The sequence below is a fragment of the Butyrivibrio sp. INlla21 genome, assembly GCF_900116875.1.
In the GTDB taxonomy this organism is placed as follows: Bacteria; Bacillota; Clostridia; order Lachnospirales; family Lachnospiraceae; genus Butyrivibrio.
In genome coordinates this window covers 1-57,671 of the sequence record NZ_FPCC01000013.1, presented here as the reverse complement: position 1 = coordinate 57,671, position 57,671 = coordinate 1, and the positions used below count along the sequence as shown (strand labels likewise).

The window sequence follows — 57,671 nt, the reverse complement described above, 5'->3', positions numbered from 1 at the left end:
ACCATATATGCCAAGAATATCAATCTAAGAGTCATGCCTGCCAGTTTAACAAAGGTTATGACTGCTTATGTTGCGCTTAAATATGGTTCGCTCGATGATGTTCTTACCGCAAATTCCGATGTCTATGTCAATGAGAGCGGTGCGCAGAAAGTCAATGTCAAAGAAGGAGATAAGATGACCCTGGATCAGGCTCTGCATCTTCTTTTGATCTATTCAGCCAATGACATAGCCAATCTTATAGCTTCAAATATCACAGGTCCTTCGGGAGAGGACTTTGTCACTCTGATGAATCAAGAGGCTAAAAATATCGGAGCTACCAATTCACATTTTGAAAATCCACATGGCCTTACCTCAGATGAACATTATGTCACTGCATATGATATGTATCTGATTTTTAATGCTGCAATGCAGTACGATACGTTCAGTGAGATAATAAATATGACGGAGTATACAACCACTTACCAGGATGGCAAGGGCGGCACCAAGGATATTTCCGTTAAGAACACCAACGGTTTCTTATCGGGAGCCAAATCCGCTCCGAAAGGTGTTACCGTTATAGGGGGTAAAACAGGTACGACCAATGCGGCCGGTCATTGCCTTATCTTACTTGCAAGGGACGTTAATGGGGACCCTTACATCTCAGTAATCATGCGCGATGAGGACGCCGGAGTTCTTTATACTGACATGGCTCGTTTGCTCGAGGAAATAGTAGGTTAAGGTTGTCTTTTAACGGGTAATATTTTATAATTAATTCATCTATAAAATTCTTACTTGCAGGAGGGTATGCCGATGGTTCAGTTAATTGTTGGGAAAAAGGGTAAAGGAAAGACCAAATGCTTATTGGACAAGGTTAATACCGAGGTTAAGAATGTTCTCGGCTCAGTAGCCTTTCTTGATAAGAACACCAAGCACATGTATGAGCTTAATAACAAGATTCGCCTCATTGTAGTACCGGAATTTATGATTTCTAATTCTGATGAATTTATTGGCTTCGTAAGTGGTATCATATCTCAAGACCACGATCTCCAGCAAATGTATTTTGACAGCTTCCTCAAAATTTCCTGTTTAGAAGGTCAAGACATCAGCGCTACTGTTGATAAGCTTGAAAAACTCAGCGAGAAGTTTAATATTGATTTTGTTCTCAGCCTCTCAATGGACGAGTCTGAGCTTCCTGAAGGTGTCAAATCCAAAGTAGTTATTTCACTTTAATTAAAGTATTAGAATATAAGCCGCGGAATACCCCGCGGCTTATACATTTGTTTATTGCTAAAAATTATTCGTAAAGGTTGTGCACGATGGCTGATAATGGTAGCCGTAAGATTACAAGGTATCCCAAAAATCTGAATAACATCAACATTGGTATGATATTTTTTGCCGTAATGGCTCTTTATATCATTATCAGTGTTATTACCTACATGCGAAAAGACCATATTATCGGATATCAGGTTAATGAAGGGGCTTTGTCTACCAACAACATTTATGAAGCTATAGCTATAAGAGAAGAAAAAATAATCGCTTCCGATGCAGCCGGTTATGTCAATTATTTCCAGACTGAAGGAAGCAGAGTTGCGGTCGGAAATCTTGTGTATACACTTGATGAATCGGGGCAGCTTCTTGAGTATCTTAAGTCTCAGGGTTCCGAAGAGGTTTCGTTAAGTGATGAAGATCTGGCCGAGCTTAGATCACAGATAGTTAACTTTGATTCTTCTTTCGATGTTCACGATTTTTATACCGTATATGATTTTAAGATAAGCCTTGACGGTACGGTTCAGAAGCTTGCAAACGGAAGTATTCTTGAGAACATCCAGTCTCTCAATGAAGGCAGCGGTTCAATTAAATCGATCAATTATAAGAATTCTCAAGATACAGGTATTGTTGTTTATTCCGTTGACGGTTACGAGGATCTTAGACTTGATGCGATGACAGCCGATAAGTTTGATCAGACTCAGTATGAAAAGAAGCAGCTGATCAATAACAATCTTGTTAAAGCGGGAGATCCCGTATATAAGATCTGCACTTCGGAAGATTGGTCGGTTATAATTCAGGTTAAGGATCAGGATAAGTTTGAAGAGATCAAAAAGAAGGAAGAAGAGAGCGGATATATAAAGGTCAGATTTATTAAGAATCAGGACGAATCCTACGGTAAGGTCTCCACATTTACCAATTCTGACGGTGATAATTTCGTTATGTTGACCTTCACCAATTCGATGATCACCTTTTGCCGTGACAGATTCCTGAATATCGAGCTTATAACAGAGGATGAGAAGGGCCTTAAGATTCCCAATTCATCTATAGTAAATAAGAGCTTTTTCATTGTTCCGAAAGACTATGTGATCAAGCATAATGACGGTAACTTTGATGTGCTTAAAGATAAGTATGATGAACAAGGAAATGAAACATCTGAACTTGTGAATATATCAATCTATAATGAGACTACATCGGAGTATTATATTGATAATGAGGTTCTGAGAGCCGGTGATATTTTGATAAAACCCGATTCCAATGATAGATATACAATTAGCAAGACAGATAGTCTGATCGGAGTTTATAATATAAATAAAGGTTATCCCGATTTCAGACAGATCAAGATCTTATATCAAAATGATGAATATTCGATAGTTAAGTCCAATACTATGTATGGACTTAATGCTTATGACTATATTGTTCTTGATTCTGCTACCGTTGATAAGAACGGTAAGACCGGAAAGGGCGATGAATCGGATAAATCCGATTCTAAAGAAGCTTCAAGCGAAGAAGATTCGACTGCGGTAAGCTCCGAAGCGGATTCAGGCGATTCTTCCGATGAGGCTGCGGAAGAAAAATCCGAAGAAGCTTCCTTGGATAGTTCCGAAGCTTCTTCCAAGGATGAAGCTTCAACAAGTAAATCCGGAGAATCTGAAGATGATTCTTCATCGTCGGCTTCTTCAACAGAAAACAAGGCTTCGGCTGAAAAAACCAACGAAAAAACACAATAAGAATTTGACATTTTATGTAAAACTACGTTAATATTAGATGGGATTTTGTTGGGAATAATAAGAGTTAGGAGTTTGATATTATGAACGTAATGGACAAGTTTTTAAAAGCAATTCAGCTTACTGGGGATGATGAAAGCGGATATTACGATTCGGACGACGGCTACTATGATGGCGGTTCGAAAATTGAATCTTTAAGTAATTCAGCTCCGATAGGGAAGGACGATCCGAGCATAGAGATCTCGGAAGAGAAGGTAAAAAAGGTCGCTCCTAAGGTTGTACCTTCCAAGAGAAAGAATTTAAGCGGCGCAGGAATGGAAGTTTGCGTTATCAAGCCTACAAGCGTAGAGGATGCAAGAGAGATTACAGAGACTCTTTTGGCAAATCGTACGGTTGTACTTAATCTTGAAGGTCTTGATGTCGATATTGCGCAGAGAATCATCGATTTCACTTCCGGTTCCACATTTGCCATTTCCGGAAATCTGCAGAAGATTTCAAGATACATTTTTATCATCACACCGGCATCCGTTGATATTTCAGGTGATTTCCAGAATTTGCTTAGCGGATTCGGTGGCGGCATTTCAGAAGGACCACAGCAGATTGATTAAGTCAAGACAAGGCTGTTGACGGATGATTTCAGTCAACAGCTCTTTTTTGTATTTTTTACACGAAGGAGTAAGACATCATGGAGAAGTCTCTTACAGTTAATTATCAGGAAAAGCCGTGCTATGATATCATTTTTGATCGTAGCTTTGACGGCCTTTCGGAAGCGATAAAGAATCTTGGCTTTGAAAACAGAAAATTTGCCATTGTTACAGATTCAAATGTCGATAAGCTTTACTCAAAAGAGGTTGAGAATATCATTTCCGGAATCTCCGGTAAAGTTATAAAATGTGTGATCCCTGCCGGAGAGAACAACAAAAATCTCTCAGAGATCGAGAAAATATATGAACAGCTTATCCTTGAGCATTTTGACAGGCATGACCTTATCATTGCTTTGGGAGGCGGTGTTGTAGGTGATATGGCAGGCTATGCGGCTGCGACTTACCTTAGAGGAATCTCTTTTATCCAGATTCCCACTACATTACTTGCTCAGACCGACAGCAGTATTGGCGGTAAGACAGGTGTAGACTTTAAAGGCTATAAGAATATGATCGGCGCTTTCCATATGCCGAAGCTTGTTTATATGAATCTTTCTACTTTGAAAAGTCTTGATGAGCGTCAGTATATATCAGGCTTTGCTGAGGTTATGAAGCACGGACTTATTAAGGATGCTGAGTTTTACACATGGCTTATCGATAATCTCTATGAGATCTGCGAAAGAGATATTGATGTTCTTTCAGATATGGTTCCCAGAAGCTGTGATATAAAGAGAAGAGTAGTGGAGAAGGATCCAACGGAAAAGGGTGACAGAGCACTCCTTAACTTCGGACATACTCTGGGACATGCCATCGAGAAAGCCAAGAACTTTGAGCTTATGCACGGTGAATGTGTTGCTCTGGGTTCTGTAGCTGCAGCTTATATTTCCTGGAAGAAGGACATGATCTCGATGGAGGAGTATTACGAGATCAGGGATATGTTTGTTCCGTTCGGTCTTCCAATCTCTGTTGAGGATATTGACGTAGATGAGGTTATAAAGCTCACTAAATCCGATAAGAAGGCTGATTCTGATAAGATCAGGTTCATCCTTCTTAAAAAGGTGGGTAAAGCAGTTACAGATACCACTGTGACGGATGATGAGATGAAGGCAGCTCTTAACGAGATCCTTTATGTTGAAAATAATGATTAAAGAGGTTGATGTATGAATACTAAAATGTCTAAAAAGAAAAAGATATTTCTTTTGGCTGATTATCTTATGATCGCGTTCTTTGTATTTTTGGACCAGTTTACCAAGCACCTTGCTGTTAAACATCTTCAGGATAAGCCGTCGTTTAAGATTATTGACGGTGTTTTTGAGCTTAATTTTTTAAAGAACAGCGGAGCGGCTTTCGGTGTATTGCAAAATCAGAAGGTTTTCTTTATTCTGATCGCACTTATGATACTTATAATCATTTCATACGTTCTTTTCAGAATGCCTGATGATAAGAAGTATAATATCATGCACATTTTGCTGGTGCTTATTGCCAGCGGAGCGGCCGGAAATATGATAGACAGAATAAGATACGACTATGTTGTGGACTTTTTCTATTTTGTTCTTATCAATTTCCCGATTTTCAATGTAGCCGATATATATGTGACGGTTGCTACATTTCTTTTTGCAATTCTGCTTCTTTTTTATTATAAGGAAAATGACTTTAGCTTTTTGAGCTTCAGACAGCAAAAGAAGTTTAAGGAATTCAAATAATGAACATGGAAGAAAATAATAGTTTTGAGTATGTTGTAACCGATGAGTATGAAGGTATGAGAGTCGATAAGCTTATAAGTGAGCTTATTGACTCCTTTTCGCGTTCATACATAAAGAAACTGATAGATGATAAAAAGGTTGTTTGCAATGACAAGACGGTAAAAGCGAGTTTCGTTGTAAGTGAGGGTGACCATATTGTTATGGAAATACCTCCGATAGAGGTTCCGGACATATTACCGCAGGATATTCCGCTTGATATTTTGTATGAAGACGATGACGTACTGGTTGTAAATAAGCCTAAGGGGATGGTTGTTCATCCTGCTGCGGGTCATTATAAGGATACGCTTGTAAATGCCGTTATGTATCACTGTAAGGATAAATTATCGGGTATAAACGGCGTTATGAGACCCGGAATTGTTCACAGAATAGATAAAGATACCACGGGCTCCGTTATAATCTGTAAAAATGACAATGCACATCAGAAAATTGCGGATCAGCTTAAGGATCACACCGTAAATCGTGTATATCACGCAATTTGCTATGGGATCATAAAAGAAGATGAGGGCGATATTGAGACTCTTATAGGGAGAAGTCCTTCTGACAGAAAAAAGATGGCTGTAGTCACATCGGGTGGTAAGTTTGCATCTACTCATTATCGTGTTTTAAAGCGCTTTGATGGCGATAATTATACCTATATCGAGTGTAAGCTCAAAACAGGTCGAACACATCAAATTAGGGTCCATATGGCTCATATCGGGCATCCTCTTTTGGGAGACGATATTTATGCGCCTTCCAGGAAAAGCAAGTTCAATACGCAGGGACAGTGCTTGCATGCCAAGATACTGGGCTTTAAACATCCCACAACAGGAGAGTATATCGAGACCGATGCACCTCTACCTGAGTATTTTAGCCATTTGCTTGATGTTCTTAAATAATGTAAAATAAAAATACAGAGAAGTGCTTATATTATGCGGAAAAAAGGGGTGAGCAATATGAATACAGTGATCACTATCGGAAGACAGTTTGGTTCGGGCGGAAGAGAAATAGGAGAGATGGTTGCTGACCATTTTGGGATTAAGTGTTATGACAAGGAGCTTCTTTCAAGAGCAGCAAAAGAGAGCGGCTTTTGTGAGGAGATGATCCAGAATCACGACGAACGTCCCACAAATTCTTTTTTATATAATCTTGTAATGGACACTTATTCATTCGGCTATAATTCTTCAAGCTTTGTTGATATGCCGATCAGCCACAAGGTTTTTCTTGCACAATTTGATACTATCAAAAAGATTGCTTCCGAAGGACCTTGCGTAATAGTAGGAAGATGTGCGGATTACGCGTTAAGTGAGTTTGATAATGTGATAAATCTCTTTATCTACGGTGATGAGGATGCTAAGATAAGACGTATCAGAGAGCGTTTTGACGATATCAAATCCGACGATAAAGCCAGAGATATGATGAATAAGAAAGATAAGCAGCGTCAGAGCTATTACAATTACTATTCTTCCAAGAAATGGGGAAGAGCCGACAGCTATGACCTCTGCATCAACTCAAGTAAGCTCGGTATCGAAGGTACTGTTAAATTCATCATCCAATATGTTGAAGATTTTGAGCAGGTTATGAGTGATAAAAAAGCTTGATAATAATATAGATTCAAAAGGCATTTTGCTTATATGTAATAAAGATCATATGAGAGAATTACTGTATATTACTCTTATGAGAGAATGCCTTTTTTGAGTAGATATACTTTTTCGCAAAATTCTAGTTTTACGAAAAGAGAACATATGATATAATGCAATTGTAGTAAGTATATGCTTTTTCATTGGTTTTTTACTATAAATACTTTAGTTTGGGGGTTAAATCATATGCCTGCTTCTAAGATGAATTATTCCGACAAGATAAACGAGCTACTTGCTCAGTTGCCTGATTTTGTATCCGACTTTATCTATAACTTTGGCCGTGTTGAAAACTATGCGACTAAGCTCGAATATTGTCGTGACATAAAAACCTATCTGGAATTTATCACGAATTTTCTTCCAAAATACTGCGATAAATCCATCAAAGAAATCACTCTTAAGGATCTTGGCGAAATTGAGGTCCTTGATATCAACAGATTCCTTACAACACTTGCCGGTAATCACAAAGAAACCACTGTTAAAAGAAAACGTGCTTCGCTTTCAAGTATGTACGGATTCTTTGTTGCTACAGGCAAATTATCAAGAAATCCTATAGCCGCTACCAAGACAATTAAAATCCCCGAAAAAGATGTTATTTATTTAACAAACGATGAGCAAAGGATTTTGCTTGATACTGTTCGCCACGGGACTCATTTGCATGATTCTGTTGCAAAAGTCCATTATATCTATGCTGACAGGGATTCCGCGATGTTCATATTATTGCTTGATACGGGACTTCGTGTATCAGAGATGCTTGATACGGATATTATTGATTATAATCTTGAGGATTGCAGCGTTGTTGTGACGCGTAAAGGTGGTGATACTCAGGTTATTTATTATTCAGATGAATGCAGAGATTATCTTGATATCTACTTCTCTTCTCAAAAAGCTAAATACGGTCTATCCAACTCTTCTCTTAAGTTTCCCGCGTTTACGACAACAACGGGTAACAGGCTTGGAGTAAGGGCTGTTGAGATGCTTGTAAAGAAGTATGTATCAGTATGTTTACCGGAAAAAACAAGGATAATATCGCCGCATAAGCTGCGTTCAAGCTTTGCAATGAGCTTTTATGCAGCTAGCGACAATAACATATTATTACTTAAGAAAAAGATGAATCATAAGAGTATTCAGACTACCAATATCTATGCGAAAGCGTCTGATACGGCAATGAAGGATTCGAGATCTCTTTTGCAGGGACTAAGGTAATTAAGTAATCACCGGACTAGGTCTTTAACTTGTATAATTGGAATATATATCCACATGATCGTAAATACATCTCCAAGGGCTATAACTGTCGGCTGTGACACAAATATAGTGATTGCCGCTATTAGAAACCTGATAGCTTGCACCACAACAGCCGGACTGATTAACAAAGCCTGTCTTGGCACCTGCTACTTGTCCGTGGGTGTCCTTATCTTCTATTCTTCTTAAAAACCAATTTGATATGGTAATTCCTTCCGGATGTTCTGAAGTCGGAGAAGTAACATAGGTCCTGGTATTAAGAATCTCATGACATAGTTCGTTCTCTTCCGCTGCCTTTAAGATCATTGCCATGTCCATAAGAGTACAATAATGATCTTCGTCATAGATACCGATACAATTGGTAAAATGCGCGGTATCTGAAAGGCCGAGCTCATCAAGCTTCTCATTCATAAGCTTAACGAATTCTTCCTGTGAACCTGCGACGTACTCGGCAAGACACATGGACGCGTCGGCGCCCGAAGGAAGTATCGTTCCGTATAATAAATCCCTGATAGTAAGCGTATCTCCAACTTTAAGGCCAACACAGCTGCAATCGTTGCTATATACATAATTTCCGATTTCCTGAGTCATCACAAAAGTGTCATCAAGATTATCGATATGCTCAACGGCAACAAGAAGTGTAAGAATCTTGGTCATTGAAGCTGGATTGATCTTCACATTTCCGTCCTTGGAAGCAATAACCTTACCGTTATCAAGATCAAGCAAAAGAGCGTATGTGCTGATCGTGTTTTCACTTGAAATATAAGCGGTATCATCATTTATTGAGACTTCATAGCCTTCAAAAAAAGATGATGCATCTTCAGATTTCTTAAGTAAAGGATTCTCTTCTTCTTTTTTCTCATCTTCTTTTACGATAGTATCAACAACAGTCAGTTCTTCCGTAGAATTATCGGGAGGAACAACTTCTTCTTTTTTGTGTGTGACTTTTTTTATAAGTAAAACCAATCCGATTATACAAAACAAGAGAATTGCGATAAGTAATACAAAATGTAAGATGATCTCTTTTTTGCGACGCGCTTTATATTCAGAAGCGGATAATCTTTCTCCGTTTCGTTTTCTGTAATGTGCTTTTCTGTAATTTCCCAATATAAAATCCACCCTAATATAAAAAATACAACGGTACAATAGTATCATCTATCGACCGTTGTATTCAATATTGAAAAGCAACAAAATTATATAACTAAAATTCTATAACAAAATTACGTCCACAGACTTGAAAAAATTACAAGTTCGTGAATTTCTTGGTACTGTCGCTAAGCTGTTCGGTAACCTTGTTGTTTTCACCCATTGCTTCACTGATACCCTGAATCTGTCCGACGATCTCTGAAGAATTGGCAGCTGAAAGGTTGATAGCCTGAGTACTTTCCTTAACGGAATCAGTGATGGATACAACAGATTCAGCCATCTTATCCATGATATTGTTGAGGTTATCGGCCTTCATGTTGAACTTCTCAAGGATATCATCCATAACAACCGCTGTATTCTCATACTTATCACTTGTCTCAACGAATGTATCGTAATCGTTGAGTACGTCGTTATTGATAAACTCGATAACATCCATAGCATTGGTTGAAAGTGAGTTAACAGCCTCTGTAACCTCATTACTGATTACCTGGATATTGCCGGCTGTCTGTCTACTGTTTTCAGCAAGTGCACTGATCTCCTCAGCAACAACCGCGAATCCCTTACCTGCTTCACCTGCTCTTGCAGCCTCGATTGAAGCATTAAGAGCAAGGAGGTTGGTCTGTGATGCGATATCAAGGATAACCTTGGTAAGTTCGTTGATCTGTGCAACCTTCTCACTATCTTTAACGGATTTCTCAAGAACAGCGCTGAGTTCTTCGACTTTGACACCTGTATTTTCTTTCTTTTTGAGTGCTTCGCTCTTAATTTCGTCTGCTTCACGTTTGATGTTCTCAGCAGTATCTGCGCCGTTTGCAGCTTCCTGTCTGATCTCATCGGTAGCTGTCTTAACTTCATCAAGCTTGCCGGAAATCTGATCTGCTGTAGTTGAAACGGTATCCATACTTGCTGACAACTCTTCAAGAGCAGCCGATGTATTGGTGATATTATCACTTGCTTTCTCAATCTTAAGAGTCATGGAATCAGATGAAGATGTAAGGACATTGGATCCGTCCTTAACTTCCTTGATAACTCCTTGAAGAGTTTCAATGAAGTTATTGATACCGCTAACAATGAAGCCAAGTTCTGTACTTGTCTTGGTCTTAACTCTGGAGGTAAGATCACCTTCATTATCATTGATTCCTTTAATGATCTTCTGAAGTTCACCGACAATGCTTGTGATCTTCTTACTGATTCTTGTTTCGCTAAGGATAACGCTGATAATAATGATAATAACGAATATAACAACAAGAACAATTGTCTTGCTGAATGCCTGCTGATATAGTACATTTAGATATATTTCAAGCTGAGCAGCCAATTGTGAAATTGTTTCTTCAGCAACATCATATGCTGCATATGTAGCTTCCTGAGCAGCTAGATATTTATTTATATATATATCCATTGATTTAGCGGCATCAGCAGCTCTAAGTGCAACGATCATTTCATCAACGACGGCACGATATTCTTCCGTTGACCTTCGAACTTCAGCCATCTGCTCGGGACCGTTTGCTGCTTCACTTACGAATATACTTTCCTCCATGAATTGTAATTGGCCATCAATCTTACCTTCTACAGCATCAATATTCTGAAAATATACTTCGTAATTAGCCGGATCGTTGGTACCCATTGATACCGCACCCAATAGTGCGGATATATTACCATCTATTGTTATAATACCCTCACGGAGTTGTGCTTCATTACTTAAAAGCTCTATTTCTCCGATACTTGCGTTATTTGCAATATGAATAATGTTTTTCATATTGCTGTCCATAATGAATATAGCAATTATGAACATAACAAGCATAACGATATTAACCGCTAAATTTTGGAATCCGATTCTTTGGAAAAACTTAAGTCCTTCTGTTTTTGCTTTTGCGCTATTCTTCTTCACGTTAATGCACTCCTTTCCTCATAAAAGAAAATACACTTCATGAAATAATTATAGCGCAAATAGAATATACAAAAACACGTTTTAGCGATAATTAAGAGAATTAAGAAATTATTTATAATCGCAGGAATAATAAGGGATTACGAGTGATTCTCCGGCGTATAAAATTGTATCGCTATCAATTGAATTGATCTTACAGATTTCTGAAATATATGATTCGATATTCTTGTAATGATCTTCATTATATTCGCTTGAAGCAAGCTTCCATAGTGAATCACCGGAATGAATCGTTATCGTCTTATAATACTTATACTCCGGAACATATGAATCCGACTGAGCTGATGCCTTGAATGAAAAGATATTAAAAACCGCAACGAACATAACGACAAAAACAATTGCTGATATAAGCATATACTGTCTTCTCACAATCTTCTGTCTTCTGAGCTTATTGTTCCTGATACGGATCTCGCTCTCACTGTTGAATCTTGGATTGTTGTATAAACTTGCTGCTATTGCCATCGCTTCACTCATAACGCACCTCACATAAATCCAAACATATGTTACGAACAACTGTTCTAAAAATAATATACCGAACATATTTTCGTTTGTCAACAAAAATCGAACAAATATTCCGAACAAATATTTGCTTTTTTATATGTGGATATGTTATACTGTTAAAAAAGATAAGGAGGATTATATGGAAAAAGGCAATATTTCTCGTAAACAACAGGAGATTCTTGACTACATCAAAGAACAGACATTATCCAGAGGATTTCCTCCTTCTGTAAGAGATATTTGTGCAGCGGTTAATCTTAAATCTACTTCTTCTGTCCATGCACATCTTGAGACTTTGGAAAAGAACGGATATATCAGACGAGATCCCACCAAACCGCGTGCTATTGAGATATGCGATGACGGCTTCAATATGGTCAGAACCGAGATCGTAAGTATTCCGGTTATAGGTCAGGTTGCTGCCGGCACTCCCATTCTTGCGGAAGAAAATATAGATTCTTATATCCCCATTCCGGCCAGTATGTGCCCCAAGGGAGCCGATGCTTTTATTCTTAACGTTAAGGGCGATTCTATGATAAATGCAGGTATTTTCAATGGTGACAAGCTTTTTGTTCAGGTTTGCAATACTGCAAAAAACGGCGATCAGGTAGTTGCGCTTATTGATGATTCCGCTACGGTCAAGACCTTTTACAAGGAGAAGGATCATATAAGACTTCAGCCTGAGAATGACAATATGGATCCCATTATTGTCAGTGACTGCACTATTTTGGGTAAAGTTTTCGGTATAATGCGTTTTTATTGATTATAACTATCCCAAATACTTGCTTATGGAATATAAAAGCGTACAGATAAATGTATCTGTACGCTTGTTTTATTTACTATGTATTTTATTTGCTTAATTCATCTTTTTCGATCAGCTTTCCGTCTCTCCAGATTCTCTCAAGATCGTAGAATAAACGGTTCTCGCTATCAAATACATGAACAATGATATCGCCGAAATCAAGAAGGATCCACTTTCCTGTGTCATAGCCTTCGACATTTTTAGTCATATGTCTGGCTCTTCCGAGTACATCCTGAACATTGTCTGCAAGTGCCTGTACCTGGTTGATGTTGGTTCCGCTTGCTATTACAAAGTAATCTGCAATTGTTGAAATGTTGCTGATATCAATTGTATGAACGTCCTCTCCTTTTCTGTCTTCGAGAGCTTCTATGGCAAGTGCCGCCATCTTCTTAGAAATATCTATATCTGACATAGTCACCTCTTTACTTGTAGTACTTTTTATAAAAAAGATAGGCATCCATGGTGGAGTTATCTATCTCTTTTCCGATAGTCTGTAAATATATCACCGAATCATGAAGTATATGAGCAAGACACTTATCAATATCTGTAAAAGCTTCTTTCCTGATCTCATCCATTCCTTCGAGCGGTTTACGTGAAGGTTCTATAAAATCAGCAATATATATGATCTTTTCCAGTAAAGACATATCTTCTTTTCCGGTAGTATGCCATCTTATGGCATTAAGTATCTCTGTATCATATACATCGTATTTGGTTCTGGCCAAATATACTCCTGCTTTTGCGTGTAGCAGCGAATGATTCTTTTTTTCGGTTTCCGAAAGTTCGATATTATTCTTTTTGCAGAGCTTGATCTGATCTTCATGTGACATGCATTTGGCACAATCATGAAGAAGTCCGGCAATAAGAGCTTTATCAATATCAGCACCGAAGACCATTGCCATACTTGTTGCGGTATATGCAACACCGAGTGTATGGGTGAATCTTTCGGGTTTAAGTTCTCCCTCCAGTGTTTTTCTTATCTTTTGCACTGTATCATTATCTAAAGTCTTCATTTATAAAGTCCTTTTATGCAGATATATTCAATACACTCATCCGGAAGCATGTATCTTACAGATCTTCCCATTCTTATCTTTTGTCTGATATCGGTAGCGGAGATATCAACTCTGTTAAATGCAAGGAGTCTTATATCCGCACCATATATCTTGGCAAGTTCTCTTCTCTTTTTATCAAGGGCGGGAAGATCGTCTTCTTCTCTGACCGCTGCAAGTATAATGCATGATTGTAATAGGTCTTTGAACTTATACCAGGATTCTATTCCTATTACTGAATCACCACCGAGGATAAGATATAGCTCATCTCCGGGGTACATGAGCTTTAGTTCTTCGATCGTATTGTATGTATAGGTTCCGTTTTCCTTATCTATTTCTATTCTGGAACAAGTAAAATACGGGTTGTCATTGATAGCCATTTTGACCATCTGATACCTGGTATCACCGTCTGACACCTCTGTTCTGTTTGGCATATGCGCCAGATTACCCGGGATATATATTACTCTATCCAAAGAAAACTGCTCTCTGGCAGCTTCTCCCAGTAAAAGGTGTCCGTTATGAATAGGATCGAATGTTCCGCCAAGTATACCAATTTTTCTGCATTCCATAAATATGCCTCCATATGGTATTGATTTGATAGAACTAAATAAAGATAAGAATACCCTGATTAAGCATTAGCCTTTTTGGCCTTTGGAAGAATGATCTTAGGCTCATCCTTAAAGGGTTTGTATAAAACGATCTTTCTTCCGATTACCTGGATAAGCTCGGAACGTGTTCTTTCCGAGATCATGATCGCTACATTGGTTACATCTTCTATGCAATTCTTAAGAACAGTTATCTTAACGAGCTCGTGTGTATTAAAAGTCTCGGCAATGGCATCTGTAATTTCGGGAGTAACAGTAGCTTTACCGATCTGGAATACAGGTTCAAGCTCTGAAGCAAGACTCTTAAGATAAGCGCGTTGTTTACTTGTAAGGTTCATTTAAATATCATCCTCTTCGTTATCAATATCATCATCTACCGGCTGTGTGTCGGCATTTCTGTAATATTCAAAGCTATATCCGTACATTCTTACGGTATCGCCTTCGTTTATATGAAGCTTTTCAAGCTCGTCCAAAATACCGTTATCGGCAAGGAATTTCTGGAAGAATGCGAAACCTTTCTCGGAATCCAGGTTGGTATAACCAAGCATCTTCTCAATCTTAGGTCCTTCAATAACGTATTCGCCGGCATCCGAATCATATTCGACTGTAAATGCTTCATCCTGCTCACGAGCCATAGTCTCGGGGAAGAATTCCTGCTCGAATACAATTTTCTCCTTAGGCATCTCAGATATCGTCTTACTTACATAGTATAACAATTCTTTAATACCTTTTCCAGTTAGGGTTGAGGTCGCAAACACTTTAACACCCATGGGTTCGTACTTTTCACGGATTTTACGAATGATCTCCGCATCCTCACCGTCAGGCAACATATCGATCTTGTTGGCTGCAATAACCTGAGTTCTCTTTGAGATATCTGCGTTATATTTAGCCAGCTCAGCGTTGATCGCTTCGATATCTTCTATAGGATCACGTCCTTCAGTTGATGCTGCATCTACGACATGAATCATCATGCGTGTTCGCTCAATATGACGCAAAAACTCATGACCGAGGCCTGCTCCGTCAGCCGCACCCTCAATAAGACCGGGAATATCGGCAACTACAAATCCGGGAGCGTCGTTAAGATCGACAACTCCAAGCATTGGAGAAAGTGTTGTGAAATGATAATTGGCGATCTTGGGCTTGGCATTTGATACTTTTGAAAGGAATGTAGATTTTCCGACATTAGGGAATCCAACAAGACCTACGTCTGCAATTACTTTAAGTTCCAAAAGAACTTCAAGAGTTATTGCGGGCTGGCCGGGCTGTGCATACTTAGGGGCCTGCATTGTTGAGGTTGCGTAGTGCATATTACCGTTACCTCCGCGTCCGCCTTTAAGTATTACAGCTTCTCTGTTATCGCCGCTCATATCGGCAATTACCTTGCCTGTAACCGCTTCTTTAACGACAGTTCCTTCCGGAACCTTTATATAAAGATCCTCGCCATTTTTACCATGGCAACGTCTCTTATTTCCATCCTGACCGTTCTCTGCTTTATACTTTCCGCCGTAGTGAAAATCGGCAAGCGTATTAAGGCCTTCATCGACAACGAAGATAACATCGCCGCCTTTTCCGCCGTCACCGCCATCAGGGCCGCCGTTCGGCACATATTTTTCTCTTCTGAAAGAAACATGACCGTCGCCGCCTTTTCCACTTTGTATAAAGATCTTGGCTTTATCTACAAATACAGGCATCTTTTTACCTTTCTTATAATAAAATCTGCGAATATATGCGCTGTGAAAAAATGGGCTCCAAACACTAAGTTTGAAGCCCGATTAAATAATTACTTATTCTCTACAGGATGAACGCTGGCCTGCTTTTTATCTCTGCCCTTGCGCTCAAATCTAAGAACACCATCAACAAGTGCAAACAATGTATCATCTTTACCGATTCCTACATTAACACCGGGATGAATGTGTGTTCCGCGCTGTCTGTATAAAATATTACCGGCCTTTACGAATTGTCCGTCAGCTCTTTTTGCTCCAAGTCTCTTGGATTCTGAATCTCTACCGTTCTTGGTTGATCCAACACCCTTCTTATGAGCAAAAAATTGAAGGTTCATATTCAACATGACTTATTCCCTCCTAAATTTAATGTTCAAAAATTTCTTACCGTACTGCCTAGAAATGCTGTCTATTCCGAGTTCGTAAGACTGAAGTAGAATATCTGCTTCCTTGGAAGGATCACCTTCAAATGAAAGTCTTATCAAACCTTGTTCTTCATCCTGATCGACAGAAATCTTATCATCTGTCAGCTTATCAATCGAATTTATAAGATTGATGGTAAGTACAGATATCGCAGAACAAACAATGTCATTGCCGTAATCGGCAAAACCTGCATGTCCGAGACATTCGATACTCTTATATGAATCATTGGATGATTTTGTAATCGTAATAGTTGTCATTGCTTTGGCTTATAAATCAATTACAATGTGATCTTTTCGATCTTTACAGTTGTGAAAGGCTGTCTGTGGCCATTCTTCTTGTGATAGCCAGTCTTTCTCTTGTACTTGTAAACAACAACCTTCTTAGCACGTCCCTGCTCAACAACAGTAGCGCTAACCTTAGCCTTGCTAACATCGTCAGCAACCTTAAGTTCCTTGTCATCGTTTACTGCGATAACATTATCAAATGTTACCTTTTTTCCGGGCTCTACGTCGAGCTTCTCAACTCTGATCTCGTCGCCCTCGGAAACTTTGTACTGCTTACCACCAGTTACAATAATTGCGTACATAAGTTACCTCCTTCTTCAAAAAAACTCGCTAACTTTGGCGGGATAAATCCACTTAAGCCTAGTTATGCGGCATACCAAGATATATTAACATTGATGTTTACTGTTGTCAACAGCTTTTTCTACATCCTTTAATATTTCTTTTAATGATTTATCGTTTTTATTTCTTATGAGTTCCATGATGCCAAGGCCCGTAATATCAATAAATGACGTATGTATCGGATCTTGCTTGCATAATTTTTTCACTTTATCGATAAGTTTTTGCTTTTGTTCTTCATCATTCATATTTATAAAATCGATAAGTATCATGCCTGTAAGATTGCGAAGTCGTATCTGTCGCATTATTTCTACAGCCGCTTCATTATTAACAGCTTCACCAATATCCTTGCCTTTGATGGCTTTACCGGTATTAACATCAATGGCGTTAAAGCTTTCCAACTGTTCGATGATAATAAAAGCGCCGCTCTTGAGCCATACTTTGTTTCTGCATAGTTCTTCAATCTTGGAAGGAATACCGTATATACATGAGTCTTCTATAAGATTGATATCTGAGATCCCACGGTTTTTAATGAAAGCAGTTGCTTTTTTAATATGGGCGTCCAGATCGTTGTTATCGGCCTTGTACATCAATGAGTATATGGTGCGATTTCTTGATAACTTTATAATATTACATAGTATATCAGCTGTTTCCTTACAACTATCCAAAACCTCTTCTTTTATGACATTATCATCAAGCTCTGATACTTCAGTTCTTATAATAAGACCGATATCGGAATCATATAATGAATCACGTATACCATTAAGGAAACCAAAATAATCATCTCTTACAAGTTCTGTGTACTTATCTCTGAGAGAATCAGAAAGCTTGACCGAGGCTCCTATTCCGGTTTTACCAAGTGTCAGAACGGCATATTTACCGGGAATGGAAAGATTGGTTGTAAGTTTTGTTTTCTTGGTCTTTACAGCTTCGGATTCAACCTGGACGAGAACAATGTCTCCGTTACAAAGCTTATCACCCGTAGAATACTTCTTATTTAGAACGCAAGCACTTGTTATGTTTTTGAGGGGGAGATATCCAACCCTATCTTCCGCATACTTAACAAAGGCTGCGTCGATATTCTTCACAATGTGATCGACACGGCCTACATAAATATTATGAATCTCACTGTCTCTTACAAAGGATAAAAACTCAAGCTTGTTATCGATAAACGCTGTAACAACTGGAGTTCCTTTGTAGCTTGAAACAATAATCTCAGCCATTTAGTATGAACCTCGTATTGATATCATCTGTAATGAATGGCTCGATGTATTTAACATCGCCATCTTCCGCATATTTGTAAATATCTATTCTGTGTACATCCAAAGCGTTGGTTGAAAGCTCTTTGTTAAGCGAAGCAAAGAATGCACCAAATAAAAGAGCCGGTTTTAAAGTAGCTGCGCTGCTCATGCTAAGAAGCAGTGTAACACTCTCTTTTTCTCTGTCAAAAGAGTATTCAAAAATAAGAGGCTTCATATCAATCTCTTTTTCGCCGCTCTTGGTCTTTTTCATGGCAGGAAGTCTGTCTTTTTGAAGGTATTTTTCAAATTCTTCTATCCAGTTAAAATCAGGCTTTAGACTATCTCTGAATTTTATTCTGTACTTTGCGGCGAAAGCTGCGGTCATTGCCTTTTCTTCGCGTTCACCGAGTTCTCTTATAGCAAGAATCTCGATTCCTTCGTTCATTACAGCGTTAAGTCTATTCATAACATCTGATGTGCTAACCATTGAATTAACGGTCATATCCATATATTCGCCGTCACTGGTAGCACCTACGGAAAGGGGCTGCGCAAAAGAAATTACCTGATGCGGACTGAAGCCTTCGGAGTATTTGATGTCTATCTCCGCTCTTCTTATTGCCTTCTGGAAATAGCGCATTACATCAAGGTGTCCTATGAATTTAATCGGGCCGTTTTTTGAAAATTTCAAGCGTAATTTATTCATTATGTACGCTCCTTAAAGCAAACACCAACACCGTACGATGCAGCTCCGCAACCAAGACATTGTTGTCTGCAGTTACTTGATTTTTTACCTGAAAGGGCTGTCTTCCACTCTCTTAAGAGGAATGCCTTGGTCACGCCGGGATTGATGATGTCCCAAGGGAATATTTCGTCATCTTCTCTTACTCTTGTCGTATAGAAGAACGGATCGACGCCGCATTTCTTAAATACGTCCATCCAAACGTCAAACTTAAAGTATTCTCCCCAGGCATCAAATATGCAGCCTTTTTTATATGCTTTCAGAATGACCTCATTAAGTCTTCTGTCGCCTCTTGCAAGAACGCCTTCCATCATACTGGCATCAGCTTCGTGCCAGTTGTATTTGATGTGCTTTTGATTGAGCTGAGCCATAATGCCTTTTCGTGTTTTATCCGCCTTATCAAGGAACTGCTCTTTCGTGTTCATGGGAGCCCACTGGAAAGGAGTGAATGGCTTGGGAACAAAGAAAGATGTACTTGCAACAATATCTATCGTACGACCGTTTCTCTTTTCCTTTGGTACCGTCTCAAAATATTCAACGGCAACTTTATTGGCGATATCACCGATACCGAGAATATCATCATCTGTTTCTGTGGGTAGACCCAGCATAAAGTAAAGCTTAACCTTATTCCATCCGCCTAAAAATGCTTCATGAGATCCTCTTAAGATATCTTCTTCCGTAAGGCCTTTGTTTATAACATCGCGCATCCTCTGTGTTCCTGCTTCGGGAGCAAATGTAAGACTGCTTTTTTTGACATCTTGAACCTTGCTCATAACATCCAATGAAAATGCATCGATACGAAGCGAAGGAAGCGAAATATTAACCTTCTTCTCATTACAGCTTTTTATCAGGAAATCAATAAGCTCGGGAAGCATGGTGTAATCGCTTGAGCTAAGCGAACTTAATGATATTTCTTCATATCCTGTGTTCTTTAGAGCCTCTATGGCAAGCTCTTTAAGATGCTCAACATCTTTTTCTCTGAGAGGTTTATAAAGCTGACCCGCCTGGCAGAATCTGCAGCCTCTGATACAGCCTCGCATGATCTCCAAAACGACTCTGTCCTGCGTGATCTTTATATAGGGAACCACCGGCTTTGTCGGATAAAAGGTTTCATTGAGATCAAGGCACATCTCTTTATAGATAACTTTAGGAATGTCATCATAGATAGGAAGCATGGAAAGTATTGTTCCGTCTTCCTTGTATTTTACATCATAAAAAGCGGGAACATAGATGCCTTGAAGCTTGGCACATTCATGTAAGAAGTCAATCCTGGACATTCCGTCTTTTCTGGCTTTTTTATAAATATCAAAAATCTCTCTGTACTTAGTCTCGCCTTCACCAATATAGAATATGTCAAAGAAATCCGTTATGGGCTCGGGATTATAGGTACATGGTCCTCCGCCTATGACAATGGGATCATCCCATGTTCTGTCTTTTGCTAAAAGAGCTATCTTGGAAAGATCGAGTATCTGAAGGATATTTGTGTAACACATCTCATACTGGAGTGTGAATCCCAGAAAATCAAAGTCTTTTACGGGATCTTGTGATTCTAACGCAAAAAGAGGAATGTTCTCTTTTCTTAAGACTGCGTCCATGTCGGTCCAAGGAGAATAGACACGTTCGCACCATACGTCTTCATAAGAATTGAACATTCCGTAAAGTATTTGAATTCCCAAATGAGACATTCCAATCTCGTAAACATCAGGGAAACACATGGCAAATCGGATATCAACGCTCTCTTTATCCTTGGTCACGCTGTTAACCTCATTGCCTATGTATCTCTCCGGTTTCTCTATACTTAGAAGTATCTCATCCGGCAGGGCTAAATTATAATTCATATTATTTCCTTATCTTCTTGACAGTTCGTCTGTAACGTCCTCCCACTTGACATTCTTTTCTGCCATGAGGACCATCATATGATACAGGAAATCAGATAATTCGTAAACAATTTCGTTCTCATTGGGATTCTTGGCTGCGATAACGATCTCAGTAGCCTCTTCTCCCACCTTCTTAAGAATCTTATCTATTCCCTTATCAAAAAGATAATTGGTATAAGAGCCTTCTCTCGGATTTACTTTTCTGTCTTTGATAACGTCAAAGACACTGTCCAAAACCTTCTGAGGGTTCTTTTCACTGTAATCCTTGCTTGCAATTTCATTAAAGAAGCATGAATAGTTTCCGGTATGGCAAGCAGCTCCTATCTGTTTTACCTTTGCAAGAATTGTATCATAATCACAGTCTGCGTACAAAGCCTTTACATACTGGAAGTGAGAGCTTGTCTCGCCCTTAAGCCAAAGGCTCTGTCTGCTACGGCTGTAATATGTCATCTTGCCGGTCTCGAGAGTCTTGTTATATGCTTCTTCGTTCATATAAGCAAGCATAAGCACCTGATCGGTTCTGTAGTCCTGAACAATAACGGGAACCATGCCATCTGAATTCTTTTTAAGATTAGCCCATGAGAACTTTGCTTCAAGTTTGCAGATGGGTATGTTCTTGGAATTACATACTGCTTTCCATTCATCTATCTTGGCGCAGTTATCATTAACGGCATTTCCGCTAATACCGGATACTTTGCTTTCTGAAAAGAGCTTTTCAACATCTTCAATGCCTGCGGCCTTTTTAAGCACGATGATGGGGAGCTCTGTAAAGGTAACATTTGTAAGATCTTCATCTGCAATATTTATAAGCTCGCACGCATAAGTATTTACAAGCTCTTTATTATCATAAATCTGTCCGTTGTTGCTGTAGCAAACACAGATCTTATCCTTGCCGAATTTATCGGATACTTCCTTGATGATCTCAACATTTCCCTGTTTTGAGAAATTAAGACAAGCCTTTTTGCATCCCGCATAGAGAAGCTTTTTGATATCTTCCATACGCTTAACGTTTCCGGCACCGATAACATCGGTATCGACAACCTTACATATCTTCTTAATGATATCAAGAGCCTCTTCATGCTCCTTATCGTTTCCTTCGGTCGAAAGGTCAAATATGATTATTTCATCGGCACCGCAGTCGGAATAACGAGAAGCAAGCGTTACCGGATCGTCAAACAAAGCATTTGACTTATTAAAATCCAAATATGCCTTTCCCTGAAATAGATAAATGCATGGTATAAATTTCTTGTTATAATTCATTCTCAAAGAGCTCCTTTTGTGCTTAAAACATCGGTTATTCTGGGATCATAAGTCGTAGCTTCATCCAAAGCTTTGGAAAGAGCTTTAAACATAGCTTCTATCTTGTGGTGATCGTTGAAGCCTGTAATAACACGAAGGTGTAGATTCATCATTGCCGCGTAAGAGAATGAATAGAAAAACTCTCTTACAAGCTGAGTATCAAAATCACCTACCATGGGTGACTCAAAACCTGCATCCATTACAAAATACGGTCTTCCGCAAAAATCCACGGCACTCATCACAAGTGTTTCGTCCATAGGAAGAATCATGTTTCCGTATCTTTTGATCCCCTTCTTGTCGCCGATAGCTTCAAGAAAAGCCTGACCAAGCACAATTGCTGTATCTTCCACTGTGTGGTGTCCGTCGACATTAAGATCGCCTTTCACTTTTACAGTCAGATCAAACAGACCGTGTTTGGCAAATCCTTCAAGCATGTGATCGAAGAAACCTATTCCTGTAGAAATATCACCTGCTCCTTTTCCATCAATATTGATGGTTACAGTGATATCAGTCTCTTTAGTCTTTCGCGTAACACTTGCAATTCTATTTTCCATAACTTGTGTCTCCTTATTGTCGATAACAATATATGGTGTTATTTTATGTTAAAAAACTATAAAAATCCGATAAACTTGCAGTTTATAGACTTTTTGGAAAGAAAACTTGCAAAATCTTATGTTAATTTCCGATTCAATACGAACTGATCATTTCTTTTTACTCAAATCTTACAGCGATTGAATTGGCGTGAGCCGTAAGTCCCTCTTCCTTGGCAAAAAGCTCGATGTCTTCGTGAACCTTAGCAAGAGCATCTCTGGAATATGCGATGATGCTTGTCTTTTTCATGAAATCATCAACATTAAGAGGTGAGAAGAATCTTGCTGTTCTGTTTGTGGGAAGAATGTGGTTGGGGCCTGCAAAATAATCTCCGAGTGGTTCTGAAGAATACTCTCCAAGGAAAATGGCGCCCGCATTCTTAATCTTGGTCATTACCTCATAGGGATTCTTTGTAATTATCTCAAGGTGCTCGGAAGCTACTGCATTGGCAGCATCTATTGCATCTTCCATATTTTCTGCCACAAACATATAGCCGTAATTATCAAGTGATTTCTTGATAATATCAGCTCTTGAAAGCTCTTTTAAAAAGCCGTCGATCTCTTTTGCTACGTTATCGGCAAGTTCCTGAGATGTTGTGATAAGAATGGCACTTGCCATCTCATCGTGCTCTGCCTGAGATAAAAGATCTGCAGCAACATATCTTGGATTGGCTGTCTCATCTGCAAGAACAAGTATCTCACTGGGACCTGCTATAGAGTCAATTGATACATGTCCAAAGCAAGCTTTCTTGGCAAGGGCTACGAAGATATTGCCGGGACCTGTGATCTTATCAACCTTGGGAATACTTTCTGTTCCGAATGCCATAGCTGCGATAGCCTGAGCTCCGCCAACCTTGTATACCTCTGTAACACCTGCAATATCGGCAGCTACAAGAGTTCCGGGATTGACATTTCCGTCCTTTCCGGGAGGAGTGCACATAACGATGCGCTCTACACCTGCCACTTTGGCGGGAACAACATTCATAAGAACACTGGAAGGATACGCTGCTTTTCCGCCGGGAACATATACACCGGAGATCTCAATGGGGAGGATTCTCTGACCGAGAATGCTTCCGTCTTCCTTGGTATCTATCCATGTGTTTCTCTTTTGCTTTTCATGGAATTTTCTGATGTTCTCAGCGCTCTTCTTCATGACTTCAACAAACTTTGCGTCAAGAAGTGAATATGCTTTTTCAATCTCTTCTTTTGTGACTTTAACGCAAGATGAGTCAATATCGCATTTATCGAACTTGGCAGTATACTCGAAAAGAGCCTTATCGCCGTTCTTTTTTACATTCTCAATAATGTCATTTACGATTGTTTCGTATTCCGTATAGCTACCGGGATTTCTGTTAAGAAGGTTTCCGAGAAGCTGTTCTTTTGTTTCTGCTGTAAGCTTTAACGTCTGCATTTATAAATTCTCCTTCATAGCTGTGATCAGCTTTCTGATCCTTTCAGTCTCCATCTGCATGCTGACCTGATTTACGATCATTCTGGCAGATAATGGACAGATCTCTTCCAAAACTTCGAGACCGTTCTCTTTAAGAGTAGAGCCTGTTTCTACAATATCAACGATCACATCCGACAGATTAACGATAGGACCGAGCTCAACAGAGCCGTTAAGCTTAATGATATCGACAGTCTGATGCTTCTTGTTAAAGAAGTAGTCTTTGGCAATATTGGGATATTTGCTGGCTACTCTGATAAGCTCTCTATGCTCAAGAAGTTCCTTGGCATCATGAGGGCCGCAGACGCACATTCTGCATTTGCCGAATCCCAGATCGAGAACCTCATATACTCTTCTGTTTTCTTCCATAATTGTATCGGCACCGACAATACCGATGTCTGCAGCGCCGTATTCAACGTAAGTCGGGACATCCGGACCCTTTGCCAAAAAGAACTTAAGACCAAGCTCTTCATTGGTAAATATAAGCTTACGTGTTTTTTTATCTAAAATCTCTTCGCATTCGATTCCGCATTTATTCAGAAGTTCCATGCAAGAGTTAACAAGTCGGCCTTTTCCGAGCGCAAAAGTAAGATATCTCATAATTCCTCCGATTATTTCGCTTTTAAAACGACATGCGTGCCGTTTTTACGAAGTTCCTTAGCCTGCTTAAGAGCAGCTTCAAATGTATCAGATGTATAATTTACGACAGCAATGTCAGATTCGTGTTCTACATCGGCATTTTGTCTGTATAATGCGGACATCAAGTCGTCAATAACAATAGAAAAGCCTATTGCGGGAGCTTTTTTACCGTACTTACCCGTAAGATTGTCGTATCTTCCGCCCTTGGCAATGGCATCACCGACGCCGTATGTATATGCACTGAAGATCACACCCGTATAATAATTGAATTTACTTAAATTACCCAGGTCAAAAGATATGTATTTCTCAACACCGTAATTAGTAAGAACCTTATATAGATCCTTAAGTCTCTTAACGGCATCAAGCGATCTCTTATTGGTCACCATGCTCTGAGCCATATCAAGTGCTTCATCTGAACCGATAAACTCAGCAACGTTGACAATAAGCTTGGAATGCTTGGGCGAAACTCCGCTCTCATTCAATATATTCTCTGCAGCGTAGTAATTCTTCTCTGTAATATAGCCTCTTATCTTCTCTTCCGTCTCTTCATCGATTCCGGCTTCTTCACAGATTCCTTTATAGAAATCGGCATCTCCTATGCTGATCTGGAAATCATTGAGTCCCGTTGATTTAAGCGCTTCTACCAAAAGAGCTATCACCTCGGCATCGGCGTATACAGATGAATCATTCATAAGTTCCACACCGATATTGGAGTTCTCTTTGAGCTTACCCTGAAGATTGGATGTATTAAGGAAAGTCTTGCCCTCATAGCAAACTCTCACAGGCTCTTTATCTTCGAGCATTACCTTTGATGCGCATCTTGCGATGGAAGGAGTAAAGTCGGGACGAAGAACAAGCGTATTGCCTTCCTTATCAAAGAATTTAAAGAGCTCTCTTGCGTCGCTTGCATTTATTTCTTCAGCAAATACATCAAAAAACTCAAAAGTCGGAGTATCTATATCAAGATATCCGTAACTCTTCATTACTTCATGGATTTTACCGGCGAGGATCAATCTGTCGCTGCATTCAGCGCCGTATATATCGCGCACGCCGTCAGGTGTATGTAACAGTACTTTATTCATAATTACCTCATTTATTCTACTTTAGCATGGTACAGTGCTACTCTAATAATTCGTTACTATATTAGAGAGTTTAACATTCATTTAATTACATTGTCAAGCAAAAAGCCTTTACAAGTATTAACCGTGTTTATCTTTGTTCTAGGTCTTTCTGAATTGCATCGAGATAAGGAATAAGTATTCCCTGCTCTCCCGGAGAAGGAATTATAAAAGAAAGGTCGAGCTCATCATGTCTAAAGCTCTTTCTGCCTCCGTTTTCGGCTCTGTCCCAAAACTCTTTTAATTTCCTGTAAGGGAGATAATAAAACTCGTTTCTGGCTGTATAGTAGATCAAAAAGAATGCAAGTCCGTCCTGTTTTTCAAAACTGTCCATGAACGCGACCTGGTGTGGATGAATGTTTTCAAGAGTAAAAGTATCATAAGCACATTCTTTTGCATCAAAGCATACAGGAATCCCCTGTACTACGCCGATGTAATCGACTGTACTCTTCTGATCGAAATAAGCAAGCGTAATGTGCCTGGTTTCTTTATCGATGTTTATCGGAGTTATAGGTGTCGGGATCTTTTGAATAAGCGCAAGTCCAAGCTCACTGTACCTTTCGTTTGAGCGGTTAATGAGCTCCTCAAGCGTAGAACCTCTCAGTCCCCTTGTTTTCCATGTAGGCATAAATCTCCTCCACTACAAAATAAAGCAAATTCAGCCGGTAACGGAGCTATAAATTCTTTTCCGCTTAGATCGCATAGTGTATCCGGCATATTTTCGGGAAAAGAAATCTTGTAGCTGTGCAGTAACTGTCTGCCAATGCCTTTTACTTTTCTTCCGCCGTATTTTGAATCTCCTATAATAGGGTGCCCCGTCTTAGACAGATGCGCTCTTATCTGATGAGGCTTTCCTGTAATAAGCTTGACTAAAAGAACTGTCGTATCCGAATCTGAATTATAATTAACGGGAGTAAAATATGTTTCTATATAAGAATAATTACTATCCTTCGGATCTTCTTTAAGAATATCAACCTTGTTTAAATCTGTATCTTTTTTCAGATAGCCTTTTAATAACGAATCTTTTTCGATCAAACCCGAAACTACGGCGATATAATACTTATCCAAAGTTCTGTCCGAAAGCATCGTATTCATGCAGCGTGCTCCGACAAGAGATTTGGCGCAGATTACCATTCCGCTTGTGTTCCTGTCGAGTCTGTTGCATATAGAAGGTCTGTATGTATCAAGACTTTCCGGCGTTATCTTTTTATTCTTTAGAAGATAATCGATAAGAAAGTCGTTAATGCTCATATCATTCGCATCCGCTTTTTGAGAAAGAAGACCTGCCGGTTTTGAAGCAAACAAAACATGGTCATTTTCAAACAAAACAGATACATCGCCGTATTTAGAAAGATCTATTTTCTCCGCATCAAGATTGTCCGCTCTACCGTTAGCTGCGGATTCGCCTTTGAATTTCATTAGCGTCTCATCGGAAAAGAAGATCTTGATGGAATCTTCATTGGCTAGTTTTTCAAGCCCATCAGCTTTTTTGTCATTCAGCGTGATATTCTTTTTCCTAAGCATCTTATAAATGAAGCCCTTTGAGGCATTGGGAAGATATGACTTTAAAAAGCCGTCAAGTCTCTTGCCCTCTTCATTTACGCCGACAATAATTTCTTTCATATTATTCCTTAAAGTGAAATTGATAAAAGAATGCTCGCAGGAGTCTGCGCCGTTCCGGGTATCCAGGCATCTTCGATAGCCTGAGGGTCGATACTTTTATCGCTTCTAAGCTTATCGAGCTGAATCAGTCTGTCGCAGAACTTATCGATATCCGTAAATATCTTGATACTGTAACTTGAATAACCGCCCTGTGCCATCATTTTCTTGATGTGAGCTTCGCAATCCGAAACATCAATGTCTTCATCGGCCGAATAACAGCATATGTTTTTATCAAGAACTGTAGATGCATTCACATAATAGTTTTTATCATATGAAGTGATCACATGGTCATATCTTATAAGAAGACCGCCGCGACAGTTTTCAATTCTTTTATGATCATCCGGGCCGCATGCTTTTGCTCTGATAAACATGATCAGATTAACGGCACACCAACCTGTCGGAAGGCAGCCGAGCGCAGCTATGATGCTAAATGCCGACTTAGGGCTTTTATACATAATAATTCCGGTAAGGTAAATTCCTACAGTTATAGCCAGGCTGATAATCGTTATTAAAAGAGTCAGCTTCTTTCTGTATGAAATATATCCGTATTCACCCTTACTTACTTTTCCAAGCATTATAAAACCTCTGAATTAAAACTTTTATTTTATATTAAGAGCACGTTTCTCTTCTGCCGTAAGCTCTCTGTATTCACCGGGTTTAAGCTCCGGATCAAGCAAAAGACTTCCCATAGAAAGCCTCTTTAAAAACAGTACTTCGTTACCGACAGCTTCGAGCATACGTTTTACCTGATGGAATCTACCCTCGTGAATCGTAAGCAAAATAACGGGATTACCGGTCTCGTCGCGTTCCGAACCCTCTTTGAAAGAAATCTTTGAAGGAAGCGTAAGCTTTTTTGAACCGTCGTCATTCTTATCGCCGATATCGACGCCCTCTTCCAAGAGCTTTATATCATCATCCGAAAGCTCATGACTTATATGAACCTCATAAGTCTTATCAACGTGCTTTTTGGGTGATAACAGCCTGTGAATAAGCTCTCCGTCATCAGTTAAAAGAAGAAGTCCTTCCGTATCAATATCAAGTCTTCCGCAAGGATTTAAGCCCTTTACATTCTCATCTTTTAAAATATCGATAACGGTCTCCTGCTTTTTGTCGAAAGTCGCGGAAACAACTCCAACAGGTTTATTAAGCATATAATAATGATTCTTGCTGTAAGATAAGACCTTTCCGTCAAAAGAAATCTCATCCGAGTTTTCATCAATATGTATGTCTGCTTTAAGAACGGGATTGCCGTTTACAGAGCATCTGCCGTTTTTGACATATTCTTTTATCTGTTTTCTGGTGCCTATATTGTGGTCACCTAAAAATTTATCAAGTCTCATCAATTACTCTAAGCCTGTAACCGCTACCTGATTACTTTCTTTAAAGAGCTCATAGTTGTTATATGCTTTGCATACAATAACGGGATTTTTGCAGCTCTTTGGAACAGTAACATTAAATGACTGTGTTTCCTTGGATCTGTCCCACATCTGAAGATAGCTGTAGGTCTTACCGCCATCATAGCTGTAAGAGAAATAGATAATGGGACTGTTGCTATCCTTGGCTGTCATTTCAACAAGTACGTTACCGCTTGCCTTATCGGTACCAAGAACACTTATTGAGCATACTTCAGGGTCTGTATTGTCCTGACCTACAGCTCCTTTAGGTATAGCAACCGAAGGATTCTTTATTCCCGAATAATCAACTCCCAATGTGGTTGACTTAAGTCCGAAGTACTTGGCAACGGAAGTTGCATCAACTACGCCAAGCTTATTAATGAAATCTGAGTTCTTAACCATGGGAAGATCATATCCGTGGTCAAGATATGCATGCTCAATGATAACGCAAGGCATATTCCTGGCAACACTTGCTCTGATTATTCCGTAGTAATCCTTGCCAGATGATCCGAGTTTGGTCTTAACGCCCTTTTGATAAAGACCGAGAGCAGCAAGCTCATTAGATTCAATATTACCGAAGTTGGTGCCGGCCTGGTAATATTTATCAAAAGCAGATGTCCAAATTTCTGAACCATAGAAAAGATGCTCTGCCGAAGCGTTGAAATGAATACTGAAAACAAATTCTGCGTTAACGCTCTGAGCAAAAGCGGCTCTGTCTTCAAGTGATATAAATCTGTCGTCTGTTCTTGTAAGATAAACAGTCACGTTTTCATATTTTTCAAGCTCTGTCTTCATTACATTGGCAACCTGCAAAGTAAGAGCTTTTTCAGATAATCCGTTATACTGTGCTCCGAGATTTCTGTCGCCGAATCCGCCGTGACCCGGATCGATAACGATAACATGCTGCTTTTCGGCAGCGATAACCTCGCTTCCGTTAACAGGGATAATTCCTGACACGGCTAATGCAATTGTAAGTATCAAAGCAAAAATCTTCTTTTTCATGAAAAACTCCTTTTATAATGCGAATAATGCATGATAATTGATGTTTATATTTGATATACGTATAAAAAGCTGTCGCAGTCGCGGCAGCTTTTATTCCGTTTGTCGGTTAATCAGATCATATCAAGGTTGAGTGCTTCCTGCTGCGTAAGTCCACCTTCGGCAACAGGTGCCTGTCCGTCTACAGGAATCGGAGCAACCTCAGGCGGTCTTAAATCAGCTCTGTTGGATTTAATGACTTCACTGTACTGAGCAAATGCTGAAAGTACACTGTCTGTGCTTGCTGTGATATCCTTGACCATATTGACACTGCTCTGCTTGATGCTCTCGATGATCTCGTCATTACTCTTTGTAGTCGCATCGATAGACTGAGTGATGATATCCTCAACTCCTGCAAGAAGCTGGTCGGTATACTGAACTGCAGCGGCCTTCATGTTGTTTGCTTCCAAAGTAGCGTTATCCAGGATCTCTTTTGCCTGCATAGCTGCCTGTGAAACAACTTCATTGGCCTGCGCATAAGCCTGCTGCATGATCTCGTGCTCGTTAATAAGCTCGTGAGTCTTGATGGTAGCCTGATTTACTATATCCTCGGCCTTCTTACGAGCATCATTTAAAATAGCCTCTTTATTGCTTATGATCTTCTGATATTTCTTGATCTCCTCGGGAGTCTTGGATCTAAGTTCCCTGAGAAGTTCGTCAATCTCTTCTTTGTTAACGACAATCTTGGTCTGAGAAAGAGGCTGGGGTTTACAGTTGTCAATGTAAGTCTCGATCTCGTCAATCAGCTGTTCAATTCTGCTGGTCATAGTAGGATCCCCCTAACTTTATCTATTTCCATACTTGTCTTTAAGTGCCTGCTCTACATGCTCGGGAACACAAGGAGAAACGTCTCCGCCGTAGCTTGCAACCTCTCTTACAACAGAACTGCTAAGGTATGAATACTTAAGGTTCGTTGTAAGGAAAACGGTATCAACCTCATTGTGAGAAAGTTCCTTGTTGGTCTGAGCAATCTGAAGTTCGTACTCAAAATCAGTGATAGCTCGAAGGCCTCTAATGACAATATGGATATCTTCTTTTTTGCAATAATCTATAAGTAGTCCGTCAAAAGACTCAATAACAGCATTATTAACGCCCTTTAAAGACTCTTTTAACATTTTAACACGTTCGTCCAGCGTAAACAATGGAGTTTTGGCAGAATTACACATCACAGCCACTATTACTTTATCAAACATTGTAGACGCACGCTTTATTATATCGAGATGACCGTAAGTTACAGGGTCAAAACTTCCGGGATAAACCGCTACCTTCATGCTTTGTCCTTTCTGTACAGAAATACATGCTTATTATTCTTGTATTCCTTCTCTCTTCTGACTTCAAATCCGTAATCCTCGGCAAAAGAAAAATCGAGGTCAACGGGGCTCTCTGCAATGATCATAGTATTTTCCGTCACATAACTCATTGCCTGTAACTGAGCGAGAGTTCTTTCATATAGATCTCCGTGATACGGAGGATCCATAAAGATGATATCAACTTCTTTTTCGTGTATATTTCGAAGAGCTATAACCACGTCCTGCTTAAAAACAGTGGCATCTTCCTCGAAGTGCGTTGTCTTAAGATTGGCAAGGATGCATTTGTACGGCGCTGCGGCATTCTCGACAAAATATGCTCTTGTTGCGCCTCTCGATAAAGCCTCTATACCGATACCTCCGCTTCCGGAAAACAGATCAATAAATACCGATCCCGGAACCTGATTCTGTATCATATTAAATAATGTCTCTTTTATCCTGTCTTGTGTAGGTCTTGTATCGTTACCTTCAGGAGTGACAAGCTTAAGTCTTCTTGCCGAACCTGCAATTACTCTCATAATCTCACCTTCGTGCCTTTTGTATCTCTGCTTGTGATCTTAAGATGGCTAAGCTCAACCTTTTTATCGTTATGCTCAACCTGCTTCTCTTCCATGTCATTTAAATAATAGACATCTCTGATAAAGTCATTCTTTCCAAGTCTCATTCCTCTTACGCCGACAGCAGCCTTCTTTTTCTCAGGTATAGTCTCAACATAAAATCTAAGGAAGAAACCTTCGTTTGATTTAAGTATAACAGTTTTTTGCTCATGTAGTATCTCTACACTTACAACTTCATCATTATCATTTAATTTGGTCGCAGCGACCGTTCTCTTAGAAACATCGAATTCACCGCCGTCTACAACCTTCATCATTGCAGTTTTGGTTGTGAAAAGAACTCTGTAAAGATTAAGGTCTGACTGACTTGATGCAAGAACGATAGTCTCTTTGGATGTATCGAAATTGCTTACGTTGTCAATCGGCACACCCTTGTCTCTCATCTTGCCCTGAGGAAGATCTGTAGCCTTTACCGTATGCAGATTACCTGTATTGGTAAAGAAGCATACCTTACCTGTATTCTTCATGATAAATGAGAACTTGAATTCCGCTTCGATAGTCTCTTTATTCTTTTCATATGTTGTTGCGTCGATAGTCTTGGCATATCCAAACTTATCCATAATAAACGCAACATCCATTTCTTCGATTGGCTTTTCTTCGTATACGGCAGTCTCACGATTCTCGATAAGTGTCTTACGATCTGCCTTATACTCTTTTTTGATCCTGTTAAGATCATTCTGGATAACCATGGACATTGATTCGTGGCTGTCCAGAATATCCTCGTATCTGTAGATATTGGCAACTGTCTGCTCGTGGTCTTTGATAAGAGCATCAAGCTCAAGTCCGATGAGCTTATATAATCTCATCTCGAGAATTGCATCAGCCTGCGGCTCGGTAAAAAGAAGCTGTGCAGCCATTGCTTTGGATTCTCTTGACTTAAAGTTTATTCCGTCCGTAACACCGTTAACAAGACAGTTCTTAGCCATTGCTCTGTCTTTGGAGCCTCTTAGTATCTCTATAACAAGGTCGATTACATTGCAAGCCTTGATAAGGCCTTCCTGTATCTCTTTTTTCTCCTGCTCTTTCTTTAAAAGAGTCGTATATTTCCTGGTCGCAACTTCAAACTGGAAATCAGCGCATGCACGCATGATATCTCTAAGAGACATTGTTTCCGGCCTTCCGTTGTCGATAGCGAGCATGTTTACACCGAAGGTATCCTCAAGCTTGGTCTTCTTGTAAAGAAGATTGGTGAAGTTCTCAACATCGGTGTCCTTCTTAAGTTCGATAACTATTCTGATACCTTCTTTGGAAGACTGGTTGGAAATATCGATAATGTCATTGGTGATCTTCTTCTCGGCCAGCTCGGCAACATCTGCCATAAACTTACCGATTCCGGCACCGATCATTGTATAAGGAATCTCCGTAATAACAAGATTTATATGACCGTTCTTACCCTTCTCTGTTTCAACCTTACCGCGAACTCTGATCTTACCTGTACCTGTCTCGTAGATATCTTTAAGCTCGTCTTTGTTTATTACGATACCACCGGTGGGAAAATCGGGACCTTTTATATATTTCATAAGGTCGGCGGTTGTAAGTGTATCATCCTGAATATATGCAATCTCGGCATCGATAACTTCCGCAAGATTGTGAGGCGGCGTGCTTGTAGCCATACCAACGGCGATACCTTCCGATCCGTTTATAAGGAAATTCGGTATCTTAACGGGAAGAACCGCAGGTTCTTTCTCGGTCTCATCAAAGTTGGGAAGAAAATCAACTACGTTTTTATCCAGATCTTCAAGGAAGTTTTCTTGTGTTATCTTGGAAAGTCTGGCCTCTGTATAACGCATTGCGGCAGCGCCGTCACCCTCGATGTTACCGAAGTTACCGTGACCGTCGACAAGAGGAACGATCTTCTTGAAATCCTGCGTCATTACAACAAGACAGTCATAGATTGAGCTGTCGCCGTGAGGATGATATTTACCCATCGTATCACCGACGATTCTGGCACTCTTTCTGTAAGGCCTGTCATATCTTATTCCGAGCTCATACATATCGTAGAGAGTTCTTCTCTGAACGGGCTTAAGACCGTCTCTGATATCGGGAAGCGCACGCGCAACGATAACGCTCATCGCATAGTCTATGAATGACTTTTGCATTATGTCCGAATATTCGGTTCTGATAATTCTGTCTTCCATAAATCACTCCAAATTATTGGTCAAAAATCTTAAATATCAAGCTCTGCGTCTGTCGCATGCTGATGAATAAACTCTCTTCTGGGTGGAACGTCAACGCCCATCAAAAGCTCTGTCATATGAGAAGCCATCTTGGCATCTTCAATCTCAACGGCTTTGAGAAGTCGTCTTTCGGGATCGAGTGTTGTCTCCCACAGCTGAGCGGGATCCATTTCACCAAGACCCTTGTAGCGCTGAAGTGTAAAGCTGCCTTTATGAGTATTTCTGTACTTGGCAAGTGCATTGTCGTCATACAGATACTCTTCCTTGCCTTTTGAAGGCATAGCCTTGTATAGAGGCGGCATGGCGATATAAACATGTCCCTGATAGATAAGTTCGGGCATAAATCTGTAGAATAAGGTCAAAAGAAGTGTCGCGATATGTTCACCGTCGACGTCGGCATCGGCCATGATGATGATCTTGTCATATCTTAGCTTGTTAATATCAAAGTCATTACCATATCCTTCGGAAAAACCGCATCCGAATGCATTGATCATGGTTTTGATCTCGGCATTAGCAAGAACCTTGTCGATACTTGCTTTCTCGACGTTAAGAATCTTACCTCTGATGGGAAGGATCGCCTGATAATTACGATCTCTTGCCATCTTGGCGCTACCACCCGCGGAATCTCCCTCTACAATGAAGATCTCGCACTTGGAAGCATCTTTACTTATGCAGTTTGCAAGCTTACCGTTTGAATCAAAAGAATACTTTTGCTTGGTAAGCATATTGGTCTTGGCCTTTTCTTCAGTCTTTCTGATCTTTGCTGCCTTTTCTGCGCAGCCGATGATAGACTTAAGGCACTCCAAATTACGGTCAAAGAATCTTGTGACCTCATCATTGGTAATCTTGGATACGATCTTGGCAGCATCCTGGTTATCAAGCTTGGTCTTGGTCTGACCTTCAAATCTTGGATCGGGATGCTTGATCGAAATAACCGCCGTCATACCGTTTCTAACATCGGTACCCGTAAAGTTGGCATCCTTATCTTTTAATATATTAAGCTCTCTTGCGTACTGATTGATGATATTGGTAAACATCGTCTTAAAGCCGGTAAGGTGTGTACCGCCTTCGGCATTATAGATGTTATTACAAAATCCGAGTACATCCTCGTGGAATTCATTGACATACTGGAACGCTACTTCGACTTCTACGCCTTCGCTCTCTCCGCTAAAAGAAACAACGTCACACACGGCTTCTTTTGATTTGTTCATATCCTTGATAAAGCCTGTGATTCCGTCGGGTTCATGGAATTCAATATATTCCTCGACACCGGGTCTTTTATCCTCGAAAATGATTGTAAGTGAAGGATTTAGATAAGAAGTCTCGTGAAGCCTTGATTTTATATCATCTTCTTTGAATCTTGTCTTTTCAAAAATAGTGTCATCGGGAAGGAAGTTGATGGTTGTTCCCGTTTCTTTTGTTGTTCCGACAGGATCGAGAAGTCCCTTATTAAGTTTGGTTGTGGGAATTCCTCTCTCATAGCTGTCTTCATAGATAAATCCGTCTTTTTTGATCCTGACACTCATTCTCGTAGAAAGAGCGTTAACTACGGATGAACCTACACCGTGAAGACCGCCGCTTGTTTTATATGCATTATTATCAAACTTACCGCCGGCATGGAGCATGGTAAGAACAACACGCTCTGCTGTTATGCCCTTAGCGTGCATTCCGACGGGAATTCCTCGTCCGTTATCTTCTACCGTGGCTGAGCCGTCGGCTTCCAATGTTACATGGATCTGTGTGCAGAAACCTGCAAGATGTTCATCTACCGCATTGTCTACAATCTCGTAAACAAGGTGATTAAGGCCTCTTGTGGTCACGCTTCCGATGTACATACCCGGACGCTTTCTGACCGCTTCAAGACCTTCTAAGACAGTGATACTGGAAGCATCATATTGTTCGTATGAAGCCATTTGTGTAAACCCCTTTGCAAAACTTTAATATCAAAATAATCTATTACCGCATCAAAAATGCAGTTTTCTTGTGACCGCAAGAGCGAGCGCTCCGGGTCCTATATGACACGAAACAGATAAAGATAAAGGATCCATATGAACCTCGTGAGCGGGGAATGCAGCCTCTACCTCTTTTTTCCATTCATTGGCAGCCTCGGTGTCATGAGAATATGCTATTTCTATCCAGAAGTCGCCTGCCTCCATACCGCCGAATCTGTTCTCAATATCGTTCTTAACGGCTGTAAGCATAATGTTCTTACCTTGAGAAGTTGTACGAGCTTTGGCAAAAGCATCGAGTTTCTCACCCTGGATCTGCAGAACGGGCTTAAGTCTTAAAAGCGTTCCGAGCGCAGCCGCTGCGGGTGTGATCCTTCCGCCCTTTTTAAGATAATAAAGAGTATCGAGCATAATATAAATGCTGGACTCAAATTTGGTATCAAAAAGCTTTTTGGAAATCTCTCCCGCGGAAAAGCCGGCATCAGCCATAGCCTTGGCATCTATTGCGGACTGTCTCTGTGTCACGGATATTCTCTGATTATCAACAACAAAGACCTTACCTTCATATTCCTCGCCGGCAAGCATAAATGCACTCTGACAAGAACCTGAAAGTCCGCTGCTCATAGGGATATAAACTATCTCATCGTATTCTTTGAGAAGCTCATCCCAAAGTGTCATAAGAGAATCGGGTGTGGGCTGACTGGTCGAAACCTCAGCGTTACCCGTAAGTTTCTCATAAAACTGTTCCTGAGTAAGATTGATATCTTCGAAAAACTCTTCGTTATTTATCATAAAGGGCATCGGAACAACATATATGCCAAGTTCCTTAGCCTGTGATTGTGTAATTCCACTGTTACTGTCCGTAACTATCGCAACTTTAGCCATTCTAGCAATTTCGACAAAAATGCCGATAATCCTCCTATTTTCATCCTGTTTAATAAAATAAGTTTACTTTTATAGCGTTGTAAAGTCAATAAAATTTGCAGATTTTGTGCTTATCTTATTCTTTAACACACTATGTTGTGGAAGAGACAATTCCGGATCGCTTGCCAAAATTCTGTCCGCATCCATCGCAGCTTCTTTTACAAGATCGCTGTCATGATAGATCTCGCCAACTCTAAAACACAGTTCACCGCTCTGTCTTACGCCGAAAAGATCTCCGGGACCGCGCTGCTCCAGATCCTCCCTTGCAATCTCAAAACCGTCATTAGATCTGTTCATGATATCCAGTCTTTTCTTGGTCTCATCCGATTCGGAAGTATTGATAAAGATACAATATGATTGCGCATCTCCTCTTCCGACTCTTCCCCTTAGCTGATGTAGCTGAGATAGGCCGAATCTTTCGGCATTTTCGATCATTATTACAGTAGCGTTGGGAACATCGATTCCGACTTCGATAACCGTTGTTGAAACCAAAACATCGATGTCCTTCCTTGCAAAGGACTCCATTATCTCATCTTTTACAGCGGGTTTCATCTTACCGTGAAGTATTCCCACCTGTATGTTTGAAGGAAGTGCGGAGCGAAGTTTTTCCGCATAATCCATGACATTTTCCGCACCGTTAAGCTCGCCCTCTTCGATCATCGGGCAGATGACATAAGCCTGGTGCCCCTCTTCCACCTGTTTATTGATAAATTTATAGGCGGTATCTCTGTAATCGGTTCCTACAACGCAGTTCTTGATCGGAAGTCGTCCTTTCGGAAGCTCATCGATAACAGAAATACTCAGATCTCCGTATAAGATGATCGCAAGAGTACGTGGAATCGGAGTCGCGCTCATTGCAAGAACATGCACGTTCTCACCTTTTCCGGCAAGAGATTCTCTTTGTCTTACGCCGAATCTGTGCTGCTCATCGGTAACGACAAGAGCCAGGTTCTTGTAACTGACTTTTTCCTGAATAAGCGCATTGGTTCCGATGATACAATTAACTTCACCGTTTGCGATAAGCTCTTGTGCGTTTCTCTTATCTTTTGCGGAAAGAGATCCTGTCAAAAGAATCGGTTTAAGCGCAGTAATCTTGTATTTATCTATCATCTTTTTGAAATTCTCAAAATGCTGCGCTGCAAGTACTTCCGTCGGTGCCATTATAGCGCCTTGATATCCGTTTGCCGCAGCTGTCAAAAGAGCCATAAACGAAATGATAGTCTTACCTGAACCAACATCGCCCTGAATAAGCCTGTTCATCACATGCTTACCCGAAAGGTCGTTTAATATATCATTCCACGCTTTTTTCTGCGCGCCGGTCAGATCATAAGGAAGCTGTTCCAATAATCTGTTTACATCAGATACTTCTATCATGGGAAAAGAGTTAAGAATCTCTTTTTGCGACAGCTTTAAAAGTCGAAGCTTTAAAATAAATAAAAGAAATTCATCATAAGCAAGCCTTCTTCGGGAATCCTCAAGTTCTTTTGAATTCTTTGGGAAATGGATTCCGTATGCAGCTTCTGAATAAGATACAAGATTAAGCTTATTTATCAAATCTTCCGGAAGATATTCTTCAAGCTTGCCGGCGTTTATAAAGGTCTGCTCAACAGCCTTGGTAACTGCATTATTGGTAAGTCCTTTAACCAACGAATATTTAGGCCTCATACTGCCGGATAAAGCGGCATATTCCTCAATCTTATACATTTTAGGCTGATCCATGTAAAAGAAATTACCTTTTTTACGGGTGATTCCTCTGAAAACATGCGTAGTTCCGGATTTAAGACTATTAATAAGATAAGGCGCGTTAAAATATGTCATCTTAATCTTGCCGGTTTGATCCGCGGCTTCAAAAGAAAGAATTGAAAGATTACGAACACGTCTTTTTGAAACAGAACCGACAATGGTGAGCTTCATTGCGCACATCTGTCCTTCCGAGGCATCGCAAGCATTTATGACATCACCGAAATAGTCATAATCTCTCGGAAAATAGGTCAAAAGATCTCCACATGTATAAATGCCGCACTTATTAAAAAGCTTACCTGTCTTGTCGCCGACTCCTTTAAGGTCGGTTATAAGCTCGGAAAGTTCTCTTTCTCCCATAACAAAACCTCATCTGCTGATTACTTATTAAAATATAAGCCGGGTAAAAATAAACCCGGCTTATAAGAAAATCGATATTTAAATTATACCTTATTCTGCAGAAACAATGTAGTAGTAAATAGGCTGTCCGCCAAACTGAAGCTCAACGTCACATGAAGGGAATTTCTCGGAAATTCTCTCTCTGAGCGCCTCTGCATCCTTCTCGTCAACTTCATCACCGTAATATACACTGATAAGCTCAAGATCATCGTTCATCATCTTATCGAGCATATCGAATGTAACATCGGCTATCTCGCCACCGACAGCAAGAATACCGGAATCTCCGATACCCATGTAGTCACCCTGCTTGATCTGAACATCATCTATAACCGTATCTCTTACGGCGTAAGTAACTTCACCTGTATTAACTGTTCCGAGAGCCTCTGTCATAGCCGCAACATTGTCCTCGACAGGAGTATCGGGCACATAGTTGATGATCGCTGTGATACCCTGAGGTACAGTCTTTGAAGGAACTACAACAATCTTCTTCTCAGAATCATTGTCTTCCGACATGATAGCTGCCTGATTTGCCGCAAGAATAATATTCTTATTATTAGGAAGTACAATAACGGTATCGGCATTGACCTTATCAACAGCATCGAGAATATCGGCTGTAGAAGGGTTCATTGTCTGACCGCCCTCAATAACGTAATCTACGCCAAGTCCTCTGAAGATATCGGCAAGTCCGGAACCTGCGCATACGGTTACAAAGCCGACTTCCTTGTGAGGCATTTCAGGCTCAGCAGCCTTGGGAGCTTCTGTTTCAACCTTCTTTCCTATCGGAATATCATCACCCGGAAGATATGTGGGTGTAAGCTCTGCAGCACCGTTAATCTCTGTCTCTATCTCAGCCCATGATCCGTCGTTGTTCTCATGGAAAAGCTTCTCTCTGTGCTCCATTCTCATGTTGTCAATTTTCATATTTGAAAGCTGGCCGTACATGAGAGCTCTCTGGATCGCAAGTCCGGGATCGTTAGAGTGCACATGCACTTTACAGATCTCATCATCGGCTACCATAACGATTGAATCACCGATGGATTCAAGGAAGTTCTTGAAATCAATCTCCTGCTTAATATTAAGAGGCTTTGAAAGAAGAACGATAAACTCGGTACAATAACCGAATTTGATATCCTCTTCCTTGGGCTCTCCCATTGTCTTGGCACCGGGAGTAACCTGCTCTTCTGTAATGGTAAGATCGATCTCTTTACCGAGATATCCGTCAAGAGCACCCTTAAGAACCTGTACAAGACCCTGTCCGCCGGAATCCACAACACCTGCCTGTTTAAGAACAGGAAGCATATCGGGAGTCTTGGCAAGAACTTCTTCTGCGTATTTAATGACTTCACTGCAGAAGAACTCGATATCTTCAGTACCTTCTACAGCAAGCTCATGTGCTTTCTCGCTTGCACCCTTGGCAACGGTAAGAATTGTACCTTCCTTGGGCTTCATAACAGCCTTGTAAGCAGTCTCTACAGCTTTATCAAAAGCTTCGGCAAGAATACTTACATTTACTTCGTCGTGCTCTTTTACAACCTTTGTGAAACCTCTAAGCAACTGAGAAAGGATAACTCCGGAGTTACCTCTTGCTCCGCGAAGAGATCCTGAAGAAATCGCTTTGCATATTGCAGACATATCTGCGTTGTCGCCAAGAGATCCAACCTCTTTGGCTGCTGACATGATGGTCATTGTCATGTTGGTACCGGTATCGCCGTCGGGAACGGGGAAAACATTGAGTTCATTGATCCATTCCTTCTTAGCTTCGAGATTCTTGGCACCGGTCAAGAACATTTTTGACAACATCTTAGCGTCAATTACATTATTACTCAAAACAAAAATCCTCCTAGAACTTGCAGTCGATAGAATTAATCAATTACGCGGACACCCTCGATATAGATGTTAATCTTCTCGATCTCAAGTCCAGTAAATTCTTCTACTTTATATTTAACATTGTCTATAAGGTTATCAGACACTGCCGAAATACTAACACCATAAGCAACAATGACATGAAAGTCAAGTATAAGCTTATTATTGGAATCAAGAGATACGTTGATACCCCTTGTCATAGAATCGATCTTTAAAAGGCTGACAAGTCCGTCCTTGACATTGACATTGGCCATACCTACGATACCAAAGCATTCCATTGCAACAGCACCTGCGTACTGAGCTATAACCTCGTTATCGATTGATATACTACCCATGTGAGTGTTCATAGAAGAAGCCTTCATATTATTCCTCCTTAATGCGATAGCCCATAGGACCACCGTTTTCGCATACATATAGTATTATAATAGCAGTTCTCCAAAAAATAAACTACAAATTTTGCATATTTCACTTGCATTCTGTATATGTTTCTGCTAATATATCAATGTTGCGAACAAAGCAGCACAATATTGCTATAGAATTTGATTACATGGCTTATAAGGAGGTGTCAAAATTGGCTAAATGTGATATTTGTGGCAAGGGCGTTCATTTCGGTAACAACGTAAGCCATTCTCATAGAAGATCTAACAGAGTTTGGAAGTCTAACGTTCAGCACGTTGCAGTTAAGGTAAACGGCGGAACAAAGAGAATGCATGTATGTGCAGCTTGCCTTAGATCAAACAAAGTTGAGAGAGCTTAATCTCTTATAAACATGAATTTAAAGAGCGGTGATTTACTCACCGCTCTATTTTTTTGCTCTATAATCTTTTTATTCAGCAGGCTTTACTCGATTGAAAGCTTTCCGTAAAGCTCTTTCTTAGCATCTTCCGCTGTTGCAAAAGGCCCGGGTATCACTTTTGCCCTGCGATGTTCTCCGAGATAATCACTGTCAAATATGATCGGTGTTCCATCGGGATTTTCAAACTTTTGCGAAGGTTCAAACGCTTCACCTAAAGTTTCTGTTGATATCATGTCTACCTTAAAGCCCTTAAGAACATCATAGATATTGGTATCAAGGAAGTACTTTCCGTCCTTTTCAATAACATCCACATGAACATTTCCGGAGTTATCGGTAAATGCATTCTTTTCTTTTTTATAACCGGTAGCACCCTCAAAATAAGCATTTCCGTCAATCCATACAGGTAAGTGACCAAAATGAGCGGATTCATGCTTTCTCATATTGGGATACTCTTCTTCCATATCAAACTGCGGGATCCACTCATCGAAAGTCGGATACTCATCAAAACAATATGTTCCGACCTTTCTGTTTTCTGTATACTTATCCTCAGGCCTTGAATCGTTTCCTACAACCCAGTCTTCCGAAGGCCATTTCTGTATGAAGATATTATTATAGAAGCGGTCGTCTCCGTGAAGAATGGTCATGAAGCCCATAACTTCCGTTCTATGAGGCATATGATATGGAGTATATCTCCATGTTGTTCCGTCTCCCACAAAGGTAAAAGAACCTGCACAAAGATTATGCACCATCGCAACGCCTTGAGTGGCAATTCGAAGTGATACATCGGATAAAAGAATATTGTTATCTATAAGCGTCGGTCCATGGCTTACTTCTACAAATATATCCTGACATGTCATTCCGCCCTCAAGTTGTGTAGCAAATGAAGGACGCTCATTATCATGTAAAAGATTCTGCGTAATTCTTGTACCCTGTGCTTCCCAGTCACACCAGATTCCCATTGTGCAGTGATGAATATGATTTCTTCTCATTGTAACATCGATGGCTGCATGCATCTTAATGCCGGCAATCTCTGCTCCGCCAAGCTCCATCATGTTGTTGATATGATGAATGTGATTATCTTCAATGGTACTGAAAACACCACCCATACGACCGATAATACCGCCCTGCTCACAGTGATGAATGTTGTTTCTCCTGATAATATGTCCGCCTATCTTTCCTTTGATCCAACCATAGAATTGACCACGGCAAACAGAATCTCTCTCCATCTGAGTGGGACTCTTTACATGCTTGGTTGTATAGAAATTGCTGTTTTCAGGATCATAATAGCGTCCAAGACAGATTCCGGCGCATTTACTTCCCCATATCTCACAATCTTCAATAATCCAGCCTCTGCTCCAATGAGGGCTGATCATACCGTCCTGATATGCTGCGGGCGGTGCCCATGTTGTTGCGGCCTTATTGATATTAAAGCCGCTAACGGTGATATATCCGATTCTTTCTTTGCTTGGCATAAAGCATTCACGTCTGACCGTGATCTCAACATTTTCTTTGTTGGGATCTGCGCCGCCGAAATTAGCATAGAAAAAGGTTTCATCGGTATTGGAATCCTGCTCTGCATACCATTTTCTCTTTGAGTTCTCTGGATCCCATGAGCATTCATATACTTTGGCTTCAAGACATTCATCGATACTCAAAGCTTCATAAAGTGCTTCATCATTTAACCAAACACAACCTGTGTGTTTATTCGGAGTAGCGAAATACCAATCTCCATAAACAAGCGTAGTATATGGATTATATTCTCCAAAGATGCTGTTCTTAACTTTGGCTACCCAAACATCACCCTTACATTTGGTCCAATCCGTCAACTTTTCCGCTCCTGTGATAATTGCACCGAGCGGCTCACTGCTCTTATAAACTATGCGCTCCTCTTCCGTTCCCGCGTTTATTGGATTGACATATTCTCTGTATACTCCGGGAGCAACAAGTATCTCATCCCCCGGTTTAGCAATCTTGGCAGCTTCATTAATTCTTTTAAACGGAAGATTCTTGCTGCCGTTTCCATCGTGTAAAGCATTTACATCTACATAAATAACCATAAGAAAGCCCCTCTTTCTGTTATTAACCCTTAACAGCGCCTGCCATCATACCTTTTACAAGTTTATCCTGGAAAATGATAAACAATACGATCATAGGAAGTACTGATAAAGTAAGAACCGCCATATTGATAGGAATATTAAGTGAGTGTTCTCCCTTAAACTGTCCAAGCGCAAGAGGAAGTGTCTTTTTCTCAGGGCTAAGAATAAGAGTATTTGCAAAAGCAAATTCATTCCACATTCCAACGCCATTATAGATAGCAAGGGTTGAAAGACCTGATTTGGACAGAGGTAAGATCATAAGGAAAAAGTTCTTATACTTATTACATCCGTCAATTTCAGCAGACTCTTCTATCTCCTTTGGAATAGTCTTCATAAATGCTGTCAGGATGAAGACAGACATAGGAAGAGCAAATGCAACATAGGGTCCTATAAGTGACTTAAGAGTGTCATTAAAACCGATCATTGTTGTCATCTTAAAAATAGGTATAAGAGTTACATGCATCGGTACTGACATCATTGCAACGATTGCTGCATATATAAATGGATTTAATTTAAACTTCATTCTGGCAAGTGGATAAGCAGCAAATGAAGAAATAATAAGCATAAGCACAAGGGATATAGACACAACAATGACACTTCTAAAGAAATATCCAAAGAAGTCGTGTGTCACAACCGTTACATAGTTCTCTGTAAACCATGGATCCGGTAAATGGAATACACCCTGCTGCAGCATATCAAACTGCTTACGGAATGAGTTCATTATCATAAAGAAGAACGGAGTAAGCGTCAGCACTAACTGAACACAAGCAAAAATAATTGCTATGGTCCAAGCTATTATTGATTTTATTTTTGACTTACGATAATCCGTTTCTTTCGTATTGTCTTTTGCCATATCAATAGTCCTCCTTAACCTTAAATAGCTTGTTAAAGATCAGGGCTATAGCAGTGATTAGAATAAACATTCCGGCTGCCACCGTAGATCCGTAACCCATGTTGAACTGCTGGAACGAAAGCTTATACATATAAGTAGCCATAAGCTCTGTAGATCCTGCAGGGCCACCCTGAGTCATGTTCCAGATCATATCAAAGTATTTAAGTGAACCTATAAGAGACATTGTGCATGCCGTCTTAAATATAGGTCCAAGGAGAGGTATCGCAATATGCTTGATATATTGCCATCTTGTAGCGCCATCGATGATAGCTGCCTCATAGACAGAAGTATCGATATTGCCGTAACCTGCAATAAAATAAACCATGTAAAAAGGTGTGAACTGCCAAGCCATAACACCAATAACCGTATAAAGAGCTTGTGGCGAAGTTCCCAAAAGATCAACTGTAGCTCTCTTACCCTGTATGATTGTGGCGAGTGATGATACAATACCACCGTTAGTTGCAAGGGCATATACAAAAAGGAATGCGATAGCAACTGAACTCATAAGATAAGGAAGGAACCATATTATTTTGAAAATATTAAACTTCTTTCCACCTGCATCAAGGAACGTAGCAAGTAACATTCCAAGAGGTATCTGCAAAAGGATAGAAAATACCATCACTATTAAGTTGTGTTTAAAGGATTCCCAGAACATTGCATCATGAATAAGTGCACGCCAGTTGTCCATTCCTATAAATATTCTGTCTGCTGAAATACCGTTCCACTTATATTCACTGATAACAAAAGTATCAATAACGGGATATACAATAAAAATTGCAATTAGTAAAAGCGCCGGTATCAGAAACACCGTTGCCGCTCTGGCAGTACTTCTCGCTTTAGCCCGAGCTAGGCTGACATTATTATCTTTTTTCACGTTATCTCCTTCCCGCCGCGATTATTCAAAAGCTGCCCGCAGGAGTTTAATCTCTGCAGGCAGCCAATTCATCTTATCAGCCGCAGCGTATATGCGGATTACTGAATACTATTCGCATACATAAATATGCTATAAATCTTTATTATTTCTCAGCAAGAGCTTTCTTCATTGCCTCATCCTGCTCCTGACCGATCTGCTCTGGTGTCTTTTCAAGACCAAAGAGCTCTGTCATGCAGTCCTTATGAACTTCTGTAACTGATGCAGGAAGGTACTGATCATACCAAAGCTGAACGTTAGAAGCCTTGAAGAACTCATCGATGATATATTTGTTGTTAGGATCTTCGATATTCTCGTTGAAGCCCTTGATTGAAGGAATAGTTCCTGTTGAGAACTGAGCCTCGTTGTATGTATCATCGTTGAAGTACTGTGTAGCAAGAACATAGCAAGCATCAAGCATATCCTGATCTACAGAACCATCTTCCTTGAAGCAGTTGAATGTCAAGCCCATTCCGATAGCTGTTCCGATCTCAACATCCTGAGGAACACCCTTAGCCTTAGCTTCTGAATCCTCGGGGAAACGGAATACGCCGATATTCTCGTTGTACCACTCTTCGTTATCCTGCTTAATGCCGGAAACCTGCCATGAGCCATGAAGCATCATTGCTGCGGATCCGTCATAAAGGAGTGCTCTATCCTGGTTATCATCAGCTGTAAGAGAGTTAACACCATCGGGGAAATATCCCTTCTTTACCCAATCCTGGATCTTCTCTCCAGCAAAGATGAATGCAGGGCTTGTGAATGAACCACCGTTCTCCTGTGTGTATGCTGCATCAAATTCAGCATTTCCGGAATGACGAGCAACAAGGTACATATAGTACATTGATCCTGTCCACTTTGAAGCATTTGCAAGTGAAAAAGGAATGATGTTGTTTTCTTTTAATTTCTCACAAACTGCCTCAAGTTCATCTAATGTCTTAGGAACTTCAAGACCAAGATCTTTGAATATTGTCTTGTTATAGAAAATATCACAGCCTGTAAGTCCGCTGAAAGGAATAGCAAGCATCTTGCCATCATATGTTGACTGAGCTACTGCTGCATCAACAAACTCAGGATGATCATACTTTGCATACATATCTGTGATGTCGTTGGCAAATCCTGACTTATAATACTCAGCCATAGGGCCGCCACCCCAGTGACAATAGATGTTAGGACACTGACCTGAACTCATAGCAACAACGAGCTGCTGCTTGTAAGTATCATTCTGCTGGTGTGTCTGCTTAACTGTGATGTTAGGATAATCAGCCATGAATCTCTGAACTGCGCCTTCAACGTTAGTCTTTCCGGGATCCTCTGTTGAAATATCCCAAAGTGTGATCTCCATAGGCTCAGTTGTAAGCGTAGGAAGATTCTTTCCGTCCGTCTGCTTTCCTGCTGAATCTGAAGCCTGTGCCGCGTCACCTGAAGCTGCAGGTGCGTTAGCATCAGAACCGCCCGCTGCGGGTGCTGATGAACTACTGCCACAACCTGCCAGTGTTGTTACAGTTAAGACTGTAGCTAAAATACTAGCCAATACCTTTTTATTCATACACTGTCCTCCTTTGTATGGATCGGATATTTTAGCGTCGTAAAACATCCATATTTTGAAACATAAATGTTTCCTACTTAGGACTTACTATAAATGAACAGGATATTTATTGCTTATAAAAAGTTGCTATATAATATACCAAAATTGCTATTTTATCAGTGCGATTTTTTGTGATAAATAAATTTTTGTGATTTTTACTATACAATATGTCGCTTTTTTGGGCATTATTTTATTTTGTATATGTTATAATTACTATTAGTTAAAGATAAATCTAAAATACTTTATGATTAACCACTATTTTTAAAGCAATTTTATACTTATATCTAAAATAAAAAAATTGCTTATTATAAAAAAGGAGTTTTGGGGGATGAAAAGCAGGATCGCCAGTGCTAAAGAAACCGTACAACACAAGATAAACACAAGCCTTCGAATGTATATCAACAAAATGCATTCGGATTATCCGCCGCACTGGCATACTGATATAGAGATAATCTGGCCCAAGGAAGCTCCGTACAAGATAATCTGCGAAAGTAAAACATATGACGTTGAAGTTGGCGACATTTTGCTTATCTGCCCTTCCGTTCTGCATGAGATCTTTTCGCTGTCTCCGGGTTCACGAATATATATCCAAGCCGATTTTTCGAGATTTACAGCCTTAAAAGAAATTGATAAGGCTTTTCGGCTTATGTCTCCCGCTCTTCATATCAAGAAAAAAACATGTCCAAGGGATATCTATGACCAGCTATGTGAATGGCTGATCAAGATAATGAACATAAACTTCGGGTCGGATCCTTCCCTCGACATGCATTACGACGATTATGACGAAAGCCTTATGGCTTATACCGAGCTTGCGCCATATGGTGAGCTTGAGATTTATTCCATTCTTATGCAGTTTATCGCGCTTTGCGGAAAAAATATAAATCTTATCAAAGATTCTGATTCGATCGCCACTTCTTCCGCTTTTAAGAATAGTATATCTCTTAGCAATGTATGTACTTATCTTTCGGAAAATTTTACAGAGGATATTTCTCTTGAGAGTGTTGCTGCCTTTGCGGGCTTCAGCAAATATCATTTTGAAAGAATATTTACGGAATATACAGGTATGACCTTTTATCAATACCTACAGAAAATGCGCATAAATTATGCGCAAACGCTTTTGTCAAACCCGGAACTGTCGATCACTGACATTTCCTATCAGGCAGGCTTTGCGAGCAGTACAGCGTTTACGCGTGCATTTAAGAAAACAACCGGCTATCCGCCGTCACAGTTTAGAATGCTAAATGAGGAGCAACACCCGCTTAGTGTGAACCGTCATTTTGCTAATTTCAGACCTGAAAACCCCAAAGACCGAGTTTTGAAATGATCAGTTCTCTGACTATCATTCCGAGTTTTTCTTTGTCCTCGGTAGAGATTTTAGCAATCTCTTCTATTTTGTAGATTTTTTCTTTGAATCCTTTATCTTTTTTATCGGGATTCTTATATATTGAGGTGCGAACTCTGCACCTTAATTGCTTTAAAACCTTATAATCGTACGTCTCTCTTGTAAGATAATAGATATGACTTTCAAGCGTGTTAGAAAGATCGATATCATCTTTTATATACTTGGTTATAACAGTCTTAAACTTAAAAGGAACAAGTTCGTTCTGCAATAGTTCATTGTAATTATAGCGGGCTCCGAAGTAGTATCTTTCGATATCCTGCATATAATATTTGAAATCATCTTCATTTATTATATTGTTCATTTCTTTTTCTTTTCTGCTCCGCTATCAAGATCTTCGATATTATCAGCGCTAAATTCAATGGCCGTTCTGATCTTTTCTTCATCCCAGCCCGTTTCATCCATAAGCTCTTTTACAGTAACCTTTCTGCGAAGATCGTCGGCAAGTTCCTTGGCTTTATCGGCAACCTCCTGAACAAGCTTAAGAACCTTCTGTGCACCTGCATCTTCCGCAAGGTTGGCTTCAATGATGTTTTCCATTGCATCAAGCATGAGATTATAAAGAAATCCTTCTACTTCCGAAGGCTCTCCCACAGCATCAAGCATGGTCACACCTTTGGTAAGAGCAACATTTCCTTCTCCGATAAGGTCCTCGATAAATACGCCCTGATCCGCATACATCTTGGCTACATCAACGACAAGAGGAAGATATATCTCTATAAGCTTGTTCTGAGCATCCTTATCTCCGGCAAGTGCAGCAATTGTCGTAGCTTCTTTTTCACCGTCGGAAACCTTAGGAAGAGCTTCAAGACTCTCAAGATAATCATTCAGATAATTGGATTCGTCTTCGGTAAGGTCTTCCTCGGAAAATACAGCTTCTTCATCGACTCCGATCTTATGATTCTTAAGATAATCAAGCACCATTGTAAGCTGCTTATCATCAAGGTCAAGTTCGGAAAAAGCCTCTATTACTTCAGCTTTTGATATTGTATTTCTGTTTTCGCGGGCTGTTCTTGTAACACTCTTAAGTATCTCCGCAAATTCTTTTTCCTTATTATCTATGTTTCCCATCATGTCTCCTTATCGACATTATTTAACATGCTCATGTGTAAAAAGATGATCCTGGCAATATTCGTAGTTGCCGTTACACTTGGAGCAAAATCTGAACTCGAGATTCGGATCGTCCTCTTCCGTTCTGCCGCAGACCGCGCATTTATGCCTTGTTATCCCTTTGGGTCTCATCTGAGTATTTCTCTTAAACTCTGTTCTTCTCTTTACTTCCTTGGGACGCATATGATTGAGCTTACCAAGGCTTAAGTAAAAGAGCAAAAGATTGATCGCCTGCGAAAGAATCGCGAAGAACAGGAAATAATTAGAGCCCTTAACAGCCATGAAACTGTTGTAAGCAAGTACCAGTCCGTAAAAGATTCCAAGCCACTTTACCTTAAGAGGAATAAACAGCATAAAAAGAACTTGCATATCCGGATAACAAATGGCAAATGACAAAAATACCATCATCTGGATGTAATATGTACTGAATGCAGGTGAATAAAGATTCATTATCGCGGCGAGCTGCTCCGAATTAAGCCTGAACACTTTGCTGTAAACAAGCAGTGTCGCAAAAGAAGCTACTACCATAAGGAGCATTCCGGTAAAGATAAAGAGATTATATCTAAAGCTTCCCAGAGTCCTCTCCATAGTCGTTCCGACAAAATAATAGAACAACAAAGTAATGATGATCAAAAGATCAAAGCTTCTCGGCGGAATAAGTACCCATGTGACAAGTCTCCATATCTGTCCTTTCAAGACAAGATACGGATCAAGAGATAAAAATCTCGTGATGTTCGCACTTACGGGTGCAAACTGAAGTATGTAGCCTACAATATAAAGTCCGATTATATATTTGGTAAGGTTAACTATTGCGTACCTTCCGATTTTTCTTTCCATCTTATCTATTAAATTATTCATAAATATCCTCGATTCCTAAACTAAGCTGATCATTTGATTTTATCATCGCCCGAAGTTATTGTAAACATGGCATTCTTGTATGAGCCAAAGCCCTTTTTACACCTCTTTACTAATTTGATTTTTGAGTATCCGTGCATTATAATTATTAAGCTTGTCTACTTATTATATAAGTGAGGTTTTTTATGATTTCTAAGGATTACACATTAGGCATTGATATTGGCTCAACCACGGTCAAAGTTGCTCTTCTTGACTGCGAAAAAAATATTATTTTTTCCGATTATAAAAGACATTTTGCCAATATCCAGGAAACACTGGCAGAGCTTCTTGTCGAAGCAAAAGAAACTGCGGGAAATGTTACTCTTCATCCCGTGATCACAGGTTCCGGCGGACTTACACTCGCTAAACACCTTGAAGTTCCTTTTGTTCAGGAAGTTATTGCTGTTTCCACTTCGCTTAAAGAGCTTGCGCCCAAGACTGATGTAGCTATCGAGCTCGGCGGTGAAGATGCCAAGATCATATATTTCGAGGGTGGAAACGTTGAACAGCGTATGAATGGTATCTGTGCCGGCGGTACAGGTTCTTTTATCGACCAGATGGCATCTCTTTTGCAGACAGATGCTTCCGGTCTTAATGAATATGCCAAAGATTACCATTCTCTATATACTATCGCCGCAAGATGCGGTGTATTTGCCAAGTCTGACATTCAGCCTCTTATCAATGAAGGTGCTACCAAAGAAGACCTTTCGGCTTCTATTTTCCAGGCTGTTGTCAATCAGACTATCTCCGGACTTGCCTGTGGTAAGCCCATCAGAGGACACGTTGCATTTTTGGGTGGTCCCCTACATTTCCTTGACCAGTTAAAAGAAGCTTTTATCAGAACACTTAAACTTGATGAAGAACATACTATAAATACCGATAATTCGCATCTTTTTGCCGCTATCGGTTCTGCTCTTAATGCTAAAGAAGACACTTTCTATACAATGGATGATATGGTATCCAAGTTATCTCACAAGATCGTTATGGATGCCGAAGTTGCAAGACTTGATCCGTTATTTAATAACGAAGATGAGTATAAGTCATTCAGAAACCGCCAGGATCAGTACAAGGTTAAGACCAAAAAGCTTGATGATTATAAAGGAAATGCATTCCTTGGAATCGATGCAGGAAGCACAACGACAAAGTGTGCTCTTATCAGCGAAGACGGTGATCTTCTGTATTCGTTCTATTCAAGCAATAACGGAAGTCCGCTAAAGACTGCTATTTCTTCTATTCAGGAAATTTATAAGCTTAAGCCTGAAGATGTTCATATTACCAGAGCTTGCTCAACAGGTTACGGTGAAGCGCTTCTTAAGTCTGCGCTTTTACTTGATGACGGCGAAGTTGAAACAATCGCTCACTACAATGCTGCCGCTTTCTTTGACCCGGAAGTTGACTGTATCCTTGATATCGGCGGCCAGGACATGAAATGCATTCATATCAAGAATCAGTCCGTTGACTCGGTTCAGCTTAACGAAGCTTGTTCATCGGGATGCGGTTCATTTATCGAGACTTTTGCAAAATCACTCTCCTACAGTGTTCAGGATTTTGCCAAGGTTGCACTCTACGCCAAGTCTCCCGTTGACCTCGGAACAAGATGTACCGTATTTATGAATTCCAGAGTTAAACAGGCCCAAAAGGAAGGTGCCGATGTTGCCGATATTTCATCGGGTCTTGCTTATTCCGTAATTAAGAATGCACTGTTTAAGGTTATCAAAGTATCCGATGCCAAGGACCTCGGAAGCCATATCGTCGTTCAGGGCGGAACCTTCTATAATGACGCTGTGCTCAGAGCTTTTGAGATCATTTCCGGCGCTGAGGCCATTCGTCCCGATATCGCGGGAATCATGGGTGCTTTCGGTGCTGCTCTTATCGCAAGAGACAGATTTAATGAGGATAGAAGCTACAAGACAACTATGCTCTCTATCGATCAGATAAACAATCTTGAATACAAGACCAGCATGACAACATGTCAGGGATGCACCAACCACTGCAGACTTACCATCAATAAGTTCAAAGGTGGTCGTCAGCATATTTCAGGAAATAGATGTGAAAGAGGAATCGGTAAGGTCAAGAATGCCGACGGTATCCCTAATCTCTTTGAATACAAATATAAAAGAATGTTCAGATATGAGCCTCTTACTCCCGATAAGGCAAAAAGAGGTACGGTTGGTATACCCAGAGTTCTTAATTTCTATGAGAACTATCCTTTCTGGTTCACATTCTTTACAGAGCTTGGATACAGAGTTGTTCTTTCACCAAGATCGACTCATCAGATCTATGAACTTGGTATCGAATCAATTCCAAGTGAATCAGAATGCTACCCTGCCAAGCTCTCACACGGACATATCGAGTGGCTTATCAAGCAGAAGGTTGATTTCATCTTCTATCCCGGTCTTTTCTATGAAAGAGAAGAAGTTCCGGGTGCTACCAATCACTATAACTGTCCTATCGTCACTTCTTATTCCGAGAACATCAAGAATAACGTTGAGGCGATAACCGACGGCGAAGTTAAGCTTAGAAACCCCTTCATGGCTTTCACCAATCTTGAAGTAGCCACGAAGTCTCTTGTCAAAGAGTTTTCCGAGATCCCTGCAGAAGAAATTATAAAAGCTTCTAAGCTTGCATGGGATGAAATGGACAATATGAGAAAAGATATTGCTCATAAAGGCGAGGAAACTCTTCGTTGGATGAAAGAAAACAATAAGCACGGTATTGTTCTTGCAGGTCGTCCTTATCATATCGATCCCGAGATTAATCACGGTATCCCTGATATGATCTGTTCTTACGGTGTTGCGGTTCTAACAGAAGACAGTGTTTCACATTTGGGAACACCCGACAGACCACTTATCGTATCCGATCAGTGGATGTACCACTCAAGACTGTATGCTGCGGCTTCATTTGTAAGAACAAGAGAAGATCTGGATCTTATCCAGCTCAACTCCTTCGGATGCGGACTTGACGCCGTTACTACCGATCAGGTCAACGACATCCTTTCTGGTTCAGACAAGATCTATACCTGCCTTAAGATTGATGAAGTAAACAACCTCGGAAGTGCAAGAATCCGTGTTCGTTCACTTCTTGCCGCTATACGTGTAAGAAAACAAAAGAATAAAATCAGAGATATCAGATCAACGGCCAATAAGAGAGTTATTTTCACGGAAGAAATGAGAAACAGATACACTATTCTCTGCCCTCAGATGTCGCCTATACACTTTGATCTGTTAGAGCCGGCGTTCTCATCCTGCGGATATAACTTTGTTGTAATGCAAAATGATAACAGGCACGCGATCGATATGGGACTTAAGTACGTTAATAACGATGCCTGCTACCCTTCTCTTTGGGTTGTCGGTCAGATTATGGACGAGCTTATCAGCGGCAAATATGATCTTAATAAGGTTGCCGTAATCATGTCTCAGACAGGCGGTGGATGCAGAGCGACCAATTATATCGGATTTATAAGAAGAGCTCTTAAAAAAGCCGGTATGGAGCAGATTCCGGTAGTATCGCTTAATCTCTCCAAGCTCGAAGCCAATCCCGGCTTTAAGATTGATAAGAAGATGTTCGTAAAAGCCGCTTATGCAGCTATTTTCGGCGATATATTTATGAAGTGCGTATACAGAATGAGACCTTATGAACAGGTTCCCGGTTCTGTTGATGCCTGCCATCAGAAATGGCTAAAAGTGTGCGTTGATTTCTTAACAGCAAAACACAACAATGTCTTTAAGTTTGAAAAACTATGCAGACAGATTGTCGAAGACTTTGATAAGATACCGATCACGGATGAAGTTAAGCCAAGAGTCGGCGTAGTTGGCGAGATCCTTGTTAAATACGCTCCGGCTGCAAACAATCACCTCGTAGAGCTACTCGAAGCAGAAGGTGCCGAGGCTGTTGTTCCCGAGCTTATCGGATTTATGCTCTACTGCTTCTACAATCAGATCTATAAGGCAAAAGAGCTCGGAACAAGCCCTGTAACCGCAACATTTTGTAAGCTTGGTATTTGGATACTAGAAAGGCTTAGAAGCGGTGCAACCAATGCTTACAAAAAGAGTGTTCACTTCACTCCGCCCGAGCCTATATACAAACTGGTTGATTATGCCGCTCCTATTGTAGATATCGGTAATCAGACCGGTGAAGGATGGTTCCTTACAGGAGAAATGGTTGAGCTCATCAAGGAAGGTGCTTCAAACATCGTATGTACACAGCCTTTCGGATGCCTTCCCAACCACGTTGTAGGCAAAGGCGTTATAAAGAAGATGCGTCACATGTACCCCGGTTGCAATATCGTGGCAATTGACTACGATCCCGGAGCATCCGAGGTAAATCAGCTTAATCGTATCAAGCTTATGCTTTCAACCGCGCAGAAGAAAGTTGATGATAACAGAAAACTTAGTTAGTATTATCTTTAATTATTAAAAGCCCTATATATGCTTTCTTTCATTTTTATATTGAAACTAAGCATTTACAGGGCTTTATTATTTTTAGTTATTCTGATTTTTGAATTCCGGAATAATAGTTCCACCATCTACGCCTTTTACCACAAATGGTGTTCCATCCTCAAAAGGAACCGATTCTGCAAAAGAATATAGATCTCCATGAATTTTAGCTGCTTTAATTCCATCAACTTCCCTGACAACTCCACTTTCTCCAATCAATCCTTCGATTCCCGTCTTTATTATCGTTTTGGCAAACCATTTATCCATAATTTTATTTCCCCTCAATTGATTTTATCAAATTATATGTGCTAAGGTTGCTTTTTTCTTTTGTCGCCACATAAATAAGTGGCACTTCTTTAATTGATGTACTAAAGATTTCACCCTCATAGTTTTCAACATAATCACTTATTGTCGAAATAATATCCGCTTCAATAGTGGAAGTATAGTATTCATCTTTAATTGTTACTGCAACATATGAAGCATTACGAACAAAAAACACATCAAAATCAAAAGACGCTATTTGATAATCCTTTGGAAGTGAGAGGCAAGAAAGACTATCTATTTTTTCACCACTTTTAATCGTTTCAATCAACTGCTTTTCTTTTCTGGAAACAGTAACAATCTTACTTGAAGTGTTGCTTTCACTTTTTATTCCCAGATGGGTAATAGGATGACCTATTTTATTGCTTAATTCTTTTATTCTCTCATACCAATCTATCCAATCACCGGTTTTCTTTGGCGTTCCCCATAAAACTATGGTTATACTCTGTAGGCTCATTCCAATCACCTGTTTTCACAACCCTACTTTTTGCTTTATTTACTTAATTTCTCATGAATAAAATTATTGATAGATTCTCTTTCTATTTCATCATTATCATGCTTAGAATGATGCGCCATCAGATAATCTTTGATATCATTCATAATTTGATTTGGCCCATACGCTTTAATAAATGAATTATTAAATTCATCTATCGTATCTTCATCTACAGCTTCAATTGTTTCAGGAAGATAATCTGCTTTTTCATATGTATACGCTTCATAAGATATACATGCCAATGCATCAGCTATGCACATAAGTACACTTTCTTTGTAGTCGTCTTTTTCCATCTGCAAGTATGATAATATATCGTTTTCATCTATGTTTTCTAAGAATGAATATAGTTCATCGGCAGATACATTCTTTTTTGATATCCATTCCCATGACTTCTCTATTGCGTTCTTTGCAATATCGTATGCATCCGAATCTTTTATTTTATCTACGATTAACTCAATTAAACTAAGAAAATATAATACTTTGCCGTTTTCACTAATCTCATTCATCCATTCCATTTTGTTATCTTTACTCCTATTTTTCTATATAAGCTCCGTTCTTTACTGTGAAATTAAGCCTTCCGTTAGCTTTGACACCATCAACACTCTCCGATGTCACTTCAATAGTAAGATTAGGATATTTCTCACTTAACTGTTTTATAACACCCGCAGGTTTATTAGGATTACCTAATCCACTCAAGCAAGTAGGACAAACACCTTTAGGATTAGACTGATGAATCTTTAATGTCCCCACGACTTCCTCGGGTTTTAGTCTTGCATTCTCTACTGCGTCTACAAATTCATTTGCAACTCCTTCTTCGGCATGTCTTGTTGTACTTGCAATTTTACCTGGCGAAACAATTTTTCTATTTGGATACACATCATCCAAATCTCCTATTCCAGCTTGTTGTCTCACTTTAGGAGATGCCCCTTCAAATGTAATATTTTCCAATCCTTTTACATTTGTTTTTCCAACAGCTATCGTGTTAGTCTCAGGTACCCCTAATTTCTTTCGTAGTAAATCAAGGTCATCTTTTCCTATATCAATTGCTTCATCAGCAATTTTAGTCGCATCACTTGCTTCTTCCGCCACATTGCCGGCCTTCTTGATAACAACAGGATCCACAGCATATTTTGCCTTGCATATATCCACTAGTTCGTTAAGCTGTGAGAATGCCAAATTGTTCATGGCGTTCAGTAAGACATTAGACCCTAAAGCCGCCCAATCGGAACCGGATAAATTGCCATCTTCAATAAGTTCATTATACACGCTCGTGGTATCTAGCATCAGGTCTTGCGCGTTTTCTGCAATCTGAACAGCTGCAAACTTACTTATCTCCAGACCTTCCGCTGCCGCTGAAAACAATCCTTCAGTAGCAAAATACATTATCGCCTTAAACGTAGTATCGCCTGCCATGAATGCATCAGGATGCTGTGTCCTCGCATTTTGCTTAGCAAGCTTCAGATCAGCTTCCTGCTGACTGATACTATTCTGCATCTGTTCTCTTAAATTCCTTACGTCAGATGACAGATCTGTACCAAATGTGTTATCTACCATTGTCGCGCCTATCTCACCAAATCCACCGACGATGATATCTTCCACTATGTTTTGTGGCACTGTCGCAATATTTCCTATCAAACTCATAAAGCCTTGACAATACGATGCAACTCCTGAGCATTTATTCATAAGTG

General features: G+C 40.1%; 57 protein-coding genes (1 of these 57 running past the window's edge). 13 read left to right on the top strand and 44 right to left on the bottom strand.

From position 1 onward, the window contains the following. From BM377_RS09105 to BM377_RS09065, 9 genes are all read left to right on the top strand, one after another. Nucleotides 1-717 carry the 3' portion of a D-alanyl-D-alanine carboxypeptidase family protein gene (locus BM377_RS09105; RefSeq protein WP_092247055.1) on the top strand. Its footprint begins 252 nt before the window's first position, so only the last 717 of its 969 coding nucleotides appear in the window; the start codon falls outside the window, past its left edge; it ends in the stop codon at nucleotides 715-717. 72 nt (nucleotides 718-789) lie between these two features. Next, nucleotides 790-1,209 (top strand): twitching motility protein PilT, encoded by a 420-nt coding sequence (locus tag BM377_RS09100; RefSeq protein WP_092247052.1) that lies wholly within the window; start codon nucleotides 790-792, stop codon nucleotides 1,207-1,209. An 86-nt stretch (nucleotides 1,210-1,295) separates the two neighbouring features. Beyond that, complete coding sequence (locus BM377_RS09095) at nucleotides 1,296-2,975, top strand: biotin/lipoyl attachment domain-containing protein (RefSeq protein ID WP_177223844.1); 1,680 nt, start codon at nucleotides 1,296-1,298, stop codon at nucleotides 2,973-2,975. An 80-nt stretch (nucleotides 2,976-3,055) separates the two neighbouring features. Continuing rightward, complete coding sequence (locus tag BM377_RS09090; RefSeq protein ID WP_092247049.1) at nucleotides 3,056-3,580, top strand: cell division protein SepF; 525 nt, start codon at nucleotides 3,056-3,058, stop codon at nucleotides 3,578-3,580. 77 nt (nucleotides 3,581-3,657) lie between these two features. Next, nucleotides 3,658-4,761 carry a 3-dehydroquinate synthase gene (gene aroB / locus BM377_RS09085; RefSeq protein WP_092247045.1) on the top strand — a complete coding sequence of 368 codons (1,104 nt, stop codon included), beginning with the start codon at nucleotides 3,658-3,660 and terminating at the stop codon, nucleotides 4,759-4,761. Nucleotides 4,762-4,773: 12 nt separating this feature from the next. Then, the gene (gene lspA / locus BM377_RS09080) at nucleotides 4,774-5,316 is read left to right on the top strand and encodes a signal peptidase II (protein ID WP_092247042.1); all 543 of its coding nucleotides are present in this window, start codon (nucleotides 4,774-4,776) and stop codon (nucleotides 5,314-5,316) included. A gap of 5 nt (nucleotides 5,317-5,321) precedes the next feature. Further along, nucleotides 5,322-6,251: an RluA family pseudouridine synthase gene (locus BM377_RS09075; protein WP_092247139.1), complete on the top strand. Its 930-nt coding sequence runs from the start codon at nucleotides 5,322-5,324 to the stop codon at nucleotides 6,249-6,251. Nucleotides 6,252-6,308: 57 nt separating this feature from the next. Further along, complete coding sequence (locus BM377_RS09070; RefSeq protein WP_092247038.1) at nucleotides 6,309-6,953, top strand: cytidylate kinase-like family protein; 645 nt, start codon at nucleotides 6,309-6,311, stop codon at nucleotides 6,951-6,953. 225 nt (nucleotides 6,954-7,178) lie between these two features. Next, nucleotides 7,179-8,195, top strand: coding sequence for a tyrosine-type recombinase/integrase (locus tag BM377_RS09065; protein WP_120685264.1), 1,017 nt, complete (start codon nucleotides 7,179-7,181; stop codon nucleotides 8,193-8,195). A 24-nt stretch (nucleotides 8,196-8,219) separates the two neighbouring features. On the opposite strand, the gene BM377_RS09060 is transcribed toward BM377_RS09065, so the two are convergent. From BM377_RS09060 to BM377_RS09050, 3 genes are all read right to left on the bottom strand, one after another. Beyond that, nucleotides 8,220-9,338, bottom strand: coding sequence for a D-alanyl-D-alanine carboxypeptidase family protein (locus tag BM377_RS09060; protein WP_177223843.1), 1,119 nt, complete (start codon nucleotides 9,336-9,338; stop codon nucleotides 8,220-8,222). Nucleotides 9,339-9,474: 136 nt separating this feature from the next. Next, on the bottom strand, nucleotides 9,475-11,265 hold the full coding sequence (locus BM377_RS09055; RefSeq protein ID WP_092247028.1) for a methyl-accepting chemotaxis protein: 1,791 nt from the start codon (nucleotides 11,263-11,265) through the stop codon (nucleotides 9,475-9,477). Between the two features lie 108 nt (nucleotides 11,266-11,373). Further along, nucleotides 11,374-11,793: a LysM peptidoglycan-binding domain-containing protein gene (locus BM377_RS09050; protein WP_177223842.1), complete on the bottom strand. Its 420-nt coding sequence runs from the start codon at nucleotides 11,791-11,793 to the stop codon at nucleotides 11,374-11,376. Between the two features lie 166 nt (nucleotides 11,794-11,959). Between BM377_RS09050 and lexA the strand changes: the two genes are divergently transcribed. Further along, entirely contained in the window at nucleotides 11,960-12,577 is a 618-nt protein-coding gene (gene lexA / locus BM377_RS09045; RefSeq protein ID WP_092247022.1) for a transcriptional repressor LexA, read from the top strand. 85 nt (nucleotides 12,578-12,662) lie between these two features. Here the strand turns inward: lexA and rsfS are convergent, their stop codons facing one another. The 30 genes from rsfS to BM377_RS08895 form a co-directional block, all read right to left on the bottom strand. Beyond that, nucleotides 12,663-13,028 (bottom strand): ribosome silencing factor, encoded by a 366-nt coding sequence (gene rsfS / locus BM377_RS09040; protein ID WP_092247020.1) that lies wholly within the window; start codon nucleotides 13,026-13,028, stop codon nucleotides 12,663-12,665. A 10-nt stretch (nucleotides 13,029-13,038) separates the two neighbouring features. Then, the gene (gene yqeK / locus BM377_RS09035) at nucleotides 13,039-13,626 is read right to left on the bottom strand and encodes a bis(5'-nucleosyl)-tetraphosphatase (symmetrical) YqeK (protein WP_092247017.1); all 588 of its coding nucleotides are present in this window, start codon (nucleotides 13,624-13,626) and stop codon (nucleotides 13,039-13,041) included. Then, nucleotides 13,623-14,231: a nicotinate-nucleotide adenylyltransferase gene (gene nadD, locus BM377_RS09030; RefSeq protein ID WP_092247012.1), complete on the bottom strand. Its 609-nt coding sequence runs from the start codon at nucleotides 14,229-14,231 to the stop codon at nucleotides 13,623-13,625. The genes yqeK and nadD overlap by 4 nt, the downstream gene beginning before the upstream one ends. Before the next feature lie 59 nt (nucleotides 14,232-14,290). Beyond that, nucleotides 14,291-14,605 carry a ribosome assembly RNA-binding protein YhbY gene (gene yhbY / locus BM377_RS09025; RefSeq protein WP_092247005.1) on the bottom strand — a complete coding sequence of 105 codons (315 nt, stop codon included), beginning with the start codon at nucleotides 14,603-14,605 and terminating at the stop codon, nucleotides 14,291-14,293. After that, complete coding sequence (gene obgE / locus BM377_RS09020; protein WP_092247001.1) at nucleotides 14,606-15,958, bottom strand: GTPase ObgE; 1,353 nt, start codon at nucleotides 15,956-15,958, stop codon at nucleotides 14,606-14,608. It abuts the gene before it with no gap. A gap of 89 nt (nucleotides 15,959-16,047) precedes the next feature. Continuing rightward, entirely contained in the window at nucleotides 16,048-16,335 is a 288-nt protein-coding gene (rpmA, locus tag BM377_RS09015) for a 50S ribosomal protein L27 (protein ID WP_092246998.1), read from the bottom strand. A gap of 3 nt (nucleotides 16,336-16,338) precedes the next feature. Further along, the gene (locus BM377_RS09010) at nucleotides 16,339-16,668 is read right to left on the bottom strand and encodes a ribosomal-processing cysteine protease Prp (RefSeq protein ID WP_092246995.1); all 330 of its coding nucleotides are present in this window, start codon (nucleotides 16,666-16,668) and stop codon (nucleotides 16,339-16,341) included. A gap of 20 nt (nucleotides 16,669-16,688) precedes the next feature. After that, complete coding sequence (gene rplU / locus BM377_RS09005) at nucleotides 16,689-16,997, bottom strand: 50S ribosomal protein L21 (protein ID WP_092246992.1); 309 nt, start codon at nucleotides 16,995-16,997, stop codon at nucleotides 16,689-16,691. A gap of 84 nt (nucleotides 16,998-17,081) precedes the next feature. After that, nucleotides 17,082-18,254, bottom strand: coding sequence for a ribonuclease E/G (locus BM377_RS09000; protein WP_092246988.1), 1,173 nt, complete (start codon nucleotides 18,252-18,254; stop codon nucleotides 17,082-17,084). Beyond that, nucleotides 18,247-18,975, bottom strand: a complete 729-nt coding sequence (locus BM377_RS08995; protein ID WP_092246985.1) for a TIGR03936 family radical SAM-associated protein — start codon at nucleotides 18,973-18,975, stop codon at nucleotides 18,247-18,249. Before BM377_RS08995 ends, BM377_RS09000 begins: the two co-directional genes overlap by 8 nt. Next, nucleotides 18,975-20,849 carry a TIGR03960 family B12-binding radical SAM protein gene (locus BM377_RS08990; protein ID WP_092246982.1) on the bottom strand — a complete coding sequence of 625 codons (1,875 nt, stop codon included), beginning with the start codon at nucleotides 20,847-20,849 and terminating at the stop codon, nucleotides 18,975-18,977. The genes BM377_RS08995 and BM377_RS08990 overlap by 1 nt, the downstream gene beginning before the upstream one ends. Nucleotides 20,850-20,858: 9 nt before the next feature. After that, nucleotides 20,859-22,148, bottom strand: coding sequence for a bifunctional phosphoribosyl-AMP cyclohydrolase/phosphoribosyl-ATP diphosphatase HisIE (gene hisIE / locus BM377_RS08985; RefSeq protein WP_092246979.1), 1,290 nt, complete (start codon nucleotides 22,146-22,148; stop codon nucleotides 20,859-20,861). 2 nt (nucleotides 22,149-22,150) lie between these two features. Next, complete coding sequence (gene hisB, locus BM377_RS08980; protein WP_092246976.1) at nucleotides 22,151-22,741, bottom strand: imidazoleglycerol-phosphate dehydratase HisB; 591 nt, start codon at nucleotides 22,739-22,741, stop codon at nucleotides 22,151-22,153. Between the two features lie 157 nt (nucleotides 22,742-22,898). After that, complete coding sequence (gene hisD / locus BM377_RS08975; protein ID WP_092246973.1) at nucleotides 22,899-24,188, bottom strand: histidinol dehydrogenase; 1,290 nt, start codon at nucleotides 24,186-24,188, stop codon at nucleotides 22,899-22,901. Continuing rightward, nucleotides 24,189-24,824 carry an ATP phosphoribosyltransferase gene (gene hisG, locus BM377_RS08970; protein WP_092246972.1) on the bottom strand — a complete coding sequence of 212 codons (636 nt, stop codon included), beginning with the start codon at nucleotides 24,822-24,824 and terminating at the stop codon, nucleotides 24,189-24,191. It abuts the gene before it with no gap. Between the two features lie 11 nt (nucleotides 24,825-24,835). Then, on the bottom strand, nucleotides 24,836-25,945 hold the full coding sequence (gene hisZ / locus BM377_RS08965; protein WP_092246969.1) for an ATP phosphoribosyltransferase regulatory subunit: 1,110 nt from the start codon (nucleotides 25,943-25,945) through the stop codon (nucleotides 24,836-24,838). A gap of 127 nt (nucleotides 25,946-26,072) precedes the next feature. Next, nucleotides 26,073-26,609 (bottom strand): Holliday junction resolvase RecU, encoded by a 537-nt coding sequence (locus tag BM377_RS08960; RefSeq protein WP_092246966.1) that lies wholly within the window; start codon nucleotides 26,607-26,609, stop codon nucleotides 26,073-26,075. Further along, nucleotides 26,582-27,604 carry an RluA family pseudouridine synthase gene (locus tag BM377_RS08955; protein ID WP_092246963.1) on the bottom strand — a complete coding sequence of 341 codons (1,023 nt, stop codon included), beginning with the start codon at nucleotides 27,602-27,604 and terminating at the stop codon, nucleotides 26,582-26,584. Before BM377_RS08955 ends, BM377_RS08960 begins: the two co-directional genes overlap by 28 nt. Nucleotides 27,605-27,612: 8 nt before the next feature. Further along, complete coding sequence (locus tag BM377_RS08950; RefSeq protein ID WP_092246960.1) at nucleotides 27,613-28,218, bottom strand: hypothetical protein; 606 nt, start codon at nucleotides 28,216-28,218, stop codon at nucleotides 27,613-27,615. Between the two features lie 24 nt (nucleotides 28,219-28,242). Continuing rightward, nucleotides 28,243-28,983 (bottom strand): pseudouridine synthase, encoded by a 741-nt coding sequence (locus BM377_RS08945; protein ID WP_092246958.1) that lies wholly within the window; start codon nucleotides 28,981-28,983, stop codon nucleotides 28,243-28,245. Nucleotides 28,984-28,986: 3 nt separating this feature from the next. Then, a complete protein-coding gene (locus tag BM377_RS08940) occupies nucleotides 28,987-30,039 on the bottom strand; it encodes an N-acetylmuramoyl-L-alanine amidase family protein (RefSeq protein WP_092246955.1) in 1,053 nt (350 codons plus the stop codon). A gap of 110 nt (nucleotides 30,040-30,149) precedes the next feature. Next, nucleotides 30,150-30,842 (bottom strand): ATPase, encoded by a 693-nt coding sequence (locus tag BM377_RS08935; RefSeq protein ID WP_092246952.1) that lies wholly within the window; start codon nucleotides 30,840-30,842, stop codon nucleotides 30,150-30,152. An 18-nt stretch (nucleotides 30,843-30,860) separates the two neighbouring features. Then, nucleotides 30,861-31,346, bottom strand: coding sequence for a pantetheine-phosphate adenylyltransferase (coaD, locus tag BM377_RS08930; RefSeq protein WP_092246949.1), 486 nt, complete (start codon nucleotides 31,344-31,346; stop codon nucleotides 30,861-30,863). Then, the gene (rsmD, locus tag BM377_RS08925) at nucleotides 31,343-31,900 is read right to left on the bottom strand and encodes a 16S rRNA (guanine(966)-N(2))-methyltransferase RsmD (RefSeq protein WP_092246946.1); all 558 of its coding nucleotides are present in this window, start codon (nucleotides 31,898-31,900) and stop codon (nucleotides 31,343-31,345) included. Before rsmD ends, coaD begins: the two co-directional genes overlap by 4 nt. Next, complete coding sequence (locus BM377_RS08920) at nucleotides 31,897-34,134, bottom strand: DNA gyrase/topoisomerase IV subunit A (RefSeq protein WP_092246943.1); 2,238 nt, start codon at nucleotides 34,132-34,134, stop codon at nucleotides 31,897-31,899. Before BM377_RS08920 ends, rsmD begins: the two co-directional genes overlap by 4 nt. Nucleotides 34,135-34,163: 29 nt before the next feature. Further along, nucleotides 34,164-36,086, bottom strand: coding sequence for a DNA gyrase/topoisomerase IV subunit B (locus BM377_RS08915; protein WP_092246940.1), 1,923 nt, complete (start codon nucleotides 36,084-36,086; stop codon nucleotides 34,164-34,166). A 51-nt stretch (nucleotides 36,087-36,137) separates the two neighbouring features. Further along, entirely contained in the window at nucleotides 36,138-37,007 is an 870-nt protein-coding gene (locus BM377_RS08910) for a DegV family protein (protein WP_092246937.1), read from the bottom strand. A 69-nt stretch (nucleotides 37,008-37,076) separates the two neighbouring features. Then, a complete protein-coding gene (gene recG / locus BM377_RS08905; protein ID WP_092246934.1) occupies nucleotides 37,077-39,146 on the bottom strand; it encodes an ATP-dependent DNA helicase RecG in 2,070 nt (689 codons plus the stop codon). A gap of 90 nt (nucleotides 39,147-39,236) precedes the next feature. Beyond that, nucleotides 39,237-41,012: a DAK2 domain-containing protein gene (locus tag BM377_RS08900; protein ID WP_092246931.1), complete on the bottom strand. Its 1,776-nt coding sequence runs from the start codon at nucleotides 41,010-41,012 to the stop codon at nucleotides 39,237-39,239. 35 nt (nucleotides 41,013-41,047) lie between these two features. Next, nucleotides 41,048-41,410 carry an Asp23/Gls24 family envelope stress response protein gene (locus BM377_RS08895; protein ID WP_092246928.1) on the bottom strand — a complete coding sequence of 121 codons (363 nt, stop codon included), beginning with the start codon at nucleotides 41,408-41,410 and terminating at the stop codon, nucleotides 41,048-41,050. Between the two features lie 209 nt (nucleotides 41,411-41,619). Here BM377_RS08895 and rpmB point away from each other — a divergent pair, with 209 nt between their 5' ends. Continuing rightward, entirely contained in the window at nucleotides 41,620-41,805 is a 186-nt protein-coding gene (gene rpmB, locus BM377_RS08890) for a 50S ribosomal protein L28 (RefSeq protein ID WP_092246925.1), read from the top strand. Nucleotides 41,806-41,888: 83 nt separating this feature from the next. Here rpmB and BM377_RS08885 read toward each other — a convergent pair whose 3' ends face one another. The 4 genes from BM377_RS08885 to BM377_RS08870 all read right to left on the bottom strand — a co-directional run bounded on the left by BM377_RS08885 (nucleotide 41,889) and on the right by BM377_RS08870 (nucleotide 47,291). Continuing rightward, nucleotides 41,889-43,901: a right-handed parallel beta-helix repeat-containing protein gene (locus tag BM377_RS08885; protein WP_092246922.1), complete on the bottom strand. Its 2,013-nt coding sequence runs from the start codon at nucleotides 43,899-43,901 to the stop codon at nucleotides 41,889-41,891. Nucleotides 43,902-43,923: 22 nt separating this feature from the next. Next, nucleotides 43,924-44,793 (bottom strand): carbohydrate ABC transporter permease, encoded by an 870-nt coding sequence (locus BM377_RS08880; protein ID WP_092246919.1) that lies wholly within the window; start codon nucleotides 44,791-44,793, stop codon nucleotides 43,924-43,926. 1 nt (nucleotide 44,794) lies between these two features. Then, complete coding sequence (locus BM377_RS08875; RefSeq protein ID WP_092246916.1) at nucleotides 44,795-45,706, bottom strand: carbohydrate ABC transporter permease; 912 nt, start codon at nucleotides 45,704-45,706, stop codon at nucleotides 44,795-44,797. A gap of 142 nt (nucleotides 45,707-45,848) precedes the next feature. Further along, the gene (locus BM377_RS08870) at nucleotides 45,849-47,291 is read right to left on the bottom strand and encodes an extracellular solute-binding protein (protein WP_177223841.1); all 1,443 of its coding nucleotides are present in this window, start codon (nucleotides 47,289-47,291) and stop codon (nucleotides 45,849-45,851) included. A gap of 367 nt (nucleotides 47,292-47,658) precedes the next feature. On the opposite strand from BM377_RS08870, the gene BM377_RS08865 reads away from it, so the two are divergent. After that, on the top strand, nucleotides 47,659-48,654 hold the full coding sequence (locus BM377_RS08865; protein ID WP_092246909.1) for an AraC family transcriptional regulator: 996 nt from the start codon (nucleotides 47,659-47,661) through the stop codon (nucleotides 48,652-48,654). Here the strand turns inward: BM377_RS08865 and BM377_RS08860 are convergent. Genes BM377_RS08860 through BM377_RS08850 form a run of 3 tightly spaced genes read right to left on the bottom strand, consistent with a single transcriptional unit; the run spans nucleotide 48,617 to nucleotide 50,697 of the window. Then, on the bottom strand, nucleotides 48,617-49,033 hold the full coding sequence (locus BM377_RS08860) for a hypothetical protein (RefSeq protein WP_092246906.1): 417 nt from the start codon (nucleotides 49,031-49,033) through the stop codon (nucleotides 48,617-48,619). The two genes, BM377_RS08865 and BM377_RS08860, sit on opposite strands and share 38 nt — an antisense overlap. Continuing rightward, nucleotides 49,030-49,800: a hypothetical protein gene (locus tag BM377_RS08855; RefSeq protein WP_092246903.1), complete on the bottom strand. Its 771-nt coding sequence runs from the start codon at nucleotides 49,798-49,800 to the stop codon at nucleotides 49,030-49,032. The genes BM377_RS08860 and BM377_RS08855 overlap by 4 nt, the downstream gene beginning before the upstream one ends. An 18-nt stretch (nucleotides 49,801-49,818) precedes the next feature. Then, on the bottom strand, nucleotides 49,819-50,697 hold the full coding sequence (locus tag BM377_RS08850) for a cation-translocating P-type ATPase (protein WP_092246899.1): 879 nt from the start codon (nucleotides 50,695-50,697) through the stop codon (nucleotides 49,819-49,821). Nucleotides 50,698-50,879: 182 nt separating this feature from the next. Between BM377_RS08850 and BM377_RS08845 the strand changes: the two genes are divergently transcribed. Beyond that, a complete protein-coding gene (locus BM377_RS08845) occupies nucleotides 50,880-55,130 on the top strand; it encodes a 2-hydroxyacyl-CoA dehydratase (RefSeq protein WP_092246895.1) in 4,251 nt (1,416 codons plus the stop codon). Nucleotides 55,131-55,214: 84 nt separating this feature from the next. Here the strand turns inward: BM377_RS08845 and BM377_RS08840 are convergent, their stop codons facing one another. The 4 genes from BM377_RS08840 to BM377_RS16415 all read right to left on the bottom strand — a co-directional run. Continuing rightward, nucleotides 55,215-55,436 carry an NfeD family protein gene (locus tag BM377_RS08840; RefSeq protein ID WP_092246891.1) on the bottom strand — a complete coding sequence of 74 codons (222 nt, stop codon included), beginning with the start codon at nucleotides 55,434-55,436 and terminating at the stop codon, nucleotides 55,215-55,217. A 4-nt stretch (nucleotides 55,437-55,440) separates the two neighbouring features. Next, nucleotides 55,441-55,947, bottom strand: a complete 507-nt coding sequence (locus tag BM377_RS08835; RefSeq protein WP_092246888.1) for a hypothetical protein — start codon at nucleotides 55,945-55,947, stop codon at nucleotides 55,441-55,443. Nucleotides 55,948-55,982: 35 nt separating this feature from the next. Next, nucleotides 55,983-56,498: an Imm6 family immunity protein gene (locus BM377_RS08830; RefSeq protein ID WP_092246885.1), complete on the bottom strand. Its 516-nt coding sequence runs from the start codon at nucleotides 56,496-56,498 to the stop codon at nucleotides 55,983-55,985. Nucleotides 56,499-56,514: 16 nt separating this feature from the next. Continuing rightward, the coding region (locus BM377_RS16415; RefSeq protein WP_330392965.1) for a hypothetical protein at nucleotides 56,515-57,671 on the bottom strand (1,157 nt) is incomplete at its 5' end.

What these genes read in the sequence shown, in the direction of transcription:
- BM377_RS09100 (WP_092247052.1), top strand. Translation starts at nt 790, where the DNA reads ATGGTTCAGTTAATTGTTGGGAAAAAGGGTAAAGGAAAGACCAAATGC.
- BM377_RS09095 (WP_177223844.1), top strand. Translation starts at nt 1,296, where the DNA reads ATGGCTGATAATGGTAGCCGTAAGATTACAAGGTATCCCAAAAATCTG.
- BM377_RS09090 (WP_092247049.1), top strand. Translation starts at nt 3,056, where the DNA reads ATGAACGTAATGGACAAGTTTTTAAAAGCAATTCAGCTTACTGGGGAT.
- aroB (WP_092247045.1), top strand. Translation starts at nt 3,658, where the DNA reads ATGGAGAAGTCTCTTACAGTTAATTATCAGGAAAAGCCGTGCTATGAT.
- lspA (WP_092247042.1), top strand. Translation starts at nt 4,774, where the DNA reads ATGAATACTAAAATGTCTAAAAAGAAAAAGATATTTCTTTTGGCTGAT.
- BM377_RS09075 (WP_092247139.1), top strand. Translation starts at nt 5,322, where the DNA reads ATGGAAGAAAATAATAGTTTTGAGTATGTTGTAACCGATGAGTATGAA.
- BM377_RS09070 (WP_092247038.1), top strand. Translation starts at nt 6,309, where the DNA reads ATGAATACAGTGATCACTATCGGAAGACAGTTTGGTTCGGGCGGAAGA.
- BM377_RS09065 (WP_120685264.1), top strand. Translation starts at nt 7,179, where the DNA reads ATGCCTGCTTCTAAGATGAATTATTCCGACAAGATAAACGAGCTACTT.
- BM377_RS09050 (WP_177223842.1), bottom strand. Translation starts at nt 11,793, where the DNA reads ATGAGTGAAGCGATGGCAATAGCAGCAAGTTTATACAACAATCCAAGA.
- lexA (WP_092247022.1), top strand. Translation starts at nt 11,960, where the DNA reads ATGGAAAAAGGCAATATTTCTCGTAAACAACAGGAGATTCTTGACTAC.
- rsfS (WP_092247020.1), bottom strand. Translation starts at nt 13,028, where the DNA reads ATGTCAGATATAGATATTTCTAAGAAGATGGCGGCACTTGCCATAGAA.
- yqeK (WP_092247017.1), bottom strand. Translation starts at nt 13,626, where the DNA reads ATGAAGACTTTAGATAATGATACAGTGCAAAAGATAAGAAAAACACTG.
- nadD (WP_092247012.1), bottom strand. Translation starts at nt 14,231, where the DNA reads ATGGAATGCAGAAAAATTGGTATACTTGGCGGAACATTCGATCCTATT.
- yhbY (WP_092247005.1), bottom strand. Translation starts at nt 14,605, where the DNA reads ATGAACCTTACAAGTAAACAACGCGCTTATCTTAAGAGTCTTGCTTCA.
- obgE (WP_092247001.1), bottom strand. Translation starts at nt 15,958, where the DNA reads ATGCCTGTATTTGTAGATAAAGCCAAGATCTTTATACAAAGTGGAAAA.
- rpmA (WP_092246998.1), bottom strand. Translation starts at nt 16,335, where the DNA reads ATGTTGAATATGAACCTTCAATTTTTTGCTCATAAGAAGGGTGTTGGA.
- BM377_RS09010 (WP_092246995.1), bottom strand. Translation starts at nt 16,668, where the DNA reads ATGACAACTATTACGATTACAAAATCATCCAATGATTCATATAAGAGT.
- rplU (WP_092246992.1), bottom strand. Translation starts at nt 16,997, where the DNA reads ATGTACGCAATTATTGTAACTGGTGGTAAGCAGTACAAAGTTTCCGAG.
- BM377_RS09000 (WP_092246988.1), bottom strand. Translation starts at nt 18,254, where the DNA reads ATGGCTGAGATTATTGTTTCAAGCTACAAAGGAACTCCAGTTGTTACA.
- BM377_RS08995 (WP_092246985.1), bottom strand. Translation starts at nt 18,975, where the DNA reads ATGAATAAATTACGCTTGAAATTTTCAAAAAACGGCCCGATTAAATTC.
- BM377_RS08990 (WP_092246982.1), bottom strand. Translation starts at nt 20,849, where the DNA reads ATGAATTATAATTTAGCCCTGCCGGATGAGATACTTCTAAGTATAGAG.
- hisIE (WP_092246979.1), bottom strand. Translation starts at nt 22,148, where the DNA reads ATGAATTATAACAAGAAATTTATACCATGCATTTATCTATTTCAGGGA.
- hisB (WP_092246976.1), bottom strand. Translation starts at nt 22,741, where the DNA reads ATGGAAAATAGAATTGCAAGTGTTACGCGAAAGACTAAAGAGACTGAT.
- hisD (WP_092246973.1), bottom strand. Translation starts at nt 24,188, where the DNA reads ATGCAGACGTTAAAGCTTACAGCAGAAACAAAAGAACAGCTTCTCGGA.
- hisG (WP_092246972.1), bottom strand. Translation starts at nt 24,824, where the DNA reads ATGAGATATCTTACTTTTGCGCTCGGAAAAGGCCGACTTGTTAACTCT.
- hisZ (WP_092246969.1), bottom strand. Translation starts at nt 25,945, where the DNA reads ATGAATAAAGTACTGTTACATACACCTGACGGCGTGCGCGATATATAC.
- BM377_RS08960 (WP_092246966.1), bottom strand. Translation starts at nt 26,609, where the DNA reads ATGCCTACATGGAAAACAAGGGGACTGAGAGGTTCTACGCTTGAGGAG.
- BM377_RS08955 (WP_092246963.1), bottom strand. Translation starts at nt 27,604, where the DNA reads ATGAAAGAAATTATTGTCGGCGTAAATGAAGAGGGCAAGAGACTTGAC.
- BM377_RS08950 (WP_092246960.1), bottom strand. Translation starts at nt 28,218, where the DNA reads ATGCTTGGAAAAGTAAGTAAGGGTGAATACGGATATATTTCATACAGA.
- BM377_RS08945 (WP_092246958.1), bottom strand. Translation starts at nt 28,983, where the DNA reads ATGAGACTTGATAAATTTTTAGGTGACCACAATATAGGCACCAGAAAA.
- BM377_RS08940 (WP_092246955.1), bottom strand. Translation starts at nt 30,039, where the DNA reads ATGAAAAAGAAGATTTTTGCTTTGATACTTACAATTGCATTAGCCGTG.
- BM377_RS08935 (WP_092246952.1), bottom strand. Translation starts at nt 30,842, where the DNA reads ATGACCAGCAGAATTGAACAGCTGATTGACGAGATCGAGACTTACATT.
- coaD (WP_092246949.1), bottom strand. Translation starts at nt 31,346, where the DNA reads ATGAAGGTAGCGGTTTATCCCGGAAGTTTTGACCCTGTAACTTACGGT.
- rsmD (WP_092246946.1), bottom strand. Translation starts at nt 31,900, where the DNA reads ATGAGAGTAATTGCAGGTTCGGCAAGAAGACTTAAGCTTGTCACTCCT.
- BM377_RS08920 (WP_092246943.1), bottom strand. Translation starts at nt 34,134, where the DNA reads ATGGAAGACAGAATTATCAGAACCGAATATTCGGACATAATGCAAAAG.
- BM377_RS08915 (WP_092246940.1), bottom strand. Translation starts at nt 36,086, where the DNA reads ATGGCTTCATACGAACAATATGATGCTTCCAGTATCACTGTCTTAGAA.
- BM377_RS08910 (WP_092246937.1), bottom strand. Translation starts at nt 37,007, where the DNA reads ATGGCTAAAGTTGCGATAGTTACGGACAGTAACAGTGGAATTACACAA.
- recG (WP_092246934.1), bottom strand. Translation starts at nt 39,146, where the DNA reads ATGGGAGAAAGAGAACTTTCCGAGCTTATAACCGACCTTAAAGGAGTC.
- BM377_RS08895 (WP_092246928.1), bottom strand. Translation starts at nt 41,410, where the DNA reads ATGAAGGCTTCTTCTATGAACACTCACATGGGTAGTATATCAATCGAT.
- BM377_RS08885 (WP_092246922.1), bottom strand. Translation starts at nt 43,901, where the DNA reads ATGGTTATTTATGTAGATGTAAATGCTTTACACGATGGAAACGGCAGC.
- BM377_RS08880 (WP_092246919.1), bottom strand. Translation starts at nt 44,793, where the DNA reads ATGGCAAAAGACAATACGAAAGAAACGGATTATCGTAAGTCAAAAATA.
- BM377_RS08870 (WP_177223841.1), bottom strand. Translation starts at nt 47,291, where the DNA reads ATGAATAAAAAGGTATTGGCTAGTATTTTAGCTACAGTCTTAACTGTA.
- BM377_RS08865 (WP_092246909.1), top strand. Translation starts at nt 47,659, where the DNA reads ATGAAAAGCAGGATCGCCAGTGCTAAAGAAACCGTACAACACAAGATA.
- BM377_RS08860 (WP_092246906.1), bottom strand. Translation starts at nt 49,033, where the DNA reads ATGAACAATATAATAAATGAAGATGATTTCAAATATTATATGCAGGAT.
- BM377_RS08855 (WP_092246903.1), bottom strand. Translation starts at nt 49,800, where the DNA reads ATGGGAAACATAGATAATAAGGAAAAAGAATTTGCGGAGATACTTAAG.
- BM377_RS08850 (WP_092246899.1), bottom strand. Translation starts at nt 50,697, where the DNA reads ATGAATAATTTAATAGATAAGATGGAAAGAAAAATCGGAAGGTACGCA.
- BM377_RS08845 (WP_092246895.1), top strand. Translation starts at nt 50,880, where the DNA reads ATGATTTCTAAGGATTACACATTAGGCATTGATATTGGCTCAACCACG.
- BM377_RS08840 (WP_092246891.1), bottom strand. Translation starts at nt 55,436, where the DNA reads ATGGATAAATGGTTTGCCAAAACGATAATAAAGACGGGAATCGAAGGA.
- BM377_RS08835 (WP_092246888.1), bottom strand. Translation starts at nt 55,947, where the DNA reads ATGAGCCTACAGAGTATAACCATAGTTTTATGGGGAACGCCAAAGAAA.
- BM377_RS08830 (WP_092246885.1), bottom strand. Translation starts at nt 56,498, where the DNA reads ATGGAATGGATGAATGAGATTAGTGAAAACGGCAAAGTATTATATTTT.